The organism is Streptomyces sp. NPDC031479 (genome assembly GCF_055581065.1).
The window spans coordinates 335369-390870 of sequence record NZ_JBVIKC010000002.1 but is presented as its reverse complement, the minus strand read 5'-3'; the positions used below and the strand labels follow the sequence as shown (position 1 = coordinate 390870).

Sequence of the window (55502 nt, the reverse complement as noted above, 5' to 3'; positions counted from 1 at the left end):
CGCAGCGGGGTGTCGTCGGCCCAGTCGAAGTCCTGGAGGCAGACCCGCGAGCGGTACTGGTAGCCGCGGCTGCGGTCCGGTTCCACGCCCCACACGTCGCGGCCGGCGATCAGCCGGGCGTAGGGGTCGGAGAGGACCTGCCGGGCGTCGAAGCGGTGTCCGGTGGCCGGGTCGAAGGGTCCGTCGGCCCGGTAGCCGTACTCGATGTTCTCGTGGTCGAGGCCGAAGACGGTCATGGCGAAGACGCTGCCCGTGCGGAACTCCTCGGGGAACTGCAGCTCGGCCATCGGCTCGGGCTCTCCGCGCTTGAAGATGACCAGGGTCATGGAGGTGGCCTGGTCGGAGAAGACGGAGAAGCTGACCCCGCCCGGGACCACGTTGGCCCCGAACGGGAACGGCTTGCCGGCGCGGACGCGGTACCCGCCCACCTCGTGGGTCGGGTACGCGTCCACCCGCAGCACCTGCTCGGAGGAGGTCTCGCTCATCGCGCGACCTTGGCCCTCGCCGCGGCGGCCGCGGCCTCGCCGGTCTCGAAGAAGTCGAGGAAGCCGGTGGCCGACATGACGAACCGGACTTCCTCGCTCACCCCGTACAGGGTGACCGCGACGCCGGCGTGCTGCGCCTCCCGGTAGACGACGAGCAGGGTGCGCAGGCCGGCGCTGGACACGTAGGTGACGGCGGTCAGGTCGATGCGCAGCGGCCGGCCCTCACGGACCAGCGGCAGGAGTGCCTGGAGCAGGGCACCGGAGGTCTCGCTGTTGATCTCGCCGGTGGCGACGAGCACGGTGCCCGACTTGTTCCGGCGTTCCTTCACGGTCAGAGTCATTGCATTCCCCTCGTGTTGGGGCGCCCCCCGTTGAGCGCTACTTCCGGTTCACCGGCCGGAGCCGGACCTTGACCTTGACCCGTCCCTGGACGTCGGGGAGGTGGACGGTCAGCTCGTCCGCGTCGAATTCCTCGTACGGCTTCTCGTCGATCTCCACGGACGCGATCCGCACCGAGCCCGCGGGCAGCAGGTCGGGCGAGACGCGCAGGGTCCGTCCGGGCAGGTCGGTCGGATCGGGCTGGAAGTGGAAGTCCATCTCCCGGCCGTTGATGAGCAGGTTGTTGTAGACGGCGGCGAGGTAGCAGAGTTCCGCCGAGTGGTACATGGACATCGAGTGGCTGCCCTTGAGCCGCTCGGTGCCGAGCAGGTACGGCGTGCCGCTGGCGAGCACGTTGAAGTACACGGCTCCCTCGTCGTGGTCGAGGAAGAAGGTGTTGTAGAAGGCCTGCGCCTGCCGGGCCTCGCGCAGGTCCGCGTCGTCGCCGACCGTGCCGTTCAGGATGAGATAGGCGAGGATCGCCTGTTCCTGCTGCCACCAGGCCTTGCGGTCGTGCCAGGCGAAACGATACGTCTCCTCCTCCCCGCGCTTCACCCGCTCCACCACGTCGTACCAGCCGCCCCGCTGGACGTCGCTGCCGACGGCCGGCATGATCCGGCCGATCTTCCGGGCGAGCTCCTCGTACGCCGGCTTGGCCTTCAGGGAGTTCATCCGCATCAGGTTCCAGGCGATCTTGAGGTTGTGCCCGACGACCGCGCGGTTCTGCTGCCAGCTGTGCGCGGTGTCGTGCGACCAGTCGCGGAAGAAGCGCTCCTGGACGAACGGGCTGTTCTCGTAGTCCGGGAACCGGTCCGCGATGGTGTCGAAGGTGTACTCCAGGAAGTCGGCGTACTTCTGCTCGCCGGTCGCCAGGTACAGGTTGATCAGGTACGCGGGCGCGTGGTCGCCGACCGAGTTCCAGTTCTTGCGCTCGGCGTTCTCGCCCAGCGACTCGTGGTCGGGGCTGAAGAGGATCGGGTCGATGTGCGAGTAGTAGCCGCCCTGCTCCTCGTCCTTGAAGAACGTGTCGAAGAGCCGGATGGTGGCGTCCGCGTCGTTCCTGATCCGGACGTCACCGGTGACCCGGTAGGTCTGGACGGGGCCGGCCAGCGCGTAGATCTGCTCGTACATCGGGATCGCGTCGTAGTCGTCGGAGAACTCCGAGGTGAACAGCTTGCGCTCGCTGTCCCCGTCGACGCTGATGCCGTGGTACCAGAAGACCACGTCCTCCTCGGTGTCGACGACCCGCATGTGCTTGCGCAGGTACTCGGTGCCGCGCTCGGCGATCTCCAGGTACTCGTCCTTGCCGGTCAGCAGGTAGGCCGAGGCCATGCCGTAGACCAGCCGGGAGATCGTGTCGGTCTCCTGGACGTGGCTGGCGGTCTTGTCCCCGCCGAGGCGGATCTCGGTGCGGTACTCGGTGAAGTCCACCGGCCCGTCGCCGAACTGGGCCCGCTTGTAGAAGTCGGCCAGCGACTCGATCTGCTTGATCCACCAGCCGGTCTCCTCGAACCGGTAGTCCTCGGCCCCGCGGCCCAGGAACACCAGCCGCTTGGCCTCGAACCTTCCGTCCCCCTCCGGGTAGTGGACCCCGTAGACGAAGAGGAAGCGGCCCGGGGAGAGCATCTCGTCGATGTGCCCGGAGGCGTCGACGTACGGCTCGTCCAGGTTGCGCACCAGCTCGGCACTCGGGTCGCCGGCGAGCGAGACCTCGAACTCGCGCTCGTCCGCGGTCTTCAGGCGCAGCAGCCGCGCCCCGGAGTCGAAGCGGACGACGTAGCCCGCGATCGTGTCGGAGAAGGAGAAGCCGGGCGAGCTCGCCATGTCATGCACCGTCCTTGTCGTGTGAGCGGTCGTCCTCGAATCCCTGGCTGACCTCGACGATCACCCCGTCGGGATCGCGGACCCACACGGTCCGCCACCCGCAGATGAAGTCGTCGAAGTCCAGTGGTCCCAGCGTCACTTCGGCCGCGTCGCCCAGCTCCGCGAGGAACGCGTCGACGCTGTCGGTGCGGAAGGCCAGGTGCCGTATCCGGCCCGGGGCCGGCGGGCCGTCCTCGTGCGCCGTACGGGCCGGCTCGGTTCCGGCCTCGAAGAGCTCCAGGTAGGCGTCCCCCTTGCGCAGGAACACGATCCGGGCCTCCCCGAGGTCGACCACCCGGGCCCGGGTGAAGCCGAAGTGGCGGGTGTAGAACTCCTCGGTGGTCTTCTGGTCGGCGCAGTTGAGGCCCACGTGCGACCAGACCATCGCGCCCGGCATCAGCCCGCCCTCCGGCCCCGCCCTGCGGCGAGCAGGTCGATGATCCGGCGGGCGAAGAGGTGGTGGTGGGCTCCGGTGCGGCCGGTCACCAGGTCCCCGTCGACCACCACGTCCTCGTCCACGTACTCGGCGCCCATGTTGCGGACGTCGCCGATGAGGTTGTTGTGGCAGACGACCTTGCGGCCGCGCACCTTGCCCGGGATCGAGGACGCCAGCCACATGCCGTGGCAGATGATCCCCTTGAGCACCGTCGGCTCCTCGAACGCCCGGCGCAGCAGCTCCGTCGCCGGGGCCAGAACGTCCACGTCCTCGGTGTAGCGCAGCCGGTCGGCGACCATGCCCGAGGGCACGATGAGCGCGGAGTAGCCTCGCAGCTCCTCGTCGGCCAGCCCCTCCAGGGAGCGGTCGGCGGTGAAGGGCGCCCGGTACTCGTGCCCGGTGAAGGTGATGGACTCGTTGCCCCACAGCCGGGTCAGGAAGTCGACCTCGGCGCCCTCCTCCGCGAACCGGCGCTGGTAGTAGAAGATCTCGGGCTCGTAGAAGTCGCTCTCGACCAGGACCGCGATCCGGGTCCCGGACAGCGCTCCCTCGCGCAGGACCGCGTCAGGCACGGGATTCCCCCCTGTTCCGGCCTCCGATGAAGTCCGCCGCGCGTTCGGCGATCATCGCGATGGCGGTGTGGCAGTTGCCCGACGGGACGGCGGGCATCACGCTCGCGTCGACGACGCGCAGGTTGCGCACGCCGTGCACGCGCAGTTCGGGGTCGACGACGGAGAGGTCGTCGACGCCCATGCGGCAGGAGCCGGCCTGGTGGTGGTAGCTCTCCGCCTTCTGCCGCACGAAGGTCCGCAGCTCCTCGTCCGAGACGTGCCCCGGCCCCGGCTGGAGCTCCTGCTTGTACCAGGGCGAGAAGGCGGAGGTCGCGAAGAGCTCCCGGGCGATCCTGACGCCCTGCACCATCCGCTCCAGGTCCCACCGGTCGCCCAGGTAGTTCGGGTGGATCAGCGGGTGGGCCAGCGGATCGGCGCTCGCGAGCCTGATCCAGCCCCGGGAGACCGGGCGGACGACGCCGGGCAGGATGGACACCGTGTTCGGGTGGTCCTGGCCGACGATCACGTCGAACGGGACGTGGACGAAGGCGATCTGCAGGTCCGGAGCCGGCAGACCGGGCCGGGAGGACAGGAACAGAGCGCTCTCGGAGAGGTTCTGCGCGGGCGGCGGCAGTTCCTGGGTGACCTCGGCCATGAGCCCGGTCAGCACGTGGTTGTGGAAGTTCTCCCCGACCCCGGGCAGGGCGGCGGTGACCTCGATGCCGTGCTCGCCCAGCTGCTCGGGGTGTCCGATCCCGGAGAGCATCAGCAGCTTCGGGGACTCGATCGCCCCGGCGGCCACGATCACCTCGCGCCGGGCCCGTACGGTGTGCCGTCCCGGCGCCGCCGCCCGGCTGTGGCCGTCGCGCACGGTGCGGCCCGGGATCTGCGCCGGGGCCAGGAGCTGTTCGTACTCGACGCCGGAGCAGGTGTCCCCGTCGAAGAGCAGCCGGGTGGTCTGGGCGTCGGTGCGCAGGGTCAGGTTGGACCGCTCCAGCGCCGGTTCCAGGTAGGCGGCCAGGGTGCCCTGGCGGCGGCCGTCGGCCACGTCGATGTGGTGCCAGCCGGTGCCGAAGAGGCCGCGCCGGGGGCCGTCGGTGTTGAAGTCGGCGATCTCCCGGTGGCCCAGCTCGACGGCCGCGTCGATGAAGGCGCGGGAGACCGGGTTGGGGCCGTGGAGGCCGGCGTTGGTGACCCGCTGCGGGCCGCCGGTGCCGGTGGTGGGCGCGGTGGGGTCCTCCTGGCCCTCCAGCAGGGCGAAGTAAGGGAGCACGTCCTCGTACGCCCAGCCGGCCGCGCCCTGGTAGGCCCAGTTGTCGAAGTCCGAGGCGTGGCCGCGGATGTGCATCATGATGTAGAGGTTGCTGCTGCCGCCGGGGGCCTTGCCGCGCGGTTCGTACGTACGGCGTCCGCCCAGGCCCGGCTGCGGGACGCTGGTGTAGCCCCAGTCGACGGGCCCGCCCAGCAGCTTGTACCAGGAGGACGGGTCGTCCACCTCGGGCGGGATCCGGGAACCGCCCGCCTCCAGGACCAGGACCGAGACGTCCGGGTCCGCGGAGAGCCGGTTCGCGAGGACGCTGCCGGCGGTGCCGGAGCCGACGATCACGTAGTCGTACTGCTCTGTGGCCACGGGTGCCTTCCCCCCTCAGTCCTGGCCCAGCACCTGGAAGGGGACGGTGTCGTGGTGGTTCGACATGTAGGCGATGCGTCCGTCCACGATCCGGAAGAAGTTCATGACCTCGGCCTCGATCGCCTCGCCGGAGGCGCTGACGGCGGTGAGGTGGGAGACGGCGGCGGCCTTCTCCCCGTCGACGAGGAAGTGCACGGGCTCGTTGCGGAAGACCCGGTACATGGTCCCCATGCCCTTCATCATCGAGCGCAGGGTCTCCAGGCCCTCGATGTGTCCGGCCAGCTGCTCGTCCATGACCTGGTCCTCGGCGAACAGGTCGCACCAGCGGTCCCAGTCCCCGGCGTTGGCGTACTCGTAGTACTTGGTCAGGATCGTTCGGGCGTCGTCCGTCGTGCTCATTGCGGTCATCCCCCTATCGGTCCCTGCGGGTTCCGTCCGGCGCGAAGGGCGCCCAGAACTGGCTGAAGGCGGAGGCGGTGTCGCCGAAGAGCCCGTCGCGGCCCTCGACGATCCGGCCGTCCCGCCAGCGCATGAAGTGGAAGACCGGGTAGTCCATCCGCTCGTACGGGGTGGTGCTCCCCGGGTCCGCGCCGTCCCGCAGGGCGACGTTGCGGCAGACGTCGGCGCTGCAGTCCTCGCCGACCAGGACCGCCTCCAGGTCCATCCGGAAGGTGCCGCCCGTGAGCTTGTGGGTCCGGCCCATCAGCTCCAGGAAGGCGTCGAGGCTCTCGTACCAGCCGGCGAGGGGGTGGTTGCCCGGCACCAGCCAGCGCAGGTCCTCGGAGTAGTACTCCAGGATGCGGGCCCGGTCGCCGGAGCCCAGGGCCCGGTAGGCGGCCTCGACCCGCTCGCGGGTCACTTCGGTCATCGTGGCCGTCCTCTCAGAGCGAGACCGAACCGGGCATCGGCGCCAGGTCGTTGACGGTGTACTGCTTGATCCGCGGCCCGTCCGGGCCGGCCACCACGGTCCAGGTCTGGTCGGCGTCGAAGCCACCCCACTGGCTGCGGGCGGCCGGCGCGTCCCAGATCTTGAACTGCCAGTTGACGAGGACCCGGACGATCGCCCGGTCCCCCTCGATGACCGGCTCCACCTTGGTGACCGTGTGCACCTCGTCGAAGAACCGGTTGGTGACGGCGTCGTACCAGCGGGCGAAGTCCCGGTGGCCGAGGAAGGTGTCCTCGGGGACCTTGAACTCCAGGTCCTCGGTGATGAGGGCGAGCACCTGCTCCAGCGGCAGGTGCCGGTCCAGGGCCACGTACCAGTTCTCGGTGAAGGTGCGGATCGCGTCCTCGGTCAGCCGCTCGGCGGGCATGCGGTCTCCTCCTGTCCGTGGGTGTCGCTCGGGTCAGATCTGGATGTCGACGAGGTACGGGCCGGGGTGCGCCAGCATCCGCGCGACGGCGGCCGGCGCCTCGTCCGGCTTCTCCACGCGGGTTCCGTCGGCGCCCAGCGCCCTGGCCAGGCCCGCGAAGTCGATCTCGGGGTGCGCGAGGTCGAAGGAGCCCGGGTAGGGGTGCTCGGCGATGTCCCGCTCGCGCCAGTACTGGGCGATGTTGTCGTCGAGGAGGCGGTACTTGCGGTTGTTGCAGACCACGAACTTGGCGTCGATCCCGTACCGGGCCGCCGTCCACAGGGCCTGGTGGGTGTACATCGAGCCGCCGTCGCCCGCGAAGCCGACGACGAGCCGGTCGGGGTGGGCGAGCTTGGCGCCGACCGCCCCCGGGAAGCCCACGCCCAGCGATCCGCCCCGGGTCAGGTGGTAGTCGCCGGGCCGCTCCGGCGGCAGGTACCGGGTCACCAGCGGCGAGGTGGTCAGCGCCTCGTCGAAGACGATCAGGTCCCGGCCGGTGCGCTCGGCCAGCGTCCGCAGGAAGACGGCCATCGGCGTGCCGTCGTCGTCCGCCGCGAGGTCCGCACGGGCCCGCTCCCGGGTCCGTACGTCCAGCCGCGCGGCGGCCGCGGCCCGCTGCGCCGGGCTCTGCCGCTGCTCCAGTACGCCGGCCAGCGCGCGCAGCGCCTGGCGCGGGTCGGCGGCCAGCCCCAGGTCCACGGGGTGGTTCTTGGCGATCTCGTAGGCGTTCAGGTCGATGTGCACGACCTTCGCACCCGGCCGGAAGGGGTTCTCCAGTTCGGGGAACACCTCCGGGAAGACGTAGGTGCCCACGATCAGCACCGCGTCCGCGTTCCCGACCAGCTCCTTGCTGTGCGGGCCGAACATGTGCCCCGTCTGGCCGCGCCGCAGCGGGTGCGAGGCGGCGATGTTCACCTCCGAGGAGTCGACCTCGAAGACGTCGGCGCCCAGCAGTTCGGCGACGGCGACGAGTTCGGCCTGCGCCCCGGAGAGCGCCACCCCGTCCCCGGCCAGGACCACGGGCCGGGCGGCGCCGGCGAGCAGGCCGGCCGCCCGCCCCACCGAGGCCGGCGAGGGGGCCACGTCGGTGAGCGGCACCGTGGCGGGCAGCACGGGCTCGGAGTTGAGCTCGTCCAGCACGTCCATGGGCAGGGCCACGAAAACGGGGCCGCGTGGCGGGGTGAGGGCGATCTTCACGGCCCGCCGCACCGTGCGCAGCACGGACCGCGGGTCGGTGACCCGGGTCGCGTACTTGGTGACGGGCCTGGCCATGGCCACCAGGTCACAGGCCATCTGCGCGTCCATGGCGTCGTAGCGCACCCCGGCGTCACCGGCGACGACGACGAGCGGGGTGTGCCCGCGCAGCGACTGGTAGAGCATGCCTATGCCGTTGCCCAGACCCACACCGGAGTGCAGCTGGAGCAGGGCCGCGCCGCCCGTGGCGCGGGCGTAGCCGTCCGCGATGCCCGCGGCCACCGTCTCCTGGAGCGCGAGGACGTAACGGAAGTCCGCCGCCGCGTCCACCGCGTCGAGGAATCCCTGTTCCACCGTTCCCGGATTTCCGAACATCACCTTCAGGCCGTCGGCCTTGAACTGCTCGATCAGCCTTTCCCGGCCGGGAGTCGCTGCGGCGTTCACGGTGTTCCCCCTTTTCTCCCGCGGATCGCAGAATTACCAGCCGTAGCGGGTGAGACCGTCTTCCAGGACTTCCACGATCTTCTGCCCGGTGAGGTAGGAGTCGGGGGTCGAACGTCCCGTCACGAAGGGATAGTCGACGATCACGGAGACAGGCTTTCCGAAATTCCCGTGGTAGGCGCCGCGCGGGCCCGTGGCATCGCGCAGGATGTACTCCAGCGGGTACGGGGGCGGGCCCATGTTGAAGTCGGTACCGAGGAATCCGGTGCCGTCCTTGTAGTCGTACTCCTTGCAGTGGCCGGTCACGTGCTTGCCCCAGACGATGCTCTTGCGGTCGTCCCAGTCCCGGGCGAAGGCCAGGCAGGCGACCCCGTAGCACTCGGCGGCCACGACCTTGCCGGCCTTCTCGAAGGCCAGGACCAGGGCGTGCACCCGCTCGTTGTTGGCGAGGTCGGCGATGGGGCCGCTGCCGCCGACGATGAGGATCGCGTCGAAGTCCGCGATGTCGGCGTCGAGCTTCTCCAGGTCGCGGTGGTACTGCTCCAGCTTGCGCAGATAGCCCTCGTCGCTCGTGTACGGGCGCTCGGGCACCCAGGCCTCGATGTCGAGCGGCGAGTCGAGCCGGCTCGACTGCTCGAACTCGCGGCCCAGCCGGGCGTTCTCCTCGGTGGTCACCGAGCGGCCCAGCGGGGGGTCGACGTAGTTCGCGTCGAGGCTCGGCGGAAGTGCGTGGGCGCGCTTTCCGGTCGGCGTGGCGAATACGGTCTCATAGCCCCGCTCGTCGAACTTCGATACGGGACCGATCAGTTCCTCGGCCCAGTAACCGTGTTCGGAGACAATGACCAGAATCTTTCTGCTCACAGATTCCTCCAGGCGCCGCCTGTTGTCGTTGGCGTCCCCCACACTGCGTGCGCCCGGTGCCCGCGTCAAAGGGCCCGAATGCGACTTCGTGAGGTAGCGGGCAAGGTGGTCCGGGCACCTCACGTAGTCGTCCCGCGAAGTCATGAAGTACCCGCCGGACTTCCTGACCTCGGCCGGATCGATGAACCTTTCCCGGATCTCCGACTTATGGTCTGGACGCGCCGTGGACCCCGGGCGGGCCGGGGGGGCACGAGTGCGCGAGGAAAGGGACGGGGACGATGACGATGGACCTGTTGTGCACACACGTCGACCTGATACGTCCGGTGAAGGCCGGCTCCGAGGGCTGTGAGGAGTGCCTGCGGTCCGGTGACGGCTGGGTGCACCTGAGGATGTGCCTGAGCTGCGGGCACGTCGGCTGCTGCGACTCGTCGAAGAACCGTCACGCCACACGGCACTACCGGACCACCGGTCACCCCATCGCGGCCTCGCACGAACCCGGCGAGGACTGGGCCTGGTGCTACGCCGACAAGCTGATGCTGGACCCGGCGTGAGCGCGGCCCGGGAGGGCGCCACCGCCCCCGCCACCACCGACCCCGCAACCGCCGTCCCGGCCCCCGCCGAGCGCGCGGAGAGCCGCAAGCCGGTCATCCTGGCCGTGGACGACGACCCGCAGGTGCTGCGGGCGGTCCGCAGGGACCTGCGCAGCGCCTACGGCGACCGCTACCGGGTGCTCGGCGCCTCCTCCGCGGCCGACGCCCTGAAGATCCTGGACTCCCTCGACGAGCGCGGTCACGACCCCGCCCTGTTCCTCGTCGACCAGCGGATGCCCGACGTGACCGGGGTGGAGTTCCTGCTGGAGGCCGTCAGCCGGTTCCCGGACGCGCGCCGGGTCCTGCTCACGGCGTACGCGGAGACCGACGCCGCGATCACCGCCATCAACCGGGTGCGGCTGGACTACTACCTGCTCAAGCCCTGGGACCCGCCGCACGAGCGGCTCTTCCCGGTCCTGGACGACCTGCTCTCCGACTGGCTGGCCACCTACCGGCCGGCGTACGACGGGATCATCGTCGCGGGGCACCTGGTCTCCCCCGGCACCCACGCCGTCCGGGACTTCTTCACCCGCAACGGGCAGCCGTTCCGCTTCCTGAACGTCGAGCGCGACCCCGAGGCCCTGACGGTGATCGCCGCCGCGCAGGCGGACGCCGCGCTCCCGCTGGTGCGCTTCCCGGACGGCTCGGTGCTCTCCGCCCCGAGCGACACCGAGCTGGCCCGCCGCCTCGGCCTGGCCACCACCGCCTCCCGCCCGCACTACGAGTGCGTCATCGTCGGAGCCGGACCCGCCGGGCTGGCCGCCGGGGTGTACGCGGCCTCCGAGGGCCTGTCCACGCTGATGCTGGACTCCCGTGCCCCGGGCGGGCAGGCCGGCACCTCCAGCCTGATCGAGAACTACCTCGGCTTCCCCTCGGGCCTCTCCGGCGGCGACCTGACCCGCCGGGCCACGATCCAGGCCTCCCGGTTCGGCGCCGAGATCCTGCACCCCGTCGAGGTGGTCTCCCTGACCCGGGACGACCCGGCGAAGATCCTGACCCTGGCCGACGGTACGGAGATCAGCGCCGAGACGGTGCTGCTGGCGACCGGCGTCTCGTACAACCGGCTGGACGCCCCCGGCGCGGACCGGTTCGAGGGCGCGGGGCTGTACTACGGCGCGGCCACCACGGAGAGCTCGGCCTGCATCTCGCAGCACGTGTTCATCGTGGGCGGCGCCAACTCGGCCGGGCAGGCCGCCGTCCACTTCGCCAAGTACGCGGCCCGCGTGACCATCCTGGTCCGCGCCGCCTCCCTGGACGCGAGCATGTCCCGCTACCTGATCGACGAGATCGAGCGGACCCCGAACGTCGAGGTCCGGGTGCGCACGACGGTGGTGGCGCTGGACGGCGGCGAGCACCTGGAGCGGATCACCCTGCACGACGCCGACACCGGTGCGGACACGGTGACCCCGGCCCGGTTCATGTTCACCTTCATCGGCGCACGCCCGCACACCGACTGGCTGGCCGGGGTGGTGGAGCGCGACGGGTACGGCTTCGTGCTCACCGGCTCCGACCTGATCGCCAACGGCGGAGAACTCCCGGCGGAGTGGAGCCTGGAGCGCGCGCCCTACCCGCTGGAGACCAGCGTCCCCGGGGTCTTCGCGGCGGGCGACGTCCGGGCCCACTCGGTCAAGCGGGTCGCCTCGGGCGTCGGCGAGGGCGCCATGGCGGTGTCGCTGATCCACCGCTACCGCTCGATGGGCTGAGAGCGAACACCCGGCCGGACACCGGCCGGGCCCTTGCGATCAAGAGGAGAGCGGATGCAACGTTGATTACATGATTACAGCCGAACAGAGCGAGAAGCTCCGCGCGTGGTTCGCCGAGCGCCTGCCGGTGGACGTCTACGAGTCCCTCGTCTCGGTCACCGTCGACCGGGAGGAGATCACGGTCGTCGGCACCGTCCCGGCGGCCGAGTCCGTCAAGGAGTTCCGCGAGCGCACCCGCGAGCAGCGCATCGAGGTCGCCCGGGAGGCGGAGGAGCTCTACCGCCGCAAGGTCGCCTGGGGCGTGCGTTCGGGTGCGGAGACCACCCTCTTCACCCACCTCGCCGTCCCCGTCATGACCCGGCTGCGCCAGTCCGAGCGCCAGGTGCTCGACACCCTGGTCGCCGGGGGCGTGGCGCGCAGCCGGGCGGACGCCCTGGCCTGGTGCGTCCGCCTCGTCGGGAGCAACACCGACACCTGGCTCGCCGAGCTGAGGGAGTCCCTCGACAAGGTGCGGGAGGTCCGCGCCCAGGGCCCGGACATCCAGAAGTCGCAGTCCGAGTAGGGGAACCCCTCGCCGGGCACGCATGATCCCGGAAGGGTAGCCGGGACCACCTGATCCCAGGGAGAGGCACGCACACCATGACCACGACCGTCGAGTACATCCGCTACCGGATCGCCTCGCAGGACCAGCAGGCGTTCGAGGAGGCGTACGCGAGGGCCGCCGAGGCCCTGGCCGCCTCGCCCGAGTGCATCGACTACGAGCTGGCCCGCTGCGAGGAGGAGAAGGAGCGCTACATCCTCCGCATCCGCTGGACCTCGATCGACGCCCACCTGAACGGCTTCCGCAAGGGCGAGCACTTCCCTGCGTTCTTCAGCGCGATCCGCCCGTACGTGACGGCCATCGAGGAGATGCAGCACTACCTCGTGACCGGTGTGGTGGGTCCGGGAAAGGCCGCCGGTCAGTCATGAGCACCACGCCCACGATCTACGAGTGGATGGGCGGTGCGGAGGCCATGCGCCGCCTCACCGACGTCTTCTACGCGCACGCCCTGCGGGACGAGATCCTGGCCCCGGTCTTCGCGGGCATGGACTCGGAGCACCCCCAGCACGTCGCCGTCTGGCTGTCGGAGGTCTTCGGCGGCCCGGCGGAGTACTCGGCGCACCACGGCGGCCACCGGCACATGGCCACCAAGCACCTGGGGCGCGGCATCACCGAGAAGCAGCGCCGCCGTTGGGTGGACCTGCTGCTGGACACGGCCGACGAGGTCGGCCTGCCGACGGACCCGGAGTTCCGCGCGGTGTTCGTCTACTACATCGAGTGGGGCACCCGGATGGCCCTGATCTACTCGGGCCCCAATCCGCCGCCGGTGGACGCGGCGAAGATCCCGGTCTGGTCCTGGGGCCAGACCCCGCCCTGGGTCCCCGAGGCCGTGGCGGGCGAGTGACCACCGTGGGGGCGGCCGGGGCCGCCCCCACGGACGTTCCCGGGCCCCGGGGGCCCTCAGCCCCGGCGGGGTCCGGGGCGCGCGGCCCGGGGCGGAGCCCCGTCCGGGGCGGACCCGGCCAGCAGCACCGTCAGCGGCGCGGCCCCCTCGGCCTCGCGCCAGAAGTCCACGGCCTCCTCCAGGACCTCCCGCAGCGTCTCCCAGTCCTGCGGACGCTCGGCCGCGTACCCGCGCCACGAACTCACCACGAGCAGCCTCCCGGGCGCCGGCGGCAGCCACGACAGGTCCACCAGTACGTCGGCCAGCGCGTCCCAGTTCCCGCCGAACCACTCCGGCGCCCGCAGGACGTCCGCGCACCGCCGCATCAGGGCGGCCTTGCTCCGTACGCCGTCCAGGTCCAGCCGTACGACGGCCCAGCCCGCCTCCTCGGCGGCGGCCAGCGCGGGGGCGAGCGGCTGCGGGTCCAGGCTCATCGGAGAACCGCCTTGAAGGTCTGGTAGTGGTCGTCCGTGTAGTAGAACTCCCCGCCCCCGCCGGTCACGATCCGCCGGGCCCCGCGGTCGCGTTCGCCCGGGGTCCGCACGGTGAACTCGTGGTAGTAGCCGCGCTTCTGCTTCGGCAGGACCTTCTCGAAGTTCCCGAAGACGGTCCCGTCCTGCCGGTACGCGTACGGCCCGCCCCTGTCGATCAGGGCCAGCACCTCGCGCGCCTGCTGCGGCAGCGCGTCGGCCCGCACGGTGGCCATCCCCCTGGCCCACCCGGGGACCTCGCGGGCACCCGCGCTGGCACCCGTACCCGCGCCGGCGCTGGTGGCGGGCGGCGGGGCGGACTTCCCGCCGCATCCCGCCGCACCGACCAGCACGGCGCACAGGAACAGAGCCCCCAGCACACGCAGCAGCGACCGGGGCACGTTCCGAAGGATCATGCACCGATCGTGCCAAATATCCGATTCGCTCGCGAATCGCCTGATGGCGTCAGGGCACTGACGGGCTCAGAGCACGGACATCTTGGTGTAAGGGCTCAGGATTCGTTTCTGGACCGACCCGAAGTCGACGAGAACGGCGATCCCCTCCTCGATCCCGACGACACGGCCGAGGCCGTGCTCGTCGTGACTCACCCGGTCGCCGACGCTGAACTGCCGGAGCGGCGGTTCCACGGGGGCCTTGAACGGGCTGGACGGCAAATGGCGGCGAGGTACTGCTGACTTAGTCATCGAAGCCAGTATGCGCCCCCGGGGCCGCCCCGCGGTCCGCTGTTCGGGTCTCGATTCCGGCACCATCCGCATCACCGGCCGGCGCGGCCGCCCCGTCAGTCGTCCGGGTCGGCCCGGTCGAGCGCCGGACGGAGCCCGGGAGCGGACTCGGTGAGCAGGTAGTCCGCGACCGCCGTGTCCGTGACGAGGCTGGTCACCAGCCCGGAACGGAGCACCGCCCCGATCGCGGAGGCCTTGCGCAGGCCGCCCGCGATCGCCACGACCTCGGGGATCCGGCGCAGCCGGTCCGCCTCGACGGTGATGCACCGCTCGCCGAGGTCGCGCCCGACCCTTCGGCCTTCCGAGTCGAAGAGGTGTGCGGACATCTCCGCCGCGACGCCGAGGGAGGCGTAGTGCGCGCGCTCCTCGTCGGTCAGCATGTCGTGGACGGTGGAGATGCCGGGCTCCCAGGAGCCGATCGAGACGGCGGCGACCGTCACCTTGTCGAAGTACTCGAAGGCCCGCGCGATGCCCGTCTGGCTGCGCAGGGCGGCCGCGGTCGCCGGATCGGGCAGCAGCATCGGGGCGTAGATCGGGTGGGCGTCCCCGCCGGAGACCTGCGCGGCCCGGCGGACGGCCTCCACGGAGCCGCGCTCGGCCGTCCCGGCGTCGTACACGCCGGTCAGCTGGACCACGGTGCAGGGGGGCAGCCGGTGCAGGGAGGCGGCCATGTGGATGGTGGAACGCCCCCACGCCAGCCCGAGCACGTCGCCCTCGTTGACGAGCTCGCCGAGCAGGTCGGCGGCGACCGCGCCGAGGTTCTCCGGGTCCGGAGCGTCCTCGGTGGCGTCGGCCGGCGACTCCACCACGACCGCGTGCCTCAGCCCGTACCGGGCGCGGAGCGCGTCGGAGCGCTCCGCGTCCAGTTCGGCCGGCACCCGGATCTCGATGCGTACGAGGTCGCGTTCGAGGGCCGTCTCCAGGACCCGGGCCACCTTGAAGCGGCTCACGCCGAACTCCTCGGCGATCTGGATCTTGGACTTGCCCTCCAGGTAGAAGCGACGGGCCATGGCCGCCGCCTGCACCAGCTCCGCGGGTCCCATCCGCAGGGCTGACCGTCCCGCCGACATTGCAGACACCGCGCTCTCCTCACTGCTGTTCACACTGTCGTGTTCACACTCTCGACTCGCCGTTCATCCTGTCAGATCCGACGGCCGTTGATCAGCCTGGACGGCTTCCGTTCACCGAGCTGTTCATCAAGCCTCGCTCAGTGGTCGCACGCCCAGGGGGCGGCGGCGATCGCCGCACCCGCCTGCTCACGCAGGGTCCGCACCGCGGCGGCCGGGTCGACCGCCCCGTAGACCGCGCTGCCCGCGACGAACACGTCGGCGCCGGCCTCCGCCACCCGCTCGATCGTGGAGGCCGAGACCCCGCCGTCGACCTGGAGCCACAGCTCCAGCCCGTGCTTGGCGATCAGCTCCCGGGTCCGGCGGACCTTGGGCAGCATGATGTCGAGGAAGGACTGGCCGCCGAAGCCCGGCTCGACCGTCATGATCAGCACCATGTCGAGCTCGGGGAGGATGTCCTCGTACTGCTCGATCGGGGTGCCGGGCTTGAGCGCCATCGCCGCACGGGCCCCCTTCGCCCGGATCTCCCGAGCGAGGCGCACCGGAGCCGCGGCGGCCTCGGCGTGGAAGGTGACGGAACCGGCCCCGGCCTCCACGTATTGCGGCGCCCAGCGGTCCGGGTCCTCGATCATCAGGTGCAGGTCCAGCGGGATGTCCGTGGCACGGCTCAGGGACTCCACGATCGGGACGCCGAGGGTGAGGTTCGGGACGAAATGGTTGTCCATGACGTCGACGTGCAGCCAGTCGGCCCCCTCGACGGCCCGCGCCTCGTCGGCGAGACGGGCGAAGTCGGCGGACAGGATGCTGGGATTGATCTGAACGGCCATGCCCCAAGCCTGCCATGCCCTCGGCCACTTCCGGCCACGGCCCCGGAACTCGGGGTTTCCGTAGCGGCACTTAATTGATCATGGAGCATATTTCACTTGTCCTTCGATGTGCGGGTGGTGGACGGTTCTGCGCATGACAGACACCGTCCCCGGGCGGTCCGGCCCGTCCCGAGGAGTCAGCCCAGGCATGGCGTCCGTCCCCACCGCACCAGACGAAACCGCAGAATCCGCCGAATCCGCCGAAGCCTCCGGCCGTCGCACGGCGTCCGGCAGCCCGTGGCGCAACCGGGACTTCCGCGCCCTCTTCGGCGCCACGACCCTCAGCCAGTCCGCCGCCAACACCGGCTACATCGCCGTCCCGCTGCTCGCCCTGACCGGCCTGCGCGCGAGCGCCGCCCAGGTCGGCGCCCTCGCCGCGCTCTCCACCGCCGCCTTCCTGCTGATCGGCCTCCCGGCCGGGGCCTGGGTGGACCGGCTGCGCACCCGTCGGGTGCTGATCGCGGCCGACCTCGCCCGCGCCGGGCTCTTCGCCTCCCTGCCCGCCGCCTGGTGGCTCGACCGGCTCACCCTGGCCCAGCTGTACGCGGTCGTCCTGCTCGCCGGCTGCGCCACCGTGTTCTCCGAGGTCGGGGCCCAGAGCGTGCTGCCGCAGCTGGTCGGGCGGGACGCCCTGGTCCCCGCGAACGCCGCCCTCGTGACCCTGATGGCCACGGCGAACATCGCCGGACGGGGCGCGGGCGGTGCCCTCATCGCCGCCCTCACCGCGCCGGTCGCCCTGGCGGGCTGCGCGCTCGGCTACCTCGGCTCCGCGCTGGGCCTGCTGCGGATCCGTCCCGTCCCCGCGCCGCCGGCCGCCGCCCGGACACCGCTGCGGCGGCAGATCATGGAGGGCCTGCGCCACGTACTGGGCCACGGGGAACTGCGGGCACTGGCCCTGACCTCGACCCTCACCAACCTGGGCGGCTCCGCCGTCAACGCGATGCTGCCCGTGCTGTTCGTACGGGAGCTCGGCCTGTCCCCGGCCGCGCTCGGCCTGTTCTGGGCGGCGGGCGGCGCGGGAGTGCTGCTCGGCGCCCGGCTGGCGCGGCCCTTCGCGGCCCGCGTGGGCTACGGCCGCGCCCTCACCCTCAGCCTGACCCCGGCGGCGCTCCTGGTGCCCCTGTTGGACCACGGGGGGTGGCTCTGGGCGGCGGGCGCGGCCTGGCTGCTGGCCCACATGACGATCGGCTCCAACAACGTCCTCGGCGTCAGCCTCCGCCAGCACCTGACCCCGGACCCGCTCCTCGGCCGCATGAACGCGACCTTCCGCTTCATGCTGACCGGCGCCCTGGCCCTCGGCTCCGCCCTGTCGGGCCTCCTCGCCGCGGCGGCCGGTCTCCACGCCGCCCTGTGGGCCGGCGCCGCCTTCCTGTCCCTGTCCTGCGTCCCGATCGCCCTCTCCCCGGTCCGCTCCCGGCGCACCGGGGTGTGAGGGCCCTGCCGCCCCGCTACGCCGTGCGGCGCAGCAGGGCGAGGTACATCGCGTCCGTGCCGTGCAGGTGCGGCCACAGCTGGACGTCGGGGCCGTCGCCGAGGGCGGGGACGCCCTGCATGTACGGGCGGGCGTCGATCAGTTCGGCCGACACCGCGCGGGCGCCGGCGCCCCGGCCCTTGAGGACGTCGTCCACGACCACCCGGGTCTCCGCCAGGTGCGGGGAGCAGGTCGCGTATCCCACGACACCGCCCACGCGCACCGCGGCGAGCGCCTCGCGCAGCAGCCCGCGCTGGAGCGGCGCGAAGCCCTCCAGGTCCTCGGGGCGCCGCCGCCAGCGGGCCTCGGGCCGGCGCCGCAGCGCGCCCAGGCCGGAGCAGGGCACGTCCACCAGCACGCGGTCGAAGGACCCCGGCAGCCACGGGGGCCGGGTGCCGTCGGCCGCGATGACCTGGTACGGGCCCGGGTTCCCGGCCAGCGCGCGCTCCACGAGCCGGGCCCGGTGGGGCTGCTTCTCGGAGGCCAGCAGGAAGGCTCCGCGCCGCGCGGCCAGCGCGCCGAGCAGCGCCGCCTTGCCGCCGGGACCCGCGCAGCCGTCGAGCCAGCGCGCGTCGCGCCCCTCGACGGGCACCGCGGCGAGGGCCATCGCCACCAGCTGGCTGCCCTCGTCCTGCACGCCGGCGCGCCCCTCGCGGACGGCCTCCAGCGCACCCGGCTCGCCGCCCTCGGCCATCCGCACCGCGTACGGGGACCAGCGCCCCGGCAGCGCCGAGTCCTCGCCGACGGCCTCCAGCAGCTCCTCGGGCGTGGACCGGCCCGGACGGGCCACCAGCGTCACCTCGGGCCGCTCGTTGTCGGCTTCGAGCAGGTCCTCGATCCCGGCGCGGCCTCCGCCCAGGGCGTCCCACAGGGCGCTGACGACCCAGCGGGGGTGCGAGTGGTAGACGGCGAGGTGTTCCTCGGCGTCGTCCTCGTACGGCGGGGCGACCCGCTCCAGCCAGCCGTCGAGGTCGTGCGCGGAGATCTTGCGGAGCACGGCGTTCACGAACTTGGCGCGGCCGTCTCCGAGCACCACGCGGGCCAGTTCGACGCTGGCCGAAACCGCGGCGTGCGTGGGGATGCGGGTGCCGAGCAGCTGGTGGGCGCCGAGCGAGAGCACGTCCAGCACCGGCGGGTCGACCTCGCGCAGCGGCCGGTCGATGCAGGCCTTGATCACCGCGTCGTAGGTGCCCTGGCGGCGCAGGGTGCCGTAGACCAGCTCGGTGGCCAGGGCCGCGTCGCGCGCCTGGAAGCTCTCGTCCTGGCGGGCCTTCTTCAGCAGCGGGGGCAGCACGAGGTTGGCGTAGGCGTCGCGCTCGTCCACCGCCCGCAGCACCTCGAAGGCCAGCATCCGGACGGGGTCCTTCTGGGGCCGGCGGTACGGCTTGGCCGGACGGCCGCCCTGCTTGCCGGACGGCTTGCCGGCGCCTGCGGCGGCGGGACGACGACGGGGCTGTTCGCTCACGTGAAAGGTGCTCCGGGGTTACGAGGTACTGCGGTGGTGGGTCACGGGGTACTGCCGGGCCCGCGCGGGGCGGACCGGTCGCGGAATCAGCCTACGTCGGCCGCGCCCAGGCGCTCGCCGGGAGCGATACGCACCCCGCGGGCCCAGTCGGCGCCCTTCATCGGCTTCTTGCCCTGCGGCTGTACCCACAGCAGCTCGACGGCGTGCGAGCCGGTGCCGACGTACACGTTGTTCTTGGCCGGGGCCAGCACGCCCGGCGCGAGGTCGGTGCGGTCGGCGACGAGCCCCACGGAGATCAGCTTGAGCCGCTCGCCGCGGAAGACGGTCCACGCGCCCGGGGCGGGCGTGCAGCCGCGCACCACGCGGTCGGCGCGCAGCGCGGGGGCGTTCCAGTCGACGCGCGCGTCCTCGACCGTGATCTTCGGCGCGAGCGAGATCCCGTCGGCGGGCTGCGGGACGGCGCGCAGGGTGCCGTCCTCGATGCCGTCCATGGTCGCGGACAGCAGTCCTGCGCCGGCGAAGGCGAGCCGGGTCAGCAGGTCGCCGCTGGTGTCGGACGGGCGGATCTCCTCGGTGAGCACCCCGAAGACGGGGCCGGTGTCCAGCCCTTCCTCGATGCGGAAGGTGGAGGCGCCGGTGACCTGGTCCCCCGCCATGATCGACTGCTGGACGGGGGCCGCGCCGCGCCAGGCGGGGAGCAGGGAGAAGTGCAGGTTGACCCATCCCCGGGCGGGGATCTCCAGGGCGCTCCTGGGGATCAGCGCCCCGTAGGCGACGACCGGGCAGCAGTCCGGGCCGATCTCGCGCAGCCGGGCCTGGAACTCCTCGTCGCGCGGCCGCGCGGGCTTGAGCACCTCGATCCCGGCTTCCTCGGCGCGTTCGGCGACCGGGCTGGCGACGAGCCGGCGTCCGCGGCCGGCCGGGGCGTCGGGCCGGGTGATGACGGCGGCGACCTCGTGCCGCCCGGAGGCGATCAGGGCGTCCAGGGCGGGCACGGCGACCTCGGGGGTGCCTGCGAAGACGAGCTTCACTGGGGTCCTACCTCGCTATCTCGGCTGTCAGCAGCGCACCAGTCTATGGGGCCCGCCCCCGCCCGCCCACCTGCGGTGCCGAGGGGGGCGTACGCACACACGCGCGCCTCTCGCATATGCCGACACGCCCCTGGAGCGTGACTTCCTCGCGGTATGGCGCGTTGGTCAAGGCAGATTGACCGAAACGGGCCGCGAACGAGAACGGTGTCTGCGGCCCGATCCGCTCTCCAGCACCGGTTCGAGAGGCTTCTTCATGGCCGACCACGCCACTCATGACGCCCAAGCACGGGCCAGCCTGCACCTCCTCGTGCGGGACATCGAGCGGGTTCGCCGACAGGTGGACGCTCTGCGCACCCTCACCGCCCAGCTCGGCAACGTGTACCGCCCGCGCCGCTCCGGGCCGTCCACGGGCTTCGTCGTCTACGGCAGGGCCCCCGCACCCACCGTCCGGCTCGCCCAGGAGCTGCGGGACAGCGTCGAGACGCTGGTCACCGCGGCGGTGGACTTCGACCGCTCGCTCGGCTTCTCGTGGGACGCGGTCGGCTCCGCGCTCGGTGTCACCAAGCAGGCCGTGCACCGCCGCTACGGGGCACGCCGCGCGCAGGCCGCCGAGTCCGCTGAGCCGCCGGCCGAGGGCACCACGACCCGGACGCTCGGTCCGCTGCCCACCATCCCGGCGGCCCGCTCGGTGCCCCCGCAGCCGGTGCGCGAGGACACCCAGGCCGCCGCCGCCCCGGCCGCCCGCCAGTCGGCGTTCCCGGGACCCCGCAACGGCTGACCCCGTCCGCGCCGCCGGGACGCCGACCCCCGACGGCACCGACGCAGCGGGAGCACGTGCCTCGAACGCCGGCGGGGCTGGAGCCGCGCAGCGGGACTCCAGCCCGGGCGGCGTTCGAGCGCACCGGGTGCGCCGCGCCCGGAACGGGCCCGGGGCCCGCCCCGGGGAACGGGCGGAGGGCGGCGCGGGGCGAACGGCCCCGCGCAGCGGCCCCCGCCACCCGGCCTCAGCCGATGTCCGGCGGGTCGATCCGGATCCGGACCGCGTCCGCCGCCGCGACGCCCCGCGCCATCCGCGCGGCCTGCGCCGACTTCAGCGCCGCGGCCAGCGCGGCCCCGCTCCCCGGCGGGACCCGGACCAGGGCCCGCTCCCCCGGTGAGGGCTCCCCCCGCCGCCCGGGCAGCGGTACGGGTCCCAGGACCTCCGCGTCCGGCGGCAGCCCGACGGCCCCGAGGAAGGCCTCCAGCGCCTCCCCCCGGCCCGCCACGGCGGCCATCCGCGACACCGGCGGGAAACCCAGCTGGGCCCGCTCGGCCAGTTCCCGTACGGCGTGCCCGACCGGGTCCCAGCGCACCAGCGCCTGCACGGGCCGCAGCGTCGGCTCGGCCACGACGACCACCTGCCCCTCCCCGCGCACCAGCGACGCGGCGGCGATCCAGCGGCGCAGCGCCTCCTCCCCCGCCCGCAGGTCGGGCCGGCCCAGCATGGCCCAGCCGTCCAGCAGCAGCGCCGCCGCGTACCCGGCGCCCGCGGCGACCGGCTCGGCCCCCGGGGTGCACACCACCAGTGCCGGGCGGTCCGGCACCTCGTCCAGCACGTGGTCGCGCCCGGAAGTCCGTACGGGCACGGCGGGGAAGGCCCGGCCCAGCTCCTCGGCGGTGCGCCGCGCGCCCACCACCTGGGCGCGGAGCCGGAAGGACCCGCACTCCTGGCAGTGCCAGGCGCTCTCGGCCCGGCCGCACCAGCCGCAGTGCAGGTCCCGCTCGTCGGGGGCCTCCAGGGGCCCGGCGCACACGGTGCAGCGGGCGGGGGTGCGGCAGCGCTCGCAGGCGAGCCGGGGCGCGTAGCCGCGCCGGGGCACCTGGACGAGGACCGGCCCGGTCTTCAGGCCCTCCCGGACGGTCTCCCAGGCGAGGCTCGGCAGCCGGGCCGCGCGGGCCGCCCCGTCGCGCGCCAGCAGTTCGTCGCCGACGGTGCGGATGCGCGGGGCGACGGAGCGCACCGTCTCCCGGTCGGCCACGAGCGGGCGGGCCCAGCCCGTCTCGACGAGCTGGGCGGCCTCCACCGTGCAGCTGGTGCCGCCGGCCAGGAAGGCGCAGCCGTCGGTGACGGCGCGCAGTTCCAGGACCTCGCGGACGTGCGGGAAGGGGGCGTGGTCGTCGCTGTGGCTGGAATCCCCGTCGTCCCAGATCGCCACCAGCCCGAGGTCGCGCACGGGGGCGAACATCGCGGCCCGGGTGCCGACGACCGCGCGCACCGAGCCCCGGCTCACCGCGAGCCACTGCCGGTAGCGCTTCTCGGGCCCGGACTCGGCCGTCAGCAGGGCGTGCCGCCCCTCGCCGAGCAGTTCGGTGAGGGCGGCGTCGACCCGGGCGGCGGTGCGCCCGTCCGGGACCACGGCCAGGGCGCCCCGGCCGGAGGCGAGGGTCGCCGCCATGGCACGGGCCAGTTCCCCGGCCCAGCCGGGGCCGGGCAGGGCGGTCCACACGGCGCGGGGGGCCCCGCCGGTGGCGAGGGCCCGCAGGAACGCGGGCCCGGCGCCGTAGCGGGTCCAGCCGCCGGGCTCGGGCACGGGGGGCGGGGGCAGCGGTTCGGGCGAGGGTTTGGCCTCGGCGCGGGCGCTGCGCGCGGGCAGGGCGAGCTGGAGGACGTCGGCGAGGCTGCCCGCGTACCGGTCGGCGACGGCGCGGGCGAGGGCCAGCACGGGCGCGGAGAGGACGACCTCGGGCGAGACCACCTGGGCCAGGGCGGCCAGCGCCCCGTTGTAGTCGGACTCGGCGCACCGCTCCACGATGAAGCCGTCGATGAGCCCGCCGCCCTCACGGCGGCCGCCGTGCACGCGGTGGGAGCCGGCGCCGAAGCGGACCCGGACGCGGACGCCCGGCCGGGCGGTCTCGGCGAGCTCGGCGGGCACCGCGTAGTCGAAGAGCCGGTCGAGGTGGAGCACGCCCTTGTTCACCAGGACGCGGGCGACGGGCAGCTCCTCGGCGACCGCGGCCCCGCGCCAGGTCCGCGGTTTGGCCTTGGGCGCCTTGGCCTTCGCCTCGGCGACCATCTCCCGGATCAGTGCGAGCTGCTCCGGCGGGGAATCGTTCGCGCTGCTCACACAGGCATTCTTACCAAAGACCACTGACAGCGAACGGCCCCGGACCTCGCGGTCCGGGGCCGTTCGTCGCGTGCGGCGGCGTTTACAGACCGGCGGCGGCGCGCAGGGCGTCGACGCGGTCGGTGCGCTCCCAGGTGAAGTCCGGCAGCTCGCGGCCGAAGTGGCCGTAGGCGGCGGTCTGGGCGTAGATCGGGCGCAGCAGGTCGAGGTCGCGGATGATCGCGGCCGGGCGCAGGTCGAAGACCTCGCCGATGGCGTCCTCGATCTTCTGGACGTCGACCTTGGCGGTGCCGAAGGTCTCGACGAAGAGGCCGACGGGCTCGGCCTTGCCGATCGCGTACGCGACCTGGACCTCGCAGCGCGCGGCCAGGCCGGCGGCGACCACGTTCTTCGCGACCCAGCGCATGGCGTACGCGGCGGAGCGGTCGACCTTCGACGGGTCCTTGCCGGAGAAGGCGCCGCCGCCGTGGCGGGCCATGCCGCCGTAGGTGTCGATGATGATCTTGCGGCCGGTGAGGCCGGCGTCGCCCATCGGGCCGCCGATCTCGAAGCGGCCGGTCGGGTTCACCAGCAGCCGGTAGCCCTCGGTGTCCAGCTTGATGCCGTCCTCGACGAGCTGCGCCAGCACGTGCTCCACGACGAACTCGCGGATGTCCGGGGCGAGCAGCGAGTCCAGGTCGATGTCCGCGGCGTGCTGCGAGGACACGACGACGGTGTCCAGGCGCACGGCCTTGTCGCCGTCGTACTCGATGGTGACCTGGGTCTTGCCGTCGGGACGCAGGTACGGGATGGTCCCGTTCTTGCGGACCTCGGACAGGCGGCGCGAGAGCCGGTGCGCGATGTGGATCGGGAGCGGCATCAGCTCGGGGGTCTCATCGCAGGCGTAGCCGAACATCAGGCCCTGGTCGCCGGCGCCCTGCTTGTCGAGCTCGTCCTCGTCACCCTCGACGCGCTGCTCGTACGCCGTGTCCACGCCCTGGGCGATGTCGGGCGACTGCGCACCGATGGACACCGACACGCCGCAGGAAGCGCCGTCGAAGCCCTTCTTGGACGAGTCGTAACCGATCTCGAGGATCTTGTCGCGGACGAGCTGGGCGATCGGCGCGTACGCCTTGGTGGTCACCTCGCCCGCGATGTGGACGAGACCGGTGGTGATGAGAGTCTCCACGGCCACACGCGAGGTCGGGTCCTCGGTGAGGAGCGCGTCGAGGATCGTGTCGCTGATCTGGTCAGCGATCTTGTCGGGGTGACCCTCGGTGACGGACTCCGAGGTGAACAAGCGACGGGACACAACGCTCCCTGGGGTTGCAGCGGCTGCTGGCTGATCATTTGGCGGAACCACACCGGGGGCTGCGCCCGGTCACGTTCCAGGTTGCAGTTTATCGGTCGCCACCGTTCGCCGGACCACCCGTCTCGCCTTATGGGAGCCATGTGACCTGCGGCACTCCATTCTGACGCACGGATTTGCCTCCGAGAAGAGCGACGCTCAGGCGCTTCTGGAGCCGTCCTGGGGTGCGAGGAGTCCCACCACCCGGTCCCAAATCACGTCCGCCAGAGCTTCCTTCGGACCGTGGGGCACCGGAGTCTCTCCACCATCGGAGGCCAGGACGACTGCCTCATTCTCCTCCGAACCGAAGGTCTTGGTGGCGCCGACCTCGTTGACCACGAGAAGGTCACACCCCTTGCGGCGGAGCTTGGCCCGGCCGTTGGCGAGCACGTCGTCGGTCTCGGCGGCGAAACCGACGACGACCTGGCCCTCCCGGGCCCGGTCGGCGGAGATCTCCGCGAGCACGTCGGGGTTGCGCACGAGGGCGACGGGCGCGGGGTCCTGTCCGTCCTTCTTCTTGATCTTGCCGTCGGCGTACCGGGCCGGCCGGAAGTCGGCCACCGCCGCCGCCATCACGACTGCGTCGGCGTCGGCGGCCGCCTTCAGCACCGCCTCGCGCAGCTGGAGGGCGGTCCCCACGCGTACGACGTCCACTCCGGCCGGGTCCGCGAGCGCGGTGTTGGCCGCGACGAGGGTGACCCGGGCTCCGCGGGCGGCGGCCGTGCGGGCGAGGGCGTAGCCCTGCTTGCCGGAGGAGCGGTTGCCGAGGAAGCGGACGGGGTCGAGCGGCTCCCGGGTCCCGCCGGCGCTGATCACCACGTGGCGTCCGGCCAGGTCGGGCCCGGCCGCACCGCGCGCCAGGACCCGGCGGCAGACCTCGTAGATCTCCTCGGGGTCGGGCAGCCGGCCCTTGCCGGTGTCCTTGCCGGTGAGCCGGCCCACGGCGGGCTCGATCACGACGGCGCCGCGGCGGCGGAGCGTGGCGACGTTCTCCTGCGTGGCGGGGTGCTCCCACATCTCGGTGTGCATCGCGGGGGCGAAGACCACCGGGCAGCGGGCGGTGAGCAGGGTGTTGGTGAGCAGGTCGTCGGCGAGCCCGTGGGCGGCCTTGGCCAGCATGTCGGCGGTGGCGGGGGCGACGACGACGAGGTCGGCTCCCTGCCCGATGCGCACGTGGGGCACCTCGTGGACGGTCTCCCAGACCTCGGTGGAGGCCGGGTTCCCGGAGAGCGCGGACCAGGTGGCCTCGCCGACGAAGTTCAGGGAGGCGGCCGTGGGCACCACCCGGACGTCGTGCCCCGACTCCGTCAGCCGGCGCAGCAGCTCACAGGCCTTGTACGCGGCGATCCCGCCGCTGACCCCCAGCACGACCTTCGGCTTACCCGGCTTGTCCACCACTCGCTCCCCGTTCGGAATCGGTCTACGCCACCTATGACACACCACAGGCCCGGCAGATGTTCTGCCGGGCCTGTGGTGAAGAGAATGTTCCGCGCCTTACTGGGCCGGGGCCTCGATGGCCTCGGAGGTCAGCAGGCCCGCGTTGATCTCGCGCAGCGCGATCGAAAGCGGCTTCTCGTGGACGTGGGTGTCCACCAGCGGGCCGACGTACTCAAGCAGGCCCTCGCCGAGCTGCGAGTAGTACGCGTTGATCTGACGCGCGCGCTTGGCCGCGTAGATCACGAGGCTGTACTTCGAGTCCGTGGCCTCGAGCAGCTCGTCGATCGGCGGGTTGATGATGCCCTCGGGCGCAGTGATGGAAGAGGACACGCTCTACCTTCCGAAGATGGGTGAAAGATCAAACATCAATCGACATGACATCGATCAACGATCAAACAACTTTCATCAAGGCTAGCAGCTCACGCGCCACGTCCTCGACGGAGGTGTTGACCAGGGTGGTGTCGAACTCGGACTCGGCAGCCAGTTCGATCTTGGCGGAGTCGAGCCTGCGCTCGATCACCTCGGGGGATTCGGTACCGCGGCCGGTGAGCCGGCGGACCAGTTCGTCCCAGCTGGGCGGGGCCAGGAAGACCAGCTGGGCGTCGGGCTTGGACTCGCGGACGAGCCGGGCGCCCTGGAGGTCGATCTCCAGCAGCACCGGTTCGCCGTTGTCCAGGCGTTCCAGCACCGCGCCGCGGGGTGTGCCGTAGCGGTTGCCCGCGAACTCGGCCCACTCCAGCAGCTCGCCGTTGGCGATCAGCTTGTCGAACTCGTCGTCGTTGACGAAGAAGTAGTGGATTCCGTGTCGCTCACCGGGCCGCGGCTTGCGGGTGGTGGCCGACACCGAGAGCCATACCTCGGGGTGGACCTTGCGCATATGCGCGACGACCGTGCTCTTGCCGACCCCCGAAGGGCCGGAGAGCACGGTCAGCCGCGGACGAACCTCTGCTGCCATAGAGCGATTATCCAGGTTCTCGGGACTGCATGAGAACGCCGGGAGAACTTCGGGCGACGCCTCAGGCGCCGCTACCGCCGAACTCACGCTCCAGAGAGGCGATCTGGTTGGAACCGAGACCTCGGACACGCCGGGACTCGGAGATGCCGAGGCGCTCCATGATCTGCTTGGCGCGGACCTTGCCCACGCCGGGCAGCGACTCCAGAAGGGCGGAGACCTTCATCTTGCCGATGACGTCGTTCTCCTGGCCCGTCTTGATGACGTCGTGGAGGGAGGCGCCGGAATGCTTGAGTCGATTCTTCACCTCGGCCCGCTCCCGGCGAGCCGCGGCGGCCTTTTCGAGCGCTGCTGCGCGCTGTTCAGGGGTAAGGGGCGGAAGAGCCACGCCTACGTCACCTCGGATGTCGAACTGTCGGATACGGACCGGCGAGGAGCCCCAGGGCACCACGCCGGGCGAGCCTCCCGAACAGCGCGGTAAATCGTTCGCTGCTCGTTCACTCTGGTCGGAGACTAGCGGCCATGGCCGCTCCAGTCAGCGAGAACGGACGAAAAGTCCTGGTCAGCCTCCACTGAACCGTACATCACGGACAAAGTACCCCGGTTTTGTCCGGGGAAAGACGTTCGAATTTCGTCAAGCCGTGCCATGTGTCCGTGCCGAGGTGTTCGCGGGCGTGGCCCCGGAGGGGGATTACGACGCGACGGCCGCGCGGATCTCGTCCGCGAACCGGCGGGACGCCTCGCGCAGCGCGGTCACGTCCGGACCGTGCTTCAGGACACCCCGCGACACGTTCGGGACGACGTTGCCGACCGCCTTTCCGAAGACCGCCGGGAGGTCCGCCGCCGTCGCGCCCTGCGCGCCGATGCCGGGAGCCAGCAGCGGCCCGTTGATGTCCAGGTCGAAGGAGGACAGGTCCCCCAGCGTCGCCCCGACCACGGCCCCGAAGGAGCCCATCGGCGCGGCTCCCTCGTTCTCCGCGGCCAGGTGCGCCAGCATCGTCGCCCCGATGGTCCGGCCGTCCTCGCGGACCGCCCGCTGGACCTCCGCGCCCTCCGGGTTGGAGGTGAGCGCCAGGACGAACAGGCCCGCACCGGACTCACGCGCCAGCTCCACGGCCGGCTTCAGCGAGCCGTAGCCGAGGTACGGGGACACCGTCAGCGCGTCCGAGAACAGCGGGGACGCCGGGTCCAGGAAGGCCGAGGCGTACGCGGCCATGGTGGAGCCGATGTCGCCCCGCTTGGCGTCCATCAGCACCAGCGTGCCCGCCGCCCGCGCGTCGGCCACCGTCCGCTCCAGCACCGCCACGCCGCGCGAGCCGAAGCGCTCGAAGAAGGCCGCCTGCGGCTTGAAGACCGCCACCTGGTCGGCCAGGGCCTCCACGACGGTGCGGGAGAACCGCTCCAGGCCCGCGATGTCGTCGTCCAGGCCCCAGGAGGCCAGCAGGGCGGCGTGCGGATCGATGCCCACGCACAGGGGGCCCCGAGCGTCCATGGCGGCGCGCAGACGGGTACCGAACGGGGTCACAGGGCTCACAGCGCGGCCTTTCGGGTCTCGGCGCCCACCGCTTCGGCGAGGGTCGCGTAGGGGCTGGCGGCCAGGCGCGCGGCCAGGCCCTTGTGGATGGCGCGGGCGTAGAACGGGCCCTCGTAGATGAAGGCGCTGTAGCCCTGGATCAGGGTGGCGCCCGCGAGGATGCGCTGCCAGGCGTCCTCGGCGTTCTCGATGCCGCCGACGCCCACCAGGACCATCCGGTCCCCCACGCGCGCGTACAGGCGGCGCAGGACCTCCAGGGAGCGTTCCTTGACGGGCGCTCCGGACAGCCCGCCGGTCTCCTTGACCAGCGAGGGGTCGGACTTCAGGCCGAGGCCCTCGCGCGCGATGGTGGTGTTGGTCGCGATGATGCCGTCCAGGCCCAGCTCCAGTGCGAGGTCGGCGACGGCGTCGACGTCCTCGTCGGCGAGGTCGGGGGCGATCTTGACGAGCAGCGGCACCCTGCGGCCGGTCACCGAGCGGTCGGCGGCCTCGCGCACGGCGGTCAGCAGCGGGCGCAGCGACTCGGTGGCCTGGAGGTTGCGCAGGCCGGGGGTGTTCGGCGAGGAGACGTTGACGACGAGGTAGTCGGCGTGCCGGGCCAGGCGCTCGGTGGAGAGCACGTAGTCCGCGGCGGCCTCCTCCTCGGGCACCACCTTGGTCTTGCCGATGTTGACGCCGACGACGGTCCGGAAGACGGGGTTGCGGGCGGCGAGCCGCTCGGCGACGGCGGCGGAGCCCTCGTTGTTGAAGCCCATGCGGTTGATCAGGGCGCGGTCGGGGACGAGGCGGAAGAGCCGCTTCTTGGGGTTGCCGGGCTGCGCCTGTCCGGTGACCGTGCCGATCTCGACGTGGTCGAAGCCGAGCATGGACATGCCGTCGATGGCGACGGCGTTCTTGTCGAAGCCGGCCGCGAGCCCGAAGGGGCCGTGCATCCGCAGGCCGAGGGCCTCGGTGCGGAGCCCCTCGTACCGGGGCGCGAGGGCCGCCGCGACGAAGGTGCGCAGCACGGGGGTGCGGGCGGCGAGGCGGATCCAGCGGAAGGCCGTGTAGTGGGCCTGCTCCGGGTCCATCCGCTTGAAGACGAGGTTGAAGAAGAGTTTGTACACGGTGCCTGAGGATCCCTCTGCGCTCATGAGGAAGGGGACACCCGGCGCGCGGTCGGCGCGCCGGGGTCCCCCTCCTTCGTACGGGCCTGTCGTCAGTCGCGGGCGGCGGTCAGGTGCTCCGCGTGCTCCTGGAGGGAGCGGACGCCCACGTCACCGCGGTTGAGCGCGTCGATGCCCTGGACGGCGGCGGCGAGCGCCTGGACCGTGGTCAGGCACGGGACGCTGCGCGCCACGGCCGCCGTGCGGATCTCGTAGCCGTCGAGGCGGCCGCCGGTCCCGTACGGAGTGTTGACGATCAGGTCGACCTGGCCGTCGTGGATGAGCTGGACGATGGTCTTCTCGCCGTCGGGGCCCTCGCCCTCGCTGAGCTTGCGCACCACGGTGGCGTTGATGCCGTTGCGGCGCAGCACCTCGGCGGTGCCCGAGGTGGCGAGGAGTTCGAAGCCGTGGGCGACGAGCTCGCGCGCCGGGAAGATCATCGAACGCTTGTCGCGGTTGGCGACGGAGATGAAGGCGCGGCCCTTGGTGGGCAGCGGGCCGTAGGCACCCGCCTGCGACTTGGCGTAGGCCGTGCCGAAGACGGAGTCGATGCCCATGACCTCGCCGGTGGAGCGCATCTCCGGGCCGAGGACGGTGTCCACGCCGCGGCCGTGGATGTCGCGGAAGCGCGACCACGGCATGACGGCCTCCTTGACGGAGATCGGCGCGTCGAGCGGCAGGGTGCCGCCGTCGCCGGTCTTCGGGAGCATGCCCTCCTCGCGCAGCTCGGCGATGGTGGCGCCGAGGGAGAGGCGGGCGGCGGCCTTCGCGAGCGGGACGGCGGTCGCCTTCGAGGTGAAGGGGACGGTCCGGGAGGCGCGCGGGTTGGCCTCCAGGACGTAGAGGATGTCACCCGCCATCGCGAACTGGATGTTGATCAGGCCGCGGACGCCGACGCCCTTGGCGATGGCCTCGGTGGAGGCGCGCAGGCGCTTGATGTCGTAGCCGCCGAGGGTGATCGGGGGCAGGGCGCAGGCGGAGTCGCCGGAGTGGATGCCGGCTTCCTCGATGTGCTCCATGACGCCGCCGAGGTAGAGCTCGTGGCCGTCGTAGAGGGCGTCGACGTCGATCTCGATCGCGTCGTCGAGGAAGCGGTCGACCAGGACGGGGCGGGTCGGGGAGATCTCGGTGGACTCCGCGATGTACGACTCCAGGCGGGTCTCGTCGTAGACGATCTCCATGCCGCGGCCGCCGAGCACGTAGGACGGGCGCACGAGGACCGGGTAGCCGATCTCGTCCGCGATCGCCTTCGCGCCCGCGAAGGTGGTGGCGGTGCCGTGCTTGGGGGCGGGCAGGCCCGCCTCGGCCAGGACCTGGCCGAAGGCGCCGCGGTCCTCGGCGGCGTGGATGGCCTCCGGCGGGGTGCCGACGACCGGGACGCCGTTGTCCTTGAGCGCCTGGGCCAGACCGAGGGGGGTCTGGCCGCCGAGCTGGACGACGACACCGGCGATGGGGCCGGCCAGCGACTCGGCGTGGACGATCTCCAGCACGTCTTCGAGCGTCAGCGGCTCGAAGTACAGGCGGTCGGAGGTGTCGTAGTCCGTCGAGACGGTCTCCGGGTTGCAGTTGACCATCACGGTCTCGTAGCCGGCGTCGCTGAGGGCGAAGGAGGCGTGGACGCAGGAGTAGTCGAACTCGATGCCCTGGCCGATGCGGTTCGGGCCGGAGCCCAGGATGATCACCGCGGGCTTGGTGCGCGGCGCGACCTCGGACTCCTCGTCGTAGGACGAGTAGAAGTACGGGGTCTTCGCGGCGAACTCGGCGGCGCAGGTGTCGACCGTCTTGTAGACCGGGCGGACGCCGAGCGCGTGGCGGACCTCGCGGACGACGTCCTCGCGCAGCCCGCGGATCTCGGCGATCTGGGCGTCGGAGAAGCCGTGGCGCTTGGCCTCGGCGAGCAGCTCGGGGTGGAGCTTCTCGGCGGCGGCCAGCTCGTCGGCGATCTCCTTGATCAGGAAGAGCTGGTCGACGAACCAGGGGTCGATCTTCGTGGACTCGAAGACCTCTTCCTGGGTGGCGCCGGCGCGGATGGCCTGCATGACGGTGTTGATGCGGCCGTCGGTGGGGCGCACGGCGGTGGCGAGGAGCTCGTCCTTGTCGCCGACGGGGCCGACGAAGGTGAACTGCGAGCCCTTCTTCTCCAGGGAGCGCAGGGCCTTCTGGAGCGCCTCGGTGAAGTTGCGTCCGATCGCCATGGCCTCGCCCACCGACTTCATGGTGGTGGTGAGGGTGGAGTCGGCGAGCGGGAACTTCTCGAAGGCGAAGCGCGGGGCCTTGACGACGACGTAGTCGAGGGTCGGCTCGAAGGAAGCCGGGGTCTTCTCGGTGATGTCGTTCGGGACCTCGTCGAGCGTGTAGCCGATGGCCAGCTTGGCGGCGATCTTGGCGATCGGGAAGCCGGTGGCCTTCGACGCGAGCGCCGAGGAGCGCGAGACGCGCGGGTTCATCTCGATGACGATGACGCGGCCGTCGACCGGGTCGATCGCGAACTGGATGTTGCAGCCGCCGGTGTCGACGCCGACCTCGCGGATGATCGCGATGCCGATGTCGCGCAGCCGCTGGTACTCGCGGTCGGTGAGGGTCATCGCCGGGGCGACGGTGATGGAGTCGCCGGTGTGGACGCCCATCGGGTCGAAGTTCTCGATGGAGCAGACGACGACCACGTTGTCCTTGGTGTCGCGCATCAGCTCCAGCTCGTACTCCTTCCAGCCGAGGATGGACTCCTCCAGGAGCACCTCGGTGGTCGGGGAGAGCGTGAGGCCCTGGCCGGCGATGCGGCGCAGCTCTTCCTCGTCGTGGGCGAAGCCGGAGCCGGCGCCGCCCATGGTGAAGGAGGGGCGCACGACGACGGGGTAGCCGCCGAGGGTGTCGACGCCGGCGATGACGTCGTCCATGGTGTGGCAGATGACCGAGCGGGCTGACTCGCCGTAGCCGATCTTGGCCTTGACGGCCTCGACGACACCCTTGAAGAGGTCGCGGTCCTCGCCCTTGTTGATGGCCTCGACGTTGGCGCCGATGAGCTCGACGCCGTACTTCTCCAGCACACCCTGCTCGTGCATGGAGATCGCGGTGTTGAGCGCGGTCTGGCCGCCGAGGGTCGGGAGCAGCGCGTCGGGGCGCTCCTTCGCGATGATCTTCTCGACGAACTCGGGGGTGATCGGCTCGACGTACGTGGCGTCGGCGATCTCCGGGTCGGTCATGATCGTCGCCGGGTTGGAGTTCACCAGGATGACCCTCAGGCCCTCGGCCTTGAGGATGCGGCAGGCCTGGGTGCCGGAGTAGTCGAACTCGGCGGCCTGGCCGATGACGATCGGGCCGGAGCCGATGACCAGGACGGACTGGATATCGGTGCGCTTAGGCACGCTCGGCCTCCATCAGGGATACGAAGCGGTCGAAGAGGTACGCGGCGTCGTGCGGGCCGGCGGCCGCCTCGGGGTGGTACTGGACGGAGAAGGCCGGCTGGTCGAGCAGCTGGAGGCCTTCCACGACGTTGTCGTTCAGGCAGACGTGCGAGACCTCGGCGCGGCCGTAGGGGGTCTCGGAGACCTTGTCGAGGGGCGCGTCGACGGCGAAGCCGTGGTTGTGCGCGGTGATCTCGACCTTGCCGGTGGTGCGGTCCTGGACCGGCTGGTTGATGCCGCGGTGGCCGTACTTCAGCTTGTAGGTGCCGAAGCCCAGCGAGCGGCCGAGGATCTGGTTGCCGAAGCAGATGCCGAAGAGCGGGGTCTTGCGCTCCAGCACGCCCTGCATGACGGAGACCGCGTGGTCGGCGGTGGCCGGGTCGCCGGGGCCGTTGGAGAAGAACACGCCGTCCGGGGAGACCGCGTAGACGTCCTCGACGGTGGAGGTGGCGGGCAGCACGTGCACCTCGATGCCGCGCTCGGCCATCCGGTGCGGGGTCATGCCCTTGATGCCGAGGTCGACGGCGGCCACGGTGAACTTCTTCTCACCGATGGCGGGGACGACGTAGGCCTCCTTGGTGGCGACCTCCGCGGAGAGGTTCGCACCCTTCATCTGGGGGGCTTCCAGGACGCGCGCCAGCAGCGCGGCGTCGTCGGCGACCGCGTCGCCGGAGAAGATGCCGACGCGCATGGCGCCGCGCTCGCGCAGGTGGCGGGTCAGGGCGCGGGTGTCGACGCCGGAGATCCCGACGACGCCCTGCTTGACCAGCTCCTCGTCCAGCGAGCGCTGCGCGCGCCAGTTGGAGGGGACGCGGGCGGGGTCGCGGACCACGTAGCCGGACACCCAGATGCGGGAGGACTCGGGGTCCTCGTCGTTGACGCCGGTGTTGCCCACGTGCGGGGCGGTCATCACGACGACCTGCCGGTGGTACGACGGGTCGGTGAGGGTCTCCTGGTAGCCGGTCATGCCCGTGGAGAACACGGCCTCGCCGAAGGTCTCCCCCACAGCGCCGTAGGCGCGGCCGCGGAAGATCCGACCGTCCTCCAGGACGAGTACGGCGGGAGCTTTGGCTGCTCCCCTGGTGGAGGTCGTCATCGTTCGGCGCCTTCCGTCGTGATGGATGGGTTCATGAGGTTGATCGCTTCGACCCAGGCGGCGTGTTCGGCCGCGCGGTCGGAGCGGAATCCGGAGTCGATCAGCTTGTCGCCGTGCGCCCAGGTGACGACGAGGAGACCGCCCTCGGTGAGTACCTTGCCCGCGATTCCCTTGTCGAGGCGGGCGCCGCGCAGCTGCGCGGCCGGTACGAAGAAGTCGGTGGCACCCGGACGGACCACGTCGAGGCCCGCGTCGGTGAGCGTGAGCTCGACCCGGCTGCGCACCCCCAGACCGTGGGCGACGATCCGGTCGAGCCACTGCCCGGCGGTGGTGGACCCGTGGTACCGGCCGGTCAGGGCCAGCCGGTGCTCGGGGAGACCGCCGGGGGCGGCGGGGAGCTCCGGCAGATCGCTCTGCAGGGCCCCGCGCCATTTCCAGCCCTGCCGCATCAGCCAGTACACGAACGCGATGAAGACGAGCAGACCGACCACCCACGCGATGCGGGCGCCCCAGTCCGTCACCTCCGCCGACTGTCGTTCGGCGGCCTCGGCGGCCAGTTGGATTACTGCAGGTGTCACGCCAGTTTCCCGTCCACGACCGTTGCCCGGCCCCGCAGGAAGGTGTGAGTGACGCGACCCGGCAGCTCACGGCCCTCGTAAGGCGTGTTGCGGCTGCGGGAGGCGAAGTGTGCGGGGTCCACAGCACCACGGTACGAGGTATCGACCAGCGTCAGGTTGGCGGGTTCACCTGCCGAGACGGGACGGCCGTGGCCGGAGAGCCCGCCGATGCGCGCAGGCGCGGCGGACATCCGGTCGGCGACGCCCGCCCAGTCGAGCAGGCCCGTCTCCACCATCGTCTGCTGGACGACGGAGAGCGCGGTCTCCAGGCCGACCATGCCCATGGCGGCGGCGGCCCACTCGCAGTCCTTGTCCTCGTGCGGGTGCGGGGCGTGGTCGGTGGCGACGATGTCGATCGTGCCGTCGGCGAGCGCCTCGCGCAGGGCCATCACGTCGCGCTCGGTGCGCAGCGGCGGGTTGACCTTGTAGACCGGGTTGTACGAGCGGACGAGCTCGTCGGTGAGGAGCAGGTGGTGCGGGGTGACCTCGGCGGTGACGTCGATGCCGCGGGACTTGGCCCAGCGGACGATCTCGACGGAGCCGGCGGTGGAGAGGTGGCAGATGTGCACCCGGGAACCGACGTGCTCGGCGAGGAGGACGTCGCGGGCGATGATCGACTCCTCGGCGACGGCGGGCCAGCCGCCGAGGCCGAGCTCGGCGGAGACGACGCCCTCGTTCATCTGGGCGCCCTCGGTGAGGCGGGGCTCCTGGGCGTGCTGGGCGACGACGCCGCCGAAGGCCTTCACGTACTCCAGGGCACGGCGCATGATCACGGCGTCGTCCACGCACTTGCCGTCGTCGGAGAAGACGGTGACGCGGGCGGCGGACTCGTGCATGGCGCCCAGCTCGGAGAGCTTCTTGCCCTCCAGGCCGACCGTGACGGCGCCGATGGGCTGCACGTCGCAGTAGCCGGACTCCTTGCCCAGGCGCCAGACCTGCTCGACGACGCCGGCGGTGTCGGCGACCGGGAAGGTGTTGGCCATGGCGAAGACGGCGGTGTAGCCGCCGGAGGCGGCGGCGCGGGTGCCGGTCAGGACGGTCTCGGAGTCCTCACGGCCGGGCTCGCGCAGGTGCGTGTGCAGGTCGACGAGGCCCGGGAGCAGGGTCCGGCCCTCCGCCTCGATGACGGTCGCGCCCTCGGCGGACAGGCCGCTGCCGACCTCCGCGATGGTCTCGCCGTCGATCAGGACGTCCTGCGCCTCGCCACCGAGCACCTTCGCGCCACGAATAAGGATCTTGCTCATCTTTACTTGGTCTCCTCGGTGCGCGGGGCTGCGGTGGTGGTGACGGCGGGCTCGGATCCTCCGAGCAGCAGGTACAGGACGGCCATGCGGATGGAGACGCCGTTGGCGACCTGCTCGACGACCGTGCAGCGGTCGGAGTCGGCGACCTCGGCGGTGATCTCCATGCCACGGACCATCGGGCCGGGGTGCATCACGATGGCGTCCTCGGGCATCCGCGCCATCCGGGCGGCGTCCAGGCCGTAGCGGCGCGAGTACTCGCGCTCGGTCGGGAAGAAGGCGGCGTTCATCCGCTCGCGCTGCACACGCAGCATCATGACCGCGTCGGACTTCGGCAGCACCTCGTCGAGGCTGTACGAGATCTCGCAGGGCCAGGTCTCGACGCCGACGGGCACCAGGGTGGGCGGGGCCACCAGGGTGACCTCGGCGCCGAGGGTGTGCAGCAGGTCCACGTTGGAACGGGCCACGCGGCTGTGCAGGACGTCGCCGACGATGGTGATCCGGCGGCCGTCGAGGCCCTTGCCGAGTCCGGCGTCCCGGCCGACCAGACGGCGGCGCATGGTGAAGGCGTCGAGCAGGGCCTGGGTGGGGTGCTGGTGGGTGCCGTCGCCCGCGTTGATGACGGGGGCGTCGATCCAGCCGGAGGTGGCGAGGCGGTAGGGGGCGCCGGAGGCGTGGTGGCGGATGACGACCGCGTCGACGCCCATGGCCTCCAGGGTCTGGGCCGTGTCCTTGAGGGACTCGCCCTTGGAGACGCTGGAGCCCTTGGCCGCGAAGTTGATCACGTCGGCGGACAGGCGCTTCTCGGCGGCTTCGAAGGAGATCCGGGTGCGGGTGGAGTCCTCGAAGAAGAGGTTGCAGATGGTGCGGCCGCGGAGGGTGGGCAGCTTCTTTATCGGCCGGTCCGCGACGCGGGCCATCTCCTCGGCGGTGTCGAGGATGAGGACGGCGTCGTCGCGCGTGAGGTCGGCGGCCGAGATGAGGTGGCGCTTCATCCGGTTACTCCGTAAGTCGGGAGGGCAGGCAGGAGGACTGGCTGGATGCGGGCAGGGCGGGGTGCGGCGCGGACCCCGAGGAGGGGTCCGGCACCCGGAGGGGCTACTGCCCGGAGGCCTGGTCGGTCCGCTGGCCGAGCAGCACGGCGTCGCGGCCGTCCTCCTCCTGGAGCTGGACCTTGACGGTCTCCCGCAGCGACGTGGGGAGGTTCTTGCCGACGTAGTCGGCGCGGATCGGGAGTTCCCGGTGGCCGCGGTCGACGAGGACCGCGAGCTGAACGGCGCGGGGCCGGCCGATGTCGCCGAGGGCGTCGAGGGCGGCGCGGATGGTGCGGCCGGAGAAGAGCACGTCGTCGACGAGGACCACGAGGCGGCCGTCGATGCCGTCGCCGGGGATCTCCGTGCGGCCGATCGCCCGTGCGGGCTTCAGGCGCAGGTCGTCGCGGTACATGGTGATGTCGAGGGAGCCGACCGGGATCTTCGTGCCGGTGATCTCTTCGAGCTTGGCCGCCAGCCGGTCGGCGAGGAACACGCCGCGGGTGGGAATGCCGAGGAGCACCACGTCGTCGGCGCCCTTGGCGCGTTCGACGATCTCGTGGGCGATGCGGGTCAGGACCCGGGCGATGTCCTGCGCCTCCAGCACGGGGCGCATTGCTTCGCCGGCGTTCCGACCGCCGTCTTCAGAAATCTGAGAAGTCTGGCTGTCCATGAAAAGGACCTCCTTCTCCGCCTCACGGGACGGACCTTAAAGGACGTCTGATGTACGCCGTCCACGGTACCAGGACCCCGCGCCCGGCTCCGCACCCGGGGCCCCGCGGAGCCCTCGTAAGTGGGCGTCGAAGACCATTCGGCTTGACGCATCCACGTAACGCTGCGTAACCTCACAGTGAGTTACCAGCCGCGCGACGGCCCCGCATGTCATCCATGCAGCCCGTCGTCCATGTCGTCACAGCGTCACAGCGTCCGGGAGCGTTATGTCCAGCGAATACGCCAAACAGCTCGGGGCCAAGCTCCGCGCCATCCGCACCCAGCAGGGCCTCTCCCTCCACGGTGTCGAGGAGAAGTCCCAGGGCCGGTGGAAGGCCGTGGTGGTCGGCTCCTACGAGCGCGGGGACCGCGCCGTGACCGTCCAGCGCCTCGCCGAGCTGGCGGACTTCTACGGGGTTCCGGTGCAGGAACTGCTGCCGGGCACGACCCCCGGCGGAGCGGCCGAGCCGCCGCCGAAGCTGCGCCTCGACCTGGAGCGCCTGGCGGGCGTCCCCGCCGAGAAGGCCGGCCCCCTCCAGCGCTACGCGGCGACCATCCAGAGCCAGCGCGGCGACTACAACGGCAAGGTGCTGTCGATCCGCCAGGACGACCTGCGCACCCTGGCCGTCATCTACGACCAGTCCCCCTCGGTCCTGACCGAGCAGCTGATCAGCTGGGGCGTCCTCGACGCCGACGCGCGGCGCGCGGTGGCCCACGAGGACATCTAGTCCTGAAGCCCGGCATTCGGGCCCGGGCCAGCAGAAACGTTTACCGGCGGGTGCCGGGACCTCTCCGGGTCCCGGCACCCGCCGGTTTTCGTTCCCGGGGCGGCCCCCGGTGAGGTCCCGGCCGCGCCGCGCATACGGAAGGGCCCGCAACGCGTACGTTGCGGGCCCTTCCGTATGGCGCGTGCCTGGTGTCAGCTCTCGCTGCGACGCAGGTTCGGCTTCAGGTCCTTGAACCGGCCGAGGAGGCCGTTCACGAACGCCGGCGAGTCGTCCGTCGAGAACTCCTTGGCCAGCTGGACGGCCTCGTCGATCGCCACGGCGTCCGGGGTCTCGTCGACCCAGATCAGCTCGTAGGCGCCCAGCCGCAGGATGTTCCGGTCGACGACCGGCATGCGGTCGAGCTCCCAGTCCACGGCGTAGGTGACGATCAGGTCGTCGATGCGGTTCACCTTGTCGGCGTAGCCCTCGACGAGGTCCATCGTGAAGGCGCTGACCGGCGGCTGCCGGTCGTCCGACCTCGCGTGGCGGATCCAGTCCGCGAGGACCTCGCGCACGGGCACCCCGCGCTGGTCGGCCTCGAACAGGATCTGGAAGGCGCGCTTGCGCGCGTTGCTCCGGGCGGCCACGGTTAGCTGTTCACCCGGCCGAGGTAGTCGCTGGTGCGGGTGTCGACCTTGACCTTCTCGCCCGTGGTCACGAAGAGCGGGACCTGGATCTCGTAGCCGGTCTCCAGGCGCGCCGGCTTGGTGCCACCGGTGGAGCGGTCGCCCTGGACGCCCGGGTCGGTGTGCTCGATGACCAGCTCGACGGCGGCCGGGAGCTCGACGTAGAGCACCTCGCCCTCGTGCTGGGCCACGGAGGCGGTGAAGCCCTCGATGAGGAAGTTGGCGGCGTCGCCGACGGCCTTGCGGTCGACCATGAGCTGGTCGTAGGTGCTCATGTCCATGAAGACGAAGTAGTCGCCGTCCATGTACGAGAACTGCATGTCGCGGCGGTCGATGGTGGCCGTCTCGACCTTGGTGCCGGCGTTGAACGTCTTGTCGACGACCTTGCCGGACATCACGCTCTTCAGCTTGGTACGCACGAAGGCCGGGCCCTTGCCGGGCTTGACGTGCTGGAACTCGACGACGGACCAGAGCTGGCCCCCGTCGAGCTTCAGCACCATGCCGTTCTTGAGGTCGTTCGTGGAAGCCACGGTTGCGGAATCTCCTGCACTGGAAGACCTTGGGTGCGCGCACGGCCCGGCCACGTGGGCTAGAGCGCGAGCAGCTCCTTGGTCGTAATGGTGAGTAGCTCTGGACCGCCGTCCGCCTCGGGGCGTACGACGAGCGTGTCATCGATCCGGACACCTCCCCGGCCCGGGAGGTGAACCCCCGGTTCGACGGTGACCGGCACGCAAGCGTCCAGTTTACCCATTGCCGTAGGTGCAAGCTGCGGGTCCTCGTCGATTTCGAGGCCCACCCCGTGTCCCATCGATGCCGCGAGGGCTTCACCGTGCCCCGCGGAGTCCAGTACGGACCGTGCCGCGTGGTCCACGTCGCGGTACGCGGCGCCCGGGAGGAGCGACTCCCGGCCGGCCCGCTGGGCGGCGAAGACGAGGTCGTACAGCTCGATCTGCCAGTCGGCGGGAGTGGTGCCGATCACGAAGGTCCGGCCGATCTCGCAGCGGTAGCCCCGGTAGTTCGCGCCGAGGCAGACCGTGAGGAAGTCGCCCTCCTCCACGCGCCGGTCGGAGGGCCGGTGCCGCGAGCGGCCGGAGTGCGGGCCGGTGCCGACGGAGGTCGGGAAGGCCGGACCGTCGGCGCCGTGGTCCACGAGCCGGCGTTCCAGCTCCAGGGCGAGGTGGCGTTCGGTACGGCCGACGAGGATCGACTCCAGCAGCTCTCCGAGGGCCTGGTCGGCGATCTCGGCGGCGATCCGCAGGCAGGCGATCTCCTCCTCGTCCTTGACGAGCCGCTGCTGTTCGACGGCGGCTCCCAGGTCGCAGAGCCGCAGCCGGGGCGCGACGGAGCGCAGGGCCCGGTGGCGGCCGACGGTGAGGTGGTGTTCCTCGACGGCGAGGGACTCGGCCCGTGCGGCGGCGGCCAGGTCGGCGGCGGCCACGGCCGGGTCCGCGCCGGGATTGGGCAGGACGGAGAGCCGCAGCCCCTCGTCGAGCCGCCCCTCGTCCGCCTCACCGGTGGGTGCGGCGGCGCAGAACAGGACGTCTTCGGCGGGCCCGACCAGCAGGACGGCGCCCAGCGGGGACGCCCCGGAGAGGTAGCGGACGTTCGCCGGACGCGTGATCAGTGCGGCGGAGTTGCCCGCGGCGCCACAGCGGTCGCGGAGCAGGGCCCTGCGGGCCGCGTACACGTCTGACATGTATTCGAGCGTACGAGCGCCCCGCGCATCCGGCCCGGCGAGCGCGTCCGGACGGGGCTACCAGCCCTGGGGGCTCGCCGAGGCCCGCGCCAGGGCCTCGTCCAGGGCCCGGGCCGTGCCTTCCACGTCCAGGTGGGAGTTGTCGATGATCGGCAGCCCGGAGCCGTACCAGCCGGCCATCCGGCCGTGGATGCGGGCCACTTCCTCGTCGGACAGGCGCCGGTTCCCGGAGCGGGCGGCATTGCGGTCCAGGACGATCTCCAGGCCGGGCAGCAGCACGACCGGGAGCAGTCCGGGCCCCACGTGCCGCTTCCAGCCCCCCAGGCCCACCACGGGCCGGTCGGGGAAGACGGCGTCGTCGAGGATGCAGGAGATGCCGTTGGCCAGGAAGTTGCGGGCGGCGAAGCCGCAGGTGCGGCGGGCGAGGCGGTACTGGGCCTCGGAATGTTCGTTCCAGCCCGCCTGCGGGTCCGCGAAGCCCGAGCAGACCCACTCGCGGACGTCGTCCAGGCTGATGTGCGCGGTCGGCACGGGGCGGGTCGCCGCCCAGTGCCGGGCCACGGTGGTCTTGCCGGCCCCCGCCGGGCCGATGAGCAGCACGGCGAGGGTGGCGCCGCCGGTACCGGGCGCGGGGGGCACGGGCGGGGCCGCCACGGCGGGGGGCAGCGGAATGTGCCCGGTGGCCTCGGGCACCGGGGCCACCGGGCCCATGGGGGCCACCGGCCACCCCCGCGCGGGGGGTATCGGCGGCGGCGGGGGCGCCGCCGGGTGCTGACCCTGCGGCGGACCCCAGTCCCCCACTCCTTGCTGCATCCGCGCCACTCCGTCTCGTTCAGGCGACTGATGCGAGAACGTTATCTCAGGCCGTGACCTCTTCCGCCAGCGCGCGCAGCGCCAGCCGGTAGGAGCCCAGCCCGAAGCCGGCCACGGTACCCGTCGCGACGGCCGCGATGACGGAGGTGTGCCGGAACTCCTCGCGGGCGTACGGGTTGGAGATGTGCACCTCGATCAGCGGCGCGGTGCGCTGAGCCGCCGCGTCCCGCATGGCGTACGAGTAGTGCGTGAAGGCGCCCGGGTTGATCACGACCGGGACCTTGCCGTCGGCGGCCTCGTGCAGCCAGCGCACGAGCTCGCCCTCGTCGTTGGTCTCGCGGACCTCCACGTCGAAGCCGAGCTCCGCGCCCAGGGTGCGGCAGCTCTCGACGAGACCGGCGTACGAGGTCGCCCCGTAGACGTCGGGCTCGCGGGAGCCGAGGCGGCCCAGGTTCGGGCCGTTGAGCACGAGCACCTTGCGGCTCACGCCGACACCTCGCCGTACGCGGCGATCAGGTGGGCCGGGTCGGGGCCCTCCAGGACGGTGGGCTTGCCCAGGCCGTCCAGCACGATGAAGCGCAGCAGGTTGCCGCGGGACTTCTTGTCGACCTGCATGGTCTGGAGCAGCTTGGGCCACTGGTCCCCGCGGTAGGTCAGCGGCAGGCCGACCGCGGCGAGGATCTCCCGGTGCCGGTCGGCCGTCGCGTCGTCGAGGCGGCCCGCGAGACGGCCGAGCTCGGCGGCGAAGACCATGCCGACGGACACGGCGGCGCCGTGGCGCCACTTGTAGCGCTCGTTCTTCTCGATGGCGTGCGCGAGGGTGTGGCCGTAGTTGAGGATCTCGCGGAGTCCGGACTCCTTGAGGTCGCTGGAGACCACATCGGCCTTGACCTGGATGGAGCGGCAGATCAGCTCGGCCGTGTGCGGGCCGTCCGGCGTGCGGGCGGCCGCCGGGTCCGCCTCGATCAGGTCGAGGATCACCGGGTCGGCGATGAACCCGGCCTTGATGATCTCGGCGAGGCCACTGACGTAGTCGTTGACCTGCAGCGAGTCCAGCGCGGCCAGGTCGCACAGGACGCCGGCCGGCGGGTGGAAGGAACCCACCAGGTTCTTGCCCTCGGCGGTGTTGATGCCGGTCTTGCCGCCGACCGCCGCGTCCACCATCGCGAGGACCGTGGTCGGTACGGCGATCCAGCGCACGCCGCGCAGCCAGGTGGCGGCCACGAAGCCGGCGAGGTCGGTGGTCGCGCCGCCGCCCACGCCGACGATCACGTCGGTGCGGGTGAAGCCGGACTGGCCGAGCGCCTTCCAGCAGTACGCCGCCACCTCGACGGTCTTGGCCTCCTCGGCGTTGGGCACCTGGATGGCGACGGCCTCGTAGCCCTGCGCCGCCAGGTCGTCCCGCAGCGCCTCACCGGTCGAGGCGAGCGCCTCGGGGTGGATCACCGCGACCCGCTGGGCCTTCGTGCCGATCAGGCCGCCCAGCTCGCCGAGCAGCTGCCGGCCGACCAGCACGTCGTACGCGTCGTGTCCGGCGCCGGCGCCGACGTTGATCCGCGTCACCTGGTCTGTCATACGTCCTTCAACTCCAGAGCGTCGAGGACCGCCTGGGCGACCTCTTCGGGGGTGCGGTCGTCGGTGGCCACCACGACGCGCGCGACTTCGGTGTACAGGTGGCGCCGGGCGTCCATCAGCTCGCGCCACTGGCGGCGCGGGTTGACGGCGAGCAGCGGGCGCGCGGCGCCGAGGCCGACGCGGCGCACGGCCTCCTCGACGTCCATCGACAGGTAGGCGACGGGCAGCCCCGCGAGCAGGGCGCGGGTGCCCTCGTCGAGGACGGCGCCGCCGCCGAGGGCGAGGACTCCGGTGTGCCCGGCGAGGGCGTCCGCGACGGCCCGCCGCTCCAGCTCGCGGAAGTACGGCTCGCCCTCGTCGACGAACAGGTCGGAGATCTCCCGGCCCGTGGCGGCGACGATGTCGGCGTCGGTGTCCCGGTAGGGGACGCCGAGCCGTTCGGCCAGCAGACCCCCCACCGTCGACTTGCCGGAGCCCATGGGCCCGACGAGGACGACCAGTGGTCCGGTGGCCGTCACCGGATCTGCAGGTTGTCGAGGTAGGACCGGACGTTGCGGCGGGTCTCGGGGACGGAGTCGCCGCCGAACTTCTCGACGAGGGCGTCGGCCAGGACCAGCGCCACCATCGCCTCGGCGACGATGCCCGCGGCGGGCACCGCGCACACGTCGGAGCGCTGGTGGTGCGCCACGGTCGCCTCGCCGGTGGCGACGTCGACCGTGGCCAGGGCGCGCGGGACGGTCGCGATGGGCTTCATGGCGGCCCGGACGCGCAGCAGCTCGCCGGTGGTCAGACCGCCCTCGGTGCCACCGGAGCGGCCGGAGGTCCGCTTGAGGCCCTCGGGAGTGGAGACGATCTCGTCGTGGGCCTGGGAGCCGGGCACCCGGGCCAGTTCGAAGCCGTCGCCGACCTCCACGCCCTTGATGGCCTGGATGCCCATGAGCGCGGCCGCGAGGCGGGCGTCGAGCCGGCGGTCCCAGTGGACGTGGGAGCCGAGGCCGACGGGGACCCCGTACGCGAGGACCTCGACGACGCCGCCGAGGGTGTCGCCGTCCTTGTGGGCCTGGTCGATCTCCGCGACCATCGCCTTCGACGCGTCGGCGTCGAGGCAGCGCACCGGGTCGGCGTCGAGCTTCTCGACGTCGGCGGGGGTCGGGTAGACGCCGCGGGGAGCCTTGGCCGCGGCCAGCTCCACCACGTGGGAGACGATCTCGATGCCCGCGGCCTCCTTGATGAAGGACCGGGCGACCGCGCCGAGGGCGACGCGGGCGGCCGTCTCACGGGCGCTGGCGCGCTCCAGGATCGGACGGGCCTCGGAGAAGCCGTACTTCTGCATGCCCGCCAGGTCGGCGTGGCCGGGGCGGGGACGGGTCAGCGCCGCGTTGCGGCCGGTCTCCTTGAGCAGGGAGGGGTCGACCGGGTCGGCCGACATGACGGTCTCCCACTTGGGCCATTCGGTGTTGCCGATCATGACCGCGACCGGCGAGCCCTGCGACAGTCCGTGGCGGACGCCGCCGAGGAAGGTGATCTCGTCCTGCTCGAACTTCATCCGGGCACCGCGGCCATAGCCGAGTCGGCGCCGGGCCAGGTGGTCCGCCACCAACTCGGTGGTGACCGGGACGCCGGCGGGAAGACCCTCCAGCGTCGCGACCAGTGCCGGTCCGTGCGACTCTCCCGCGGTCAGCCAACGCAACCTGCTCAACGATGCTCCTCATGCTCGCGCCTGGCACTGCGACGGCGCGGTCGGGTGCGCGGCCCTGACCCGCCGTACCCCCGATCCTCCCACGTCCGGGCGGGTGCGCCGGTCCCGGTCCAACTGTCGGACGACGGGTACCCGGAGCACTCTGGCCCGCGGAGCTATCGGATCCCTACGCTCCGGCGCCGGCGCAGCCACTTTCCGGCTTCCCAGAGCGATCCGACGGCCACCAGTGCGCAGATGGTCCACTTCGCCCAGTCGGGCAGCGCATCGCCGAGCAGGGTGGCGACGAAACGGAACACCCCGCCCGCGATCTCCTCTTTCCCGGCCAGCAGCCAGCCCGGTTCCACTGTCTCCACAAAGCCCCCCTCGATGCGAACGCGCAGGTGGGAAGCCTATCGGGCGCGGAGCGCCGCCTCGCCGGCAGCGCGCATGGCGGCCAGCGGCGCCCGGGGACGGCCGGTCATCTGCTCCACCTGCAGGACCGCCTGGTGGACCAGGAGGTCCAGGCCGCCGAGCAGGGTGCCGCCGCGGCCGGTCCAGGCGGCGGCCAGCGCCGTCGGCCAGGGGTCGTAGAGCACGTCGAAGAGGGTCCCCGGGGTGTCCGGCACGGCGTCCGCGAGGGCGTCGGTGGCTCCGGCCGGGGTGGTGGCGATGACCAGCGGGGCCGTCAGGGCCTCGGCGGCCCGCGACCAGTCGGCCGTGCGGACGGCGACGCCGAGCCGCTCGCCCCACTCGCGCATCTCGGCGGCGCGGGCGGAGGAGCGGACGTACGCGGTGACCTCGCCGGTGCAGACCCGCGAGAGGGCCGCCAGCGCCGAGGAGGCGGTGGCCCCCGCCCCGAGGATCGCGGCGGCGGGCACCTTCTCGACGCCGCGCTCGTGCAGGGCGGCGACGATCCCGGGGATGTCGGTGTTGTCGCCGAGCCTGCGGCCGTCCTCGGTGAGGACCACCGTGTTGACCGCCTCCACGGAGGCGGCGGTGTCGCTGATGCCGTCGAGCAGCGGGATGACGGCCCGCTTGAGCGGCATCGTCAGCGACAGCCCCGCCCACTCGGGGCCGAGGCCGGCCACGAACCCGGGGAGCGCGGCCTCGTCGATCTCGAACCGGTCGTAGGACCAGTCGTCGAGGCCGAGCTCCCGGTAGGCGGCGCGGTGCAGCACCGGTGAGAGGGAGTGCTCGATGGGCGAACCCAGCACCGCGGCCCGTATCCGTGACATGTCCTGCTACCCGCCGTTCTTCTGCTTCTGCCGTTCCTGGAACTCGTTGACGAGCTTGAGGTGCTCGTCGTAGGTCTTGGTGAAGGTCGTCGTGTGACCGTCGACCGACACGAAGAACATCCAGCCGCCGTGGTCCGGACCGAGCGTAGCGGTCAGTGCCTCCAGGCCCGGGTTCCCGATGGGGCCGGGGGGCAGTCCCTTGACGAAGTGCGTGTTGTACGGGTTGTCGAAGGCCTGGGCTTCCTTCAGGTTGAAGTTGATCTCGCTCTGGTTCTTGACGTAGTTGTACGTCGAGTCGAACTGGAGCTTCTGGTTCGTGACGTCGTTGGTCTTCTTGAGGCGGTTGTAGACCACCTCGGCCATCTTCTTGAAGTCGTCGTGGTTCTTGCCCTCGGCGTTGACGAGGCTGGCGACCGTGACCACCTGGAGGGGGTTCTCCAGGCCCAGTTCCTTGGCCTTGCCCTCGATGCCCAGCTCGGTGTACTTGGCCGTCGCGTTCTTGACCATTTCCTTGAGCAGGGACTCGGGGGTGCTCCCCTTGCCGAGGTCGTAGCGCGTCGGGTAGAGGAAGCCCTCCAGCGGGTCGATCAGCTTCGGGTCCGTGCCGGCCCAGGCCGGCAGGCCGAGGTCCTTGGCCTGGCGCTGGGCGATGTCCTTGGTGGTGCCGGCCGGCTTGCCCAGCTTCTTGTCGATCGCGTCGTACACCTTGGAGTTGCGCATGCCCTCGGTGACGGTGATGACGTTGAGCTTGGTGGGGTCGATCATGACGGCGACCGCCGCCGAACCCGACATCTTCTTCTTCAAGGTGTAGATGCCGGGCTGGATGGACATGCCCTTGGGGTTGGCCTTGGCCGCGTCCACGAAGGCCTGGGCGCTCGCGACGACCCCGGCCTCCTTGAGGATGCGTCCCATCTGGCCGATGCCCGCGTTCTTGGGGATCTCGACGTCGACGGAGGACTCGTCCGCGCCGGAGCCCGCGAAGTCCTCGGCCGGGCCGTAGCGCTCCTTGATGTACGAGTAGCCGTAGTAGCCGCCACCGCCGATCACGGCGAGGGCGACGACCGCGGCGATCAGGCAGCTCGGGCCACGGCGTTTGGGTTTGCCCGCCTTGCCGCGGCCGGCCCGGCGTCCGCCGCGGCCGGGCGGCTCGTCGGCGTCGAGGAGGGACTCCTCCGCCTCCTCCGTCTCCGGCTCGTCGACCGGGTCCGGGTCGGGGCGCCGCCGGCCGGGGGGCTGGGGCGGCGGGAAGGCGTCGGGGGTGGTGTACAGGTCCGGAGCCTCGCCGGGGAAGCCCGGGGCGACCTGCTGGGCGTACGGCTCCGCGCCCGCGTACGGGTCCACCGGCGCGGCCCCGGTCTGGTACTGGAGCTGCTCCTGGAGCTGCTGCTCCGGGAGCTGCCGGCCCTGCCCGGTGTCCCAGCCCTGGCCGTCGTAGACCGGCTGGGGCTGGGACTGCGGGTGGAGCTGCTGCTGGTGCTGCGGGTGCAGTTGCTGCTGCTGGAGCTGCGGGTCCTGCGGCACGTACTGCTGCTGCGGGTACTGCTGCTCCTGGTACTGCTGCTCCGCGTACTGCTGGGGGTACTGCTGGTACTGCGGGTCCTGGTACTGCGGCTCCTGCGGATACTGCTGCTGGCCGCCTGCGTAGGGCACCTGACCCTGCTGGGTCGCCTGTCCGGTCCAACCCTGGTCCCCGTAGAGCGGGTCCTCCGGGTGCCAGGGTTCGGGGGCGCGGCCCCGGCCATACTCAGTCATCGGTCCCCTAGAGCCGCGAGACGGAGGCAGCGGCTTCTTTGCCGCGGCACCCGGTTCCGCCTCTGAAGTGGTGGGCGACGGCTGTTCGAATGCCGCCACATCGCGCGGAACGTTACCGTATCGCGATCAGACAACCACTTCGACGCACTCACCGGGCGGATTACCTGATACCCGTTCGGTCTCAAGAGCGTTCTGCAGGATGACCACAGCGGCCGCCTGGTCGATGACCGAACGGCCTTTCTTCGCGTTCCTCCCGGAGGCCCGCAGGCCCTGGGCGGCGGTGACCGTGGTCATCCGCTCGTCCACCAGACGGACCGTCACCGGCTTGATGCCCTTCGCAAGTTCGTTCGCGAAGGCACGCACCTTGGCCGCGGCGGGCCCCTCCCGCCCGCTGAGCGAGCGGGGGAGGCCGACCACGACTTCGAGGGGCTCGTACTCCTCGACGAGCTGCCGCAGCCGCCTGTGGGCGAACGGGATGTCCCGGCCCGGGACGGTTTCCACCGGCGTGGCGAGCACCCCGTCGGGGTCGCACGAGGCGACCCCGATCCGGGCGTCTCCGACGTCGATGGCCAGCCTGCGGCCGCGGCGCAGCGTCATCGTCAGACCGTCTCGACGACGAGGCGCTCGACGGCGCTGATGGCCTCGGGGATGGCGGCCGGGTTCTGGCCGCCGCCCTGGGCCACGTCCGGCTTGCCGCCACCGCCGCCACCGAGGGTCTTGGCGGCGGTACGGACCAGGTCACCGGCCTTGAGCCCGCGCTCGCGGGCCGCCTCGTTGGTGGCGATGACGGTCAGCGGACGGTCGTTCGCCGTGGTGAAGAGGGCCACGACGGCCGGGCGGTCGCCCTGGATGCGGCCACGGACGTCGAGGACCAGCTTGCGCAGGTCGTCGGCGCCGGTGCCGTCCGGGACGGTGCCGACGACGAGGGCGACGCCGCGGATGTCCTGGGCGCCCGCGGCCAGACCGGCGGCGGCCTGGAGGACCTTCTCCGCGCGGAACTTCTCGATCTCCTTCTCGGCGTCCTTCAGCTTGCCGAGCATGGAGGCGATCTTCTCGGGCAGCTCCTCCGGGCGGCCCTTGACCAGCTCCTGGAGCTGGGCGACGACCGTGTGCTCCTTGGCGAGGAAGTTGTACGCGTCCACGCCGACGAGGGCCTCGACGCGGCGCACGCCGGAGCCGATGGAGGACTCGCCGAGCAGCTTCACCAGGCCCAGCTGGGCGGTGTTGCCGACGTGCGTGCCGCCGCACAGCTCCTTGGAGAAGTCGCCGATGGTCACGACGCGCACGCGCTCGCCGTACTTCTCGCCGAACTCGGCGATGGCGCCCTGCTTCTTCGCCTCGTCGATGCTCATGATCTCGGCGGTGACGTCGAGCTCGCGGGAGAGCACGTCGTTGATCTTCTGCTCGACGTCGGTGAGGACCGTGCCGGGAACGGCGTTCGGGGAGCCGAAGTCGAAGCGGAAGCGGCCGGGGCTGTTCTCGGAACCGGCCTGGGCGGCCGTGGGGCCGAGGGCGTCGCGCAGCGCCTGGTGGGTCAGGTGCGTGGCCGAGTGGGCGCGGGCGATGGCCCGGCGGCGGTTGATGTCGATGGCGGCGTACGCGGAGGCGCCCACCGTCACCTCGCCGACCTGGACGGATCCCTTGTGCACGGAGACGCCCGGGACCGGCTGCTGGACGTCGCGGACGACGATGACGGCGCCGGAGTCGAGCTTGATGCGGCCCTGGTCGGCGAGCTGGCCGCCGCCCTCGGCGTAGAAGGGGGTGCGGTCGAGGACGACCTCGACCTCGTCGCCCTCGGAGGCGGCGGGCGCGGAGACGCCGTTGACCAGCAGGCCGACGACGGTGGACTCGCCCTGGGTGGTGGCGTAGCCGGTGAACTCGGTGGCGCCGGAGCCGTCGGCGATCTCCCGGTAGGCGGACATGTCCGCGTGGCCGGTCTTCTTGGCCTTGGCGTCGGCCTTGGCCCGGTCGCGCTGCTCCTGCATCAGGCGGCGGAAGCCGGGCTCGTCCACGGAGAGGCCCTGCTCGGCGGCCATCTCCAGGGTGAGGTCGATCGGGAAGCCCCAGGTGTCGTGGAGCAGGAACGCCTTGTCGCCGGAGAGGACCGTGCCGCCGGAGGCCTTGGTCTCGCTCACGGCGGTGTCGAGGATGTTCGTGCCGCCCTTGACGGCCTTGAGGAAGGCGGCCTCTTCGGCGAGCGCGACGGTCTCGATGCGCCTGCGGTCGGTGACCAGCTCCGGGTACTGCTGCCCCATCGTGTCGATCACCACGTCGACGAGGTCCTGGACGACCGGGCCGGTGGCGCCCATGAGGCGCATGTTGCGGATGGCGCGGCGCATGATGCGGCGCAGCACGTAGCCGCGGCCCTCGTTGCCGGGGGTGACGCCGTCGCCGATGAGCATGACGGAGGTGCGGATGTGGTCGGCGACCACGCGCATCGAGACGTCGGTGCCCTGGGCGGCGCCGTACTGCACGCCGGTCAGCTCCGTGGCCTTGTCCATGACCACGCGCAGGGTGTCGGTCTCGTACATGTTCTGCACGCCTTGCAGGATCATCGCGAGGCGTTCGAGGCCGAGACCGGTGTCGATGTTCTTCGAGGGCAGGTCGCCGAGGATCGGGAAGTCTTCCTTCCCGTCGCCCGCACCGCGCTCGTACTGCATGAAGACCAGGTTCCAGATCTCCACGTAGCGCTCGTCGTTGACGGCCGGACCGCCCTCGACGCCGAACTCGGGGCCGCGGTCGTAGTTGATCTCGGAGCACGGGCCGCAGGGGCCGGGGACGCCCATGGACCAGAAGTTGTCCTTCTTGCCCAGGCGCTGGATGCGCTCGGCGGGGACGCCGATGACGTCGCGCCAGATCGTCTCGGCCTCGTCGTCGTCGAGGTAGACGGTGATCCAGAGCTTCTCCGGCTCCAGGCCGTAGCCGCCGTCCGCCACGGAGCCGGTGAGCAGCTCCCAGGCGTACTTGATGGCGCCTTCCTTGAAGTAGTCCCCGAAGGAGAAGTTGCCGCACATCTGGAAGAACGTGCCGTGGCGGGTGGTCTTGCCCACCTCTTCGATGTCCGGGGTGCGGACGCACTTCTGCACGCTGGTGGCGCGGGGGGCCGGGGGCTTGGTCTCGCCGAGGAAGTACGGCTTGAAGGGGACCATGCCGGCGTTGACCAGCAGCAGAGTCGGGTCGTCCGCGATGAGCGACGCCGAAGGGACAACGGTGTGACCGCGCTCCTCGAAGAAGCTCAGCCAGCGGCGGCGGATTTCAGCCGACTCCATCAGTGGTCCTCATTCCGGTTGTACGTAACCGCCGAGTGGTTCGGACGGTGGGTGGTCTGGTCGTGCGGGTCGTGCGCGATGGCCCGCAGCCGCCGCGGCCCGGGGAGGGCGGTGACGTTGTCGGGGCGATCGGGGTCCTGGGTCAGGCCCAGTACGTCGTTCAGCTCGCCCTCGCGCTGCGTCATTCCCGCCTTGACGTCGAGGGCGAAGTCCTTGAGGCGGTGACCCGCCTCCACGGCCTTGTCGGCGGCCTGGGCCGCGAGGCTCTCCGGCGTCAGCTTCTTCAGCTGCCGGTTGACCTTGGTGGTGGCCCACACGCCGGCGGCGGCGCCTGCGGTGAACCAGAAGGCTCGGCGGAACATCGGTGGTCTCAGCCCTTCTGCTTCCGGCGCCGGGCCGACGGCACCGTGCGGCCGACGATCACGGTACGGCTGCCGCCGTCACTCCGGGTGCGCCGGGATGTCTTCTGCGGCACGTCCTCCGTCCTGCCCAGGGCCTTGCGGACGCCGTAGCCGAAGGCCGCGACCTTGACCAGCGGCCCTCCGAAGGTGGAGGCCACGGTGGAGGACAGGGCGGAGGCGTTGGAGGTGACCTCCTGCACGTCGCTCGCGATGGCGTCGACGCGGTCGAGCTGCGTGCGCGCGGAGCGGACGGTGGTCGAGGCGTCCGCCAGCAGCGGAACGGCCTGCTCGGTCACGTCGGCGACCAGCTTGGTCGTCGCCTTGAGCACCTGGGCGAGCCTCACCAGCACCACGGCGAGGAAGGAGACCAGGATGGCCCAGAAGACGGCCACGAGGATCCCGGCCACCTCTCCACCGGACACGTTGCACCGCTCCCTGAATCTGCGAAACCTACGGAGAAAAGTCGTCCTCCGACCCTATCGCGCCGGAGATCGGCCGCAGTACCGCAATTCCCGGTCCACCGCCCCCGCCTTGTACGCAGCGCAGCCGGAGCAGTACCCTCCGTGTCCCATGCGACACAGACCCCCGGGGCAGGGGACGCCCGGCAATCTTCCCGCGGAGCTGAGCACCTTCGTCGGGCGGGGTGAGGAGCTCGCCGGGGTGGGGCGCCTGCTGGACTCCTGCCGGCTGGTGACGGTGACCGGGGTCGGCGGGGTGGGGAAGTCCCGGCTGGCCCTCGCCGCGGCCCGGACCGCCGCCGAGGGAGCGCGGGAACGCCACGTCGACGGGGTGTGGCTGGCCGAGCTGTCCTCGGTGCGCGACCCCGCGTTGCTGGAGTTCACGCTGGCCGAGGCGCTCGGGCTGACCGACCACACCACCAGGCCGCCCCGGTCCGTACTGGCGGGGCACCTGGCCGGCCGCAGGCTGCTGCTGGTCCTGGACGGCTTCGAGCAGCTGGTGGAGGAGACGGCCGGGCTGGTACGGGAGCTGCTGCGCGGCTCCCCCGGCCTGCGGGTGCTCGCGGCGGGCCGGCGCCCGCTCGGCGTGGACGGCGAGGCGGCCTTCCCGCTGGCCCCTCTGGAGCCCTCGCAGGCGCTGGCCCTGCTGACCGCGCGGGCGACGGCCGCGGACCCGGGGTTCACGGTGACGGCGGCGGACCGGCCGGCGCTGACGGAGCTGTGCGCCCGGCTCGACGGGATCCCGCTGGCCCTGGAGCTGGCGGCCGGCCGGCTGCGGGCGCTCTCCCCGGAGCAGGTGCTGGCCCGGCTGGAGGACCGCTTCGCGCTGCTGACCGGCGGGACGCGCGGGGCGCTGCCCCGGCACCGGGCGCTGCGGACGGCGATCGGCTGGAGCCACGAGCTGTGCACCCCGGCGGAGCGGCTGCTGTGGGCCCGGCTGTCGGTGTTCGCCGGGCGGTTCGACCTGGACGCCGTCGAGTACGTGTGCGGGGGCCCCGACCTGCCGGTCGACGACGTGCTCGACCTGATCGGGGAGCTGCTGGCCCAGTCCCTGCTCGCCCGGGAGGAGACGCCGGCCGGGGTGCGCTACCGGATGCTGGAGACCGTACGTCTCTACGGGGCGGGCTGGCTGGAGTCGCTCGGGGACGCCGGGCGGCTGCGCCGGCGGCACCGGGACTGGTACCTGGGGCTGGCCACCTGGTGCGAGCTGGACTGGTTCAGCCCGCGCCAGCAGGAGGTGGCCGCGCTGGTGGAGGCCGAGCTGGCGAACCTGCGGCTCGCACTGGAGTGCTGCCTGGACGAGCCGGAGGAGCGGCACCTGGGCCGGTACCTGGCGGGCACCCTGTGGTTCTACTGGGCGGGCTGCGGGCGGCTCACCGAGGGCCGGCACTGGCTGGACCGCTCCCTGGAGGCCGGCCCGGCGGACGAGGAGTACGAGGGCTCGCGGCTCAAGGCGCTGTGGGTCCTGGGCTACGTCGCCGCGCTCCAGGGGGACGCGGTGCCCTCCATGGGCGCGCTGCACGCGTGCCGGGAGGGCGCCGAGCGGTCCGGCAACCGGGTGGCGGCGGCCTACGCGGTGCACCGGATGGGCTGCCTGGCCCTGGTCTCGGACGACATGGCCCGCGCCGGGGAACTGCTGGGCGAGGCCATGGAGCGGTACCGGGAGACGGGCGAGCTGAACAGCAACGTGCTGATGTGCCAGGTGGAGCTGGCGATGGCGCTGGCCTTCCAGGGGGACATGGCGGGGGCGGTCGCCCTGTGCGAGGAGGTCCGGGACATCTGCGGGGAGCGCGGGGAGCGCTGGACGAAGGCGTACGCCCTCTACGTGCTCGCGTACGCGGCCCTGGACGCGGGGGACACGGCCGGGGCGCGGCGGCTGCTGACCGAGTGCGTGGGCGTCAACCACACCTTCCGCGACCTGGTCGGCCTGGTGCTGGCGGTGGAGCTGCTGGCCCTGGTCACGGCGGTCGAGGGCCACGCTGCCGAGGCGGCGTTGCTCCAGGGCGCGGCGGAGCCGATGTGGGACGGGGTCGGCCTGCGGCTGTTCGGCTCGGGGTACTTCAACGCCCCGCGGCTGATGTGCCGGGAGCGCGCGGGCGAGCTGCTGGGCGCGGAGCGGTACGCGGCGTGCGCGCGGCACGGCCGGAGCCTGTCCCTGGACGAGCTCGTCGAGCGGGCGCTGCGGGCACCGGAGCCGCTGCCGGCCGCGCCGCTGCCGCCGGGGCTCCGCGGCGGGGAGGCCCTGGGTGCGGCCGGCCCGGTCGGCACGGCGGAGCACCGCGCACCGGGCCGTCCCGGCGGCCTCCCGGAAAACAGGAAGCCCGCCGGCTCCCCCAAGGGGGAACCGACGGGCTGACCAGCCTGTGAGGCTACGGCCGCTGGATCAGCGGGCGTAGTACTCGACGACGAGCTGCTCGTCGCAGATGACCGGGATTTCCTTGCGGTTCGGGTCGCGGTCCAGGCGGAAGGCCAGGGCCTTCAGGTTGACCTGCAGGTAGCGCGGGGTCTCGCCCTCGCCTGCGTAGCCACCCTCACGGGCAACCTGGAACGGAACCTTCTCGCGGCTGCGCTCGCGCACGGTGATGACGTCGTCCGGACGGACACGGAACGACGGCTTGTCGACCTTGGCGCCGTTGACCTCGATGTGGCCGTGAACGACCATCTGGCGGGACTGGTAGATCGTGCGGGCGATGCCCGAACGCAGCACCAGGGCGTCGAGGCGACGCTCGAGCTCGACGACCAGCGCCTCGCCCGTCTTGCCCTCGGCCTTCTTGGCGCGGTCGTACGCGCGGGCCATCTGGCGCTCGGAGATGTCGTACTGCGCGCGCAGACGCTGCTTCTCCAGCAGGCGGACCTTGTAGTCCGAGTTCTGCTTGCGGCCACGGCCGTGCTCGCCCGGCGGGTAGGGGCGGGCCTCGAAGTACTTGACAGCCTTCGGCGTCAGGGCGATGCCGAGGGCACGCGACTTCTTGACCTTGGGTCGCTTCTGGTTCACGGGGAACCTACCTCCATGTAAGTTAGGTGAGGCTTACCTTATCGAGGAGGACGTAATGTCTCGACCACATGGGATCCCCCTGCCCAGTGCGCAGCGCAGTTCGGATTCAGACGAAACAGAATCCGCTTGCGCCGACGATAAGCAAGGTCAGCCGCGTCCCAGGGAAGGCGTTCGGCAGCTCACCGGAGCCGAACGCGTACGAACCCTCGTAGAGTCCAACGCCTCAGTATCCCTCACCCTGCCGGGTGCTCGTGACACGCACGGGCACGACGAGTTCGGGAAAGGGGCGCCGGTCGCACGGACCGTCACCCCGGACGGGGACGTGATTCTCCTTGTTTCCGGGGAATCCGCGGCTGCCAAAGCCGCCGCTCACGCCCAGGACGACGACCTCACCGCCGTGATCGAGATCACGGATGTGGCGCCGGTGTCCGTGCCCCATCGTATACGCGGCCGCGCCCGGCTCGCCGGGTGGCTGACGCCTGTCCGCGGGGACGAGCGGGCGGCCTGCGCCGCGCTGCTCGCCGAACGGCAGCCGGTGGGCGAGCTGCTGGGCCTGTCCG

58 protein-coding genes (2 of these 58 running past the window's edge) are annotated in these 55502 nt (G+C 71.9%); 10 read left to right on the top strand and 48 right to left on the bottom strand.

The window, feature by feature from the left end; genetic code table 11:
• The 11 genes in view from glgX to ACZ5D2_RS04375 are tightly spaced (at most 37 nt apart) and all read right to left on the bottom strand, a layout consistent with a single transcriptional unit that may run on beyond the window.
• Positions 1–485, bottom strand: the beginning of a protein-coding gene (gene glgX, locus ACZ5D2_RS04425) for a glycogen debranching protein GlgX (protein ID WP_371679482.1). The gene continues 1660 nt to the left of window position 1, outside the view; 485 of the gene's 2145 nt are visible here — the first part of the coding sequence; it begins with the start codon at positions 483–485; the stop codon falls past the left edge of the window.
• The gene (locus ACZ5D2_RS04420) at positions 482–826 is read right to left on the bottom strand and encodes an STAS domain-containing protein (protein ID WP_030234084.1); all 345 of its coding nucleotides are present in this window, start codon (positions 824–826) and stop codon (positions 482–484) included. Before ACZ5D2_RS04420 ends, glgX begins: the two co-directional genes overlap by 4 nt.
• A gap of 37 nt (positions 827–863) precedes the next feature.
• Positions 864–2687 (bottom strand): AGE family epimerase/isomerase, encoded by a 1824-nt coding sequence (locus tag ACZ5D2_RS04415; protein ID WP_371679481.1) that lies wholly within the window; start codon positions 2685–2687, stop codon positions 864–866.
• 1 nt (position 2688) lies between these two features.
• Positions 2689–3123, bottom strand: coding sequence for a VOC family protein (locus tag ACZ5D2_RS04410; RefSeq protein ID WP_371679480.1), 435 nt, complete (start codon positions 3121–3123; stop codon positions 2689–2691).
• Positions 3123–3734, bottom strand: a complete 612-nt coding sequence (locus ACZ5D2_RS04405; RefSeq protein ID WP_371679479.1) for a DJ-1/PfpI family protein — start codon at positions 3732–3734, stop codon at positions 3123–3125. Before ACZ5D2_RS04405 ends, ACZ5D2_RS04410 begins: the two co-directional genes overlap by 1 nt.
• Positions 3727–5343, bottom strand: coding sequence for a GMC family oxidoreductase (locus ACZ5D2_RS04400; protein WP_371679478.1), 1617 nt, complete (start codon positions 5341–5343; stop codon positions 3727–3729). Before ACZ5D2_RS04400 ends, ACZ5D2_RS04405 begins: the two co-directional genes overlap by 8 nt.
• Positions 5344–5358: 15 nt before the next feature.
• Positions 5359–5742: a nuclear transport factor 2 family protein gene (locus ACZ5D2_RS04395; protein WP_371679477.1), complete on the bottom strand. Its 384-nt coding sequence runs from the start codon at positions 5740–5742 to the stop codon at positions 5359–5361.
• A gap of 13 nt (positions 5743–5755) precedes the next feature.
• Entirely contained in the window at positions 5756–6211 is a 456-nt protein-coding gene (locus ACZ5D2_RS04390; protein WP_371679475.1) for a nuclear transport factor 2 family protein, read from the bottom strand.
• A gap of 13 nt (positions 6212–6224) precedes the next feature.
• Positions 6225–6656 carry a nuclear transport factor 2 family protein gene (locus ACZ5D2_RS04385; protein WP_371679474.1) on the bottom strand — a complete coding sequence of 144 codons (432 nt, stop codon included), beginning with the start codon at positions 6654–6656 and terminating at the stop codon, positions 6225–6227.
• A 33-nt stretch (positions 6657–6689) separates the two neighbouring features.
• Positions 6690–8333 carry a thiamine pyrophosphate-binding protein gene (locus tag ACZ5D2_RS04380; protein ID WP_371679473.1) on the bottom strand — a complete coding sequence of 548 codons (1644 nt, stop codon included), beginning with the start codon at positions 8331–8333 and terminating at the stop codon, positions 6690–6692.
• A 33-nt stretch (positions 8334–8366) separates the two neighbouring features.
• Positions 8367–9191, bottom strand: a complete 825-nt coding sequence (locus ACZ5D2_RS04375) for a type 1 glutamine amidotransferase domain-containing protein (protein ID WP_371679472.1) — start codon at positions 9189–9191, stop codon at positions 8367–8369.
• 278 nt (positions 9192–9469) lie between these two features.
• On the opposite strand from ACZ5D2_RS04375, the gene ACZ5D2_RS04370 reads away from it, so the two are divergent.
• The 5 genes from ACZ5D2_RS04370 (at position 9470) to ACZ5D2_RS04350 (ending at position 12929) form a co-directional block, all read left to right on the top strand.
• The gene (locus tag ACZ5D2_RS04370; RefSeq protein ID WP_371679471.1) at positions 9470–9742 is read left to right on the top strand and encodes a UBP-type zinc finger domain-containing protein; all 273 of its coding nucleotides are present in this window, start codon (positions 9470–9472) and stop codon (positions 9740–9742) included.
• A gap of 104 nt (positions 9743–9846) precedes the next feature.
• Entirely contained in the window at positions 9847–11484 is a 1638-nt protein-coding gene (locus ACZ5D2_RS04365; protein ID WP_371681339.1) for an FAD-dependent oxidoreductase, read from the top strand.
• A gap of 70 nt (positions 11485–11554) precedes the next feature.
• The gene (locus ACZ5D2_RS04360; RefSeq protein WP_371679470.1) at positions 11555–12046 is read left to right on the top strand and encodes a hypothetical protein; all 492 of its coding nucleotides are present in this window, start codon (positions 11555–11557) and stop codon (positions 12044–12046) included.
• Between the two features lie 77 nt (positions 12047–12123).
• Positions 12124–12453, top strand: a complete 330-nt coding sequence (locus tag ACZ5D2_RS04355) for a putative quinol monooxygenase (protein WP_371679469.1) — start codon at positions 12124–12126, stop codon at positions 12451–12453.
• Positions 12450–12929, top strand: coding sequence for a group II truncated hemoglobin (locus ACZ5D2_RS04350; protein ID WP_371679467.1), 480 nt, complete (start codon positions 12450–12452; stop codon positions 12927–12929). Before ACZ5D2_RS04355 ends, ACZ5D2_RS04350 begins: the two co-directional genes overlap by 4 nt.
• 56 nt (positions 12930–12985) lie before the next feature.
• On the opposite strand, the gene ACZ5D2_RS04345 is transcribed toward ACZ5D2_RS04350, so the two are convergent.
• From ACZ5D2_RS04345 to rpe, 5 genes are all read right to left on the bottom strand, one after another.
• On the bottom strand, positions 12986–13402 hold the full coding sequence (locus tag ACZ5D2_RS04345) for a barstar family protein (protein WP_371679466.1): 417 nt from the start codon (positions 13400–13402) through the stop codon (positions 12986–12988).
• Entirely contained in the window at positions 13399–13854 is a 456-nt protein-coding gene (locus tag ACZ5D2_RS04340) for a guanyl-specific ribonuclease (protein ID WP_371679464.1), read from the bottom strand. The genes ACZ5D2_RS04345 and ACZ5D2_RS04340 overlap by 4 nt, the downstream gene beginning before the upstream one ends.
• A 66-nt stretch (positions 13855–13920) precedes the next feature.
• Positions 13921–14142 carry a CarD family transcriptional regulator gene (locus ACZ5D2_RS04335; protein ID WP_266837885.1) on the bottom strand — a complete coding sequence of 74 codons (222 nt, stop codon included), beginning with the start codon at positions 14140–14142 and terminating at the stop codon, positions 13921–13923.
• Between the two features lie 95 nt (positions 14143–14237).
• Positions 14238–15251, bottom strand: coding sequence for a sugar-binding transcriptional regulator (locus ACZ5D2_RS04330; protein WP_030234040.1), 1014 nt, complete (start codon positions 15249–15251; stop codon positions 14238–14240).
• Between the two features lie 137 nt (positions 15252–15388).
• Positions 15389–16075, bottom strand: coding sequence for a ribulose-phosphate 3-epimerase (gene rpe, locus ACZ5D2_RS04325; RefSeq protein ID WP_371679462.1), 687 nt, complete (start codon positions 16073–16075; stop codon positions 15389–15391).
• Positions 16076–16262: 187 nt separating this feature from the next.
• Between rpe and ACZ5D2_RS04320 the strand changes: the two genes are divergently transcribed.
• Positions 16263–17546 (top strand): MFS transporter, encoded by a 1284-nt coding sequence (locus ACZ5D2_RS04320; protein WP_468927085.1) that lies wholly within the window; start codon positions 16263–16265, stop codon positions 17544–17546.
• Positions 17547–17562: 16 nt separating this feature from the next.
• Here ACZ5D2_RS04320 and ACZ5D2_RS04315 read toward each other — a convergent pair whose 3' ends face one another.
• Together ACZ5D2_RS04315 and fmt are read right to left on the bottom strand one after the other, a co-directional pair.
• Positions 17563–19050 carry an RsmB/NOP family class I SAM-dependent RNA methyltransferase gene (locus ACZ5D2_RS04315; RefSeq protein ID WP_371679460.1) on the bottom strand — a complete coding sequence of 496 codons (1488 nt, stop codon included), beginning with the start codon at positions 19048–19050 and terminating at the stop codon, positions 17563–17565.
• Positions 19051–19136: 86 nt separating this feature from the next.
• On the bottom strand, positions 19137–20081 hold the full coding sequence (gene fmt / locus ACZ5D2_RS04310) for a methionyl-tRNA formyltransferase (protein ID WP_371679459.1): 945 nt from the start codon (positions 20079–20081) through the stop codon (positions 19137–19139).
• A 253-nt stretch (positions 20082–20334) separates the two neighbouring features.
• Here fmt and ACZ5D2_RS04305 point away from each other — a divergent pair, with 253 nt between their 5' ends.
• Complete coding sequence (locus tag ACZ5D2_RS04305; RefSeq protein ID WP_371679458.1) at positions 20335–20859, top strand: hypothetical protein; 525 nt, start codon at positions 20335–20337, stop codon at positions 20857–20859.
• 226 nt (positions 20860–21085) lie between these two features.
• On the opposite strand, the gene ACZ5D2_RS04300 is transcribed toward ACZ5D2_RS04305, so the two are convergent.
• The 14 genes from ACZ5D2_RS04300 to pyrR form a co-directional block, all read right to left on the bottom strand.
• Positions 21086–23185, bottom strand: coding sequence for a primosomal protein N' (locus ACZ5D2_RS04300; protein WP_371679457.1), 2100 nt, complete (start codon positions 23183–23185; stop codon positions 21086–21088).
• A gap of 82 nt (positions 23186–23267) precedes the next feature.
• On the bottom strand, positions 23268–24476 hold the full coding sequence (metK, locus tag ACZ5D2_RS04295; protein ID WP_100660992.1) for a methionine adenosyltransferase: 1209 nt from the start codon (positions 24474–24476) through the stop codon (positions 23268–23270).
• A 195-nt stretch (positions 24477–24671) separates the two neighbouring features.
• Positions 24672–25907 carry a bifunctional phosphopantothenoylcysteine decarboxylase/phosphopantothenate--cysteine ligase CoaBC gene (gene coaBC, locus ACZ5D2_RS04290; protein WP_371679456.1) on the bottom strand — a complete coding sequence of 412 codons (1236 nt, stop codon included), beginning with the start codon at positions 25905–25907 and terminating at the stop codon, positions 24672–24674.
• A gap of 99 nt (positions 25908–26006) precedes the next feature.
• Complete coding sequence (rpoZ, locus tag ACZ5D2_RS04285; RefSeq protein ID WP_004948662.1) at positions 26007–26279, bottom strand: DNA-directed RNA polymerase subunit omega; 273 nt, start codon at positions 26277–26279, stop codon at positions 26007–26009.
• A 61-nt stretch (positions 26280–26340) separates the two neighbouring features.
• The gene (gene gmk, locus ACZ5D2_RS04280) at positions 26341–26904 is read right to left on the bottom strand and encodes a guanylate kinase (protein ID WP_371679455.1); all 564 of its coding nucleotides are present in this window, start codon (positions 26902–26904) and stop codon (positions 26341–26343) included.
• Positions 26905–26965: 61 nt separating this feature from the next.
• Positions 26966–27289 (bottom strand): integration host factor, encoded by a 324-nt coding sequence (locus tag ACZ5D2_RS04275; RefSeq protein ID WP_030234009.1) that lies wholly within the window; start codon positions 27287–27289, stop codon positions 26966–26968.
• A gap of 303 nt (positions 27290–27592) precedes the next feature.
• Entirely contained in the window at positions 27593–28435 is an 843-nt protein-coding gene (gene pyrF / locus ACZ5D2_RS04270; RefSeq protein ID WP_371679454.1) for an orotidine-5'-phosphate decarboxylase, read from the bottom strand.
• Positions 28432–29541: a quinone-dependent dihydroorotate dehydrogenase gene (locus ACZ5D2_RS04265; protein ID WP_371679453.1), complete on the bottom strand. Its 1110-nt coding sequence runs from the start codon at positions 29539–29541 to the stop codon at positions 28432–28434. The genes pyrF and ACZ5D2_RS04265 overlap by 4 nt, the downstream gene beginning before the upstream one ends.
• A 92-nt stretch (positions 29542–29633) precedes the next feature.
• Positions 29634–32942 (bottom strand): carbamoyl-phosphate synthase large subunit, encoded by a 3309-nt coding sequence (gene carB, locus ACZ5D2_RS04260; protein ID WP_371679452.1) that lies wholly within the window; start codon positions 32940–32942, stop codon positions 29634–29636.
• Positions 32935–34077 (bottom strand): glutamine-hydrolyzing carbamoyl-phosphate synthase small subunit, encoded by a 1143-nt coding sequence (carA, locus tag ACZ5D2_RS04255; protein ID WP_371679451.1) that lies wholly within the window; start codon positions 34075–34077, stop codon positions 32935–32937. Before carA ends, carB begins: the two co-directional genes overlap by 8 nt.
• Positions 34074–34655, bottom strand: coding sequence for a PH-like domain-containing protein (locus ACZ5D2_RS04250; RefSeq protein ID WP_371679450.1), 582 nt, complete (start codon positions 34653–34655; stop codon positions 34074–34076). Before ACZ5D2_RS04250 ends, carA begins: the two co-directional genes overlap by 4 nt.
• Positions 34652–35938, bottom strand: coding sequence for a dihydroorotase (locus tag ACZ5D2_RS04245; RefSeq protein WP_371679449.1), 1287 nt, complete (start codon positions 35936–35938; stop codon positions 34652–34654). Before ACZ5D2_RS04245 ends, ACZ5D2_RS04250 begins: the two co-directional genes overlap by 4 nt.
• A gap of 2 nt (positions 35939–35940) precedes the next feature.
• Positions 35941–36930 (bottom strand): aspartate carbamoyltransferase catalytic subunit, encoded by a 990-nt coding sequence (locus ACZ5D2_RS04240; RefSeq protein ID WP_266837908.1) that lies wholly within the window; start codon positions 36928–36930, stop codon positions 35941–35943.
• Between the two features lie 103 nt (positions 36931–37033).
• Complete coding sequence (gene pyrR, locus ACZ5D2_RS04235; RefSeq protein ID WP_371679448.1) at positions 37034–37639, bottom strand: bifunctional pyr operon transcriptional regulator/uracil phosphoribosyltransferase PyrR; 606 nt, start codon at positions 37637–37639, stop codon at positions 37034–37036.
• A 265-nt stretch (positions 37640–37904) separates the two neighbouring features.
• Between pyrR and bldD the strand changes: the two genes are divergently transcribed.
• A complete protein-coding gene (gene bldD, locus ACZ5D2_RS04230) occupies positions 37905–38405 on the top strand; it encodes a transcriptional regulator BldD (RefSeq protein WP_007263032.1) in 501 nt (166 codons plus the stop codon).
• Positions 38406–38596: 191 nt separating this feature from the next.
• Here the strand turns inward: bldD and nusB are convergent, their stop codons facing one another.
• The 15 genes from nusB to ACZ5D2_RS04155 all read right to left on the bottom strand — a co-directional run bounded on the left by nusB (position 38597) and on the right by ACZ5D2_RS04155 (position 51911).
• Positions 38597–39031, bottom strand: coding sequence for a transcription antitermination factor NusB (gene nusB / locus ACZ5D2_RS04225; protein WP_266837909.1), 435 nt, complete (start codon positions 39029–39031; stop codon positions 38597–38599).
• Positions 39032–39033: 2 nt separating this feature from the next.
• Positions 39034–39600 (bottom strand): elongation factor P, encoded by a 567-nt coding sequence (efp, locus tag ACZ5D2_RS04220; RefSeq protein ID WP_371679446.1) that lies wholly within the window; start codon positions 39598–39600, stop codon positions 39034–39036.
• Positions 39601–39659: 59 nt separating this feature from the next.
• On the bottom strand, positions 39660–40766 hold the full coding sequence (locus tag ACZ5D2_RS04215) for an aminopeptidase P family protein (protein WP_371679444.1): 1107 nt from the start codon (positions 40764–40766) through the stop codon (positions 39660–39662).
• A 57-nt stretch (positions 40767–40823) separates the two neighbouring features.
• Positions 40824–41579 (bottom strand): AAA family ATPase, encoded by a 756-nt coding sequence (locus tag ACZ5D2_RS04210; protein ID WP_266837914.1) that lies wholly within the window; start codon positions 41577–41579, stop codon positions 40824–40826.
• A gap of 46 nt (positions 41580–41625) precedes the next feature.
• Entirely contained in the window at positions 41626–42066 is a 441-nt protein-coding gene (gene aroQ / locus ACZ5D2_RS04205) for a type II 3-dehydroquinate dehydratase (RefSeq protein WP_266837915.1), read from the bottom strand.
• Entirely contained in the window at positions 42063–43154 is a 1092-nt protein-coding gene (gene aroB, locus ACZ5D2_RS04200) for a 3-dehydroquinate synthase (protein ID WP_371679443.1), read from the bottom strand. The genes aroQ and aroB overlap by 4 nt, the downstream gene beginning before the upstream one ends.
• Positions 43151–43633: a shikimate kinase gene (locus ACZ5D2_RS04195; protein ID WP_371681338.1), complete on the bottom strand. Its 483-nt coding sequence runs from the start codon at positions 43631–43633 to the stop codon at positions 43151–43153. Before ACZ5D2_RS04195 ends, aroB begins: the two co-directional genes overlap by 4 nt.
• A gap of 35 nt (positions 43634–43668) precedes the next feature.
• Positions 43669–44853, bottom strand: coding sequence for a chorismate synthase (aroC, locus tag ACZ5D2_RS04190; protein WP_266837919.1), 1185 nt, complete (start codon positions 44851–44853; stop codon positions 43669–43671).
• Positions 44854–45008: 155 nt separating this feature from the next.
• Positions 45009–45206 (bottom strand): hypothetical protein, encoded by a 198-nt coding sequence (locus ACZ5D2_RS04185; RefSeq protein WP_371679442.1) that lies wholly within the window; start codon positions 45204–45206, stop codon positions 45009–45011.
• Between the two features lie 36 nt (positions 45207–45242).
• Positions 45243–46067, bottom strand: a complete 825-nt coding sequence (locus ACZ5D2_RS04180) for a shikimate dehydrogenase (protein ID WP_371679441.1) — start codon at positions 46065–46067, stop codon at positions 45243–45245.
• A gap of 6 nt (positions 46068–46073) precedes the next feature.
• Positions 46074–47819 carry an endolytic transglycosylase MltG gene (mltG, locus tag ACZ5D2_RS04175; RefSeq protein ID WP_371679440.1) on the bottom strand — a complete coding sequence of 582 codons (1746 nt, stop codon included), beginning with the start codon at positions 47817–47819 and terminating at the stop codon, positions 46074–46076.
• Between the two features lie 126 nt (positions 47820–47945).
• Positions 47946–48416, bottom strand: coding sequence for a Holliday junction resolvase RuvX (ruvX, locus tag ACZ5D2_RS04170; RefSeq protein ID WP_030028999.1), 471 nt, complete (start codon positions 48414–48416; stop codon positions 47946–47948).
• Between the two features lie 2 nt (positions 48417–48418).
• Positions 48419–51088: an alanine--tRNA ligase gene (alaS, locus tag ACZ5D2_RS04165; protein ID WP_371679439.1), complete on the bottom strand. Its 2670-nt coding sequence runs from the start codon at positions 51086–51088 to the stop codon at positions 48419–48421.
• Positions 51088–51450 (bottom strand): DUF6167 family protein, encoded by a 363-nt coding sequence (locus ACZ5D2_RS04160; RefSeq protein WP_266837927.1) that lies wholly within the window; start codon positions 51448–51450, stop codon positions 51088–51090. The genes alaS and ACZ5D2_RS04160 overlap by 1 nt, the downstream gene beginning before the upstream one ends.
• 8 nt (positions 51451–51458) lie before the next feature.
• Positions 51459–51911 (bottom strand): DUF948 domain-containing protein, encoded by a 453-nt coding sequence (locus ACZ5D2_RS04155; RefSeq protein WP_371679438.1) that lies wholly within the window; start codon positions 51909–51911, stop codon positions 51459–51461.
• Positions 51912–52059: 148 nt separating this feature from the next.
• On the opposite strand from ACZ5D2_RS04155, the gene ACZ5D2_RS04150 reads away from it, so the two are divergent.
• Positions 52060–54303, top strand: coding sequence for an ATP-binding protein (locus ACZ5D2_RS04150; protein ID WP_468927060.1), 2244 nt, complete (start codon positions 52060–52062; stop codon positions 54301–54303).
• Positions 54304–54330: 27 nt separating this feature from the next.
• On the opposite strand, the gene rpsD is transcribed toward ACZ5D2_RS04150, so the two are convergent.
• Positions 54331–54942 (bottom strand): 30S ribosomal protein S4, encoded by a 612-nt coding sequence (gene rpsD / locus ACZ5D2_RS04145; RefSeq protein WP_266837932.1) that lies wholly within the window; start codon positions 54940–54942, stop codon positions 54331–54333.
• Between the two features lie 55 nt (positions 54943–54997).
• Here rpsD and ACZ5D2_RS04140 point away from each other — a divergent pair, with 55 nt between their 5' ends.
• Positions 54998–55502 carry the 5' portion of a DUF2470 domain-containing protein gene (locus ACZ5D2_RS04140; RefSeq protein WP_468927055.1) on the top strand. The gene runs 425 nt beyond the window's last position, so only the first 505 of its 930 coding nucleotides appear in the window; its start codon is at positions 54998–55000; the stop codon falls past the right edge of the window.

Bases quoted from the DNA above. Each gene is read 5' to 3' on its own strand.
- ACZ5D2_RS04420 (WP_030234084.1), bottom strand. From the start codon at position 826: ATGACTCTGACCGTGAAGGAACGCCGGAACAAGTCGGGCACCGTGCTC.
- ACZ5D2_RS04415 (WP_371679481.1), bottom strand. From the start codon at position 2,687: ATGGCGAGCTCGCCCGGCTTCTCCTTCTCCGACACGATCGCGGGCTAC.
- ACZ5D2_RS04410 (WP_371679480.1), bottom strand. From the start codon at position 3,123: ATGCCGGGCGCGATGGTCTGGTCGCACGTGGGCCTCAACTGCGCCGAC.
- ACZ5D2_RS04395 (WP_371679477.1), bottom strand. From the start codon at position 5,742: ATGAGCACGACGGACGACGCCCGAACGATCCTGACCAAGTACTACGAG.
- ACZ5D2_RS04390 (WP_371679475.1), bottom strand. From the start codon at position 6,211: ATGACCGAAGTGACCCGCGAGCGGGTCGAGGCCGCCTACCGGGCCCTG.
- ACZ5D2_RS04385 (WP_371679474.1), bottom strand. From the start codon at position 6,656: ATGCCCGCCGAGCGGCTGACCGAGGACGCGATCCGCACCTTCACCGAG.
- ACZ5D2_RS04370 (WP_371679471.1), top strand. From the start codon at position 9,470: ATGACGATGGACCTGTTGTGCACACACGTCGACCTGATACGTCCGGTG.
- ACZ5D2_RS04360 (WP_371679470.1), top strand. From the start codon at position 11,555: ATGATTACAGCCGAACAGAGCGAGAAGCTCCGCGCGTGGTTCGCCGAG.
- ACZ5D2_RS04355 (WP_371679469.1), top strand. From the start codon at position 12,124: ATGACCACGACCGTCGAGTACATCCGCTACCGGATCGCCTCGCAGGAC.
- ACZ5D2_RS04350 (WP_371679467.1), top strand. From the start codon at position 12,450: ATGAGCACCACGCCCACGATCTACGAGTGGATGGGCGGTGCGGAGGCC.
- ACZ5D2_RS04345 (WP_371679466.1), bottom strand. From the start codon at position 13,402: ATGAGCCTGGACCCGCAGCCGCTCGCCCCCGCGCTGGCCGCCGCCGAG.
- ACZ5D2_RS04340 (WP_371679464.1), bottom strand. From the start codon at position 13,854: ATGATCCTTCGGAACGTGCCCCGGTCGCTGCTGCGTGTGCTGGGGGCT.
- ACZ5D2_RS04335 (WP_266837885.1), bottom strand. From the start codon at position 14,142: ATGACTAAGTCAGCAGTACCTCGCCGCCATTTGCCGTCCAGCCCGTTC.
- ACZ5D2_RS04330 (WP_030234040.1), bottom strand. From the start codon at position 15,251: ATGTCGGCGGGACGGTCAGCCCTGCGGATGGGACCCGCGGAGCTGGTG.
- rpe (WP_371679462.1), bottom strand. From the start codon at position 16,075: ATGGCCGTTCAGATCAATCCCAGCATCCTGTCCGCCGACTTCGCCCGT.
- ACZ5D2_RS04320 (WP_468927085.1), top strand. From the start codon at position 16,263: ATGGCGTCCGTCCCCACCGCACCAGACGAAACCGCAGAATCCGCCGAA.
- ACZ5D2_RS04305 (WP_371679458.1), top strand. From the start codon at position 20,335: ATGGCCGACCACGCCACTCATGACGCCCAAGCACGGGCCAGCCTGCAC.
- gmk (WP_371679455.1), bottom strand. From the start codon at position 26,904: ATGGCAGCAGAGGTTCGTCCGCGGCTGACCGTGCTCTCCGGCCCTTCG.
- carA (WP_371679451.1), bottom strand. From the start codon at position 34,077: ATGACGACCTCCACCAGGGGAGCAGCCAAAGCTCCCGCCGTACTCGTC.
- ACZ5D2_RS04245 (WP_371679449.1), bottom strand. From the start codon at position 35,938: ATGAGCAAGATCCTTATTCGTGGCGCGAAGGTGCTCGGTGGCGAGGCG.
- ACZ5D2_RS04240 (WP_266837908.1), bottom strand. From the start codon at position 36,930: ATGAAGCGCCACCTCATCTCGGCCGCCGACCTCACGCGCGACGACGCC.
- pyrR (WP_371679448.1), bottom strand. From the start codon at position 37,639: ATGGACAGCCAGACTTCTCAGATTTCTGAAGACGGCGGTCGGAACGCC.
- bldD (WP_007263032.1), top strand. From the start codon at position 37,905: ATGTCCAGCGAATACGCCAAACAGCTCGGGGCCAAGCTCCGCGCCATC.
- ACZ5D2_RS04215 (WP_371679444.1), bottom strand. From the start codon at position 40,766: ATGTCAGACGTGTACGCGGCCCGCAGGGCCCTGCTCCGCGACCGCTGT.
- ACZ5D2_RS04210 (WP_266837914.1), bottom strand. From the start codon at position 41,579: ATGCAGCAAGGAGTGGGGGACTGGGGTCCGCCGCAGGGTCAGCACCCG.
- aroB (WP_371679443.1), bottom strand. From the start codon at position 43,154: ATGACAGACCAGGTGACGCGGATCAACGTCGGCGCCGGCGCCGGACAC.
- ACZ5D2_RS04195 (WP_371681338.1), bottom strand. From the start codon at position 43,633: ATGGGCTCCGGCAAGTCGACGGTGGGGGGTCTGCTGGCCGAACGGCTC.
- ACZ5D2_RS04180 (WP_371679441.1), bottom strand. From the start codon at position 46,067: ATGTCACGGATACGGGCCGCGGTGCTGGGTTCGCCCATCGAGCACTCC.
- mltG (WP_371679440.1), bottom strand. From the start codon at position 47,819: ATGACTGAGTATGGCCGGGGCCGCGCCCCCGAACCCTGGCACCCGGAG.
- ruvX (WP_030028999.1), bottom strand. From the start codon at position 48,416: ATGACGCTGCGCCGCGGCCGCAGGCTGGCCATCGACGTCGGAGACGCC.
- alaS (WP_371679439.1), bottom strand. From the start codon at position 51,088: ATGGAGTCGGCTGAAATCCGCCGCCGCTGGCTGAGCTTCTTCGAGGAG.
- ACZ5D2_RS04160 (WP_266837927.1), bottom strand. From the start codon at position 51,450: ATGTTCCGCCGAGCCTTCTGGTTCACCGCAGGCGCCGCCGCCGGCGTG.
- ACZ5D2_RS04150 (WP_468927060.1), top strand. From the start codon at position 52,060: ATGCGACACAGACCCCCGGGGCAGGGGACGCCCGGCAATCTTCCCGCG.